The following is a 57,671-nucleotide window of genomic DNA, read 5'->3' on the forward strand; positions in this document are numbered from 1 at the left end:
TTATACCAGTTCCATTAAGTTTGTGATCTTGTTGTGCGCAGGAAAAATAATTCAAGGTAAGGCGCTCGATTGAGCAATAGCTGGCTATTGGGAGTGAGAGCAACACAGCCTTGAGCTATTTTAACTAGTACAAGTGAGCAATAACTTAATGTAATTGGTATTATACCAATTTGATTAATTAGTGGTTTACTGAGCAGTTTTAGCTATCTCGAAGCTAGGGTGGCAGATTCAAAGGATAAAAAAAGGAGCCATTAGGCTCCTTTTTGTAATTTTTGCTTATTTTATTAAATAAAGCTGGTCTTAACGACGTAGACCTAATTTACCGATTAAAGCAGTATAACGTGTAACGTTTTTGCCTTTTAAGTAATCAAGTAATTTACGACGTTGGCTTACCATACGTAATAAACCACGACGTGAATGGTGATCATGGATGTGCTCTTTGAAGTGACCTTGTAAGTGGTTGATTTGTATACTTAACAAAGCAACTTGTACTTCTGGAGAACCAGTATCACCTTCAGCTTGAGCATATTCTGCAACGATAGCAGCTTTTTCAGCAGCGTTTAAAGACATAATTTTACCTTAATTTTAGTGTTTAAAATCGCGTCGAGCCGAACACTAAATCAGCAAGACGTTCTAAGAACAAGTATTCTATCAATAACTACTGCAATTGCAACTTAAACTGATAGTATAACTACCCAACAACAACAACTATTCGTATTGTTAACTGATAACGGTAATACGTTTAGGATTAACTAACCCATCATCATCAATTTCTCCAACACCAATAAACTCACCCGTATCAACATCATCACCGATGAATACTTGTACTAGACCGTTTGCTGGCGCATTTGAGCACTGTACTGGGTTACCGTGGCGTAAAAAATTTGCTGACATATCATCAACAAAAACCGCGGGAATACCATCGCAAGCGGTTGTCATCGGTAATAATAGTTCATCTAAATACACCGATGGCGCAACATCTTCAGCTACTGCTTGTGCCAACAGGGTTTCTAATGTTGCGATGGTCACCATTTTTGCTGTCGGGTAATTACCCACAGCACTACGACGTAAATCAGCAACATGAGCACCACAACCCAAAAGTTCACCTAAGTCATCAATGATAGTGCGGATATAAGTCCCTTTAGAGACATGAATATCTAAGTCGACTTCATCACTTTCAAAGCGTAATAAGTCCAAGCGAAATACCGTAATGTCACGTGATTCTCTTGGTACTTCAATACCTTCACGAGCATATTTATATAAAGGTTGCCCTTGATACTTTAATGCTGAATACATTGATGGGATCTGTTGAGTTGTACCACGAAATGACGCTAATGCTATGGCTAATTGCTCAGCACTCACATCAACAGGCTTTTCACTAACAACCTCACCATCAGCATCACTAGTCGTGGTGCGTACACCTAATTTAGCGGTAACTTGGTAAGTTTTATCGGTATCAAGTAAGAACTGAGAGAACTTAGTTCCTTCACCCAAACATATGGGTAGCATACCGGTGGCTAATGGATCTAAAGCGCCGGTATGACCTGCTTTTTGCGCAAAATAAATATGCTTAACTCTTTGCAGCGCATTGTTAGACGACATATCGTAGGGTTTATCAAGTAATAAAACACCATTAACAGCACGGCCTTTTCTTTTCTTCGCCATGGTTATTTGCTCTCTGGGGCTTCGTCTATTTCACCTTCGTGATTCTTCACATCATCAGCAACCGCTTTATCAACTAAGTTACCCATGCGAACTCCTTCAACCATAGAGCTGTCATAAATAAACCGTAGCTCTGGCATAATGCGGGCATTAATACGCTTAGCTAACAAAGTACGAATATAACTCGCCGCTTCATTTAACACCTCGATTGAAACATCAACATTTTGACCTTCCAAAGTGAAGAAGGTAACAAAGATTTTTGCATAGGCTAAATCACGGGTAATTTCTACTGCATTTACCGTCACCATACCTAAACGTGGATCTTTGACTTCGCGTTGAATAATCATCGCGATTTCTTTTTGAATTTCTTGTGCAACTCGATCAGTACGAGCAAATTCTCTGGCCATAAATAATTCCTACAACGTAATGAGCTAACATTAATAACAGTATACCTGCATCAATATTAAGTATTAGGTATATTTTGTAAATGAAAATGGAGGCTAAGCCCCCATTTTAACTAAACTATGAAAACTAAACGCGATTAAAGTGTGCGTTTAATCTCAATCGTTTCAAATACTTCGATTTGGTCACCAACGCGAACATCGTTGTAGTTCTTAACACCGATACCACATTCAGTAGCGTTGCGAACTTCTGGTACATCGTCTTTAAAACGACGTAACGATTCCAACTCACCTTCGTAAATCACGACATTTTCACGTAATACACGAATCGGTGCTGAACGTTTGATAATACCTTCTGTAACCATACAACCAGCAATTGCGCCAATTTTTGGTGACTTAAATACATCACGTACTTGTGCTAAACCGATAATTTCTTGTTTAAACTCAGGAGCAAGCATACCGCTCATAGCTGCTTTAACTTCGTCAATCAAAGCGTAAATCACACTGTAGTAACGTAAATCAATTTTCTCAATTTCAATCACTTTACGCGCTGCTGCATCGGCACGAACGTTAAAGCCGACCACAATAGCGTTAGAAGCTGAAGCTAAGGTTGCATCTGTTTCAGTAATCGCACCAACGCCACTACCGATAATGCGCACTTTAACTTCATCAGTAGAAAGTTTAGTTAGTGCGTCTGAAATCGCTTCAAGTGAACCTTGAACATCAGATTTAAGTACCACATTAACTTCAGAAACTTCACCAGTAGCCATACTCGCAAACATGTTTTCAAGTTTAGCTTTCTGTTGACGCGCAAGTTTCACATCACGGTATTTACCTTGACGGAATAGAGCCACTTCACGCGCTTTCTTCTCATCTTTAACCACGGTTGCTTCATCACCTGATATCGGTACACCACTTAAGCCAATAATTTCTACTGGAATAGATGGACCGGCAGATTGAATCGTATTGCCGTTTTCATCACGCATAGCACGAACACGACCGTATTCTAAACCACAAAGTACGATATCACCTTGGTTCAATGTACCTTCTTGAACAAGGACAGTAGCCACTGGGCCACGGCCTTTATCAAGTTTAGACTCAACAACAACACCATTGGCCATTTTGTCAACAACAGCGGTAAGTTCTAGCACTTCTGACTGGATTAATATCGCATCAAGTAACTCGTCAATGCCTAAATCAGTTTTAGCTGATACATAACAGAATTGAACTTCACCGCCCCACTCTTCAGAAAGTACGCCGTGTTGTGATAATTCACTCTTAACACGATCGATATCTACACCTTCTTTATCCATTTTGTTAACCGCGATAATAATTGGCGCGTCAGATGCTTTAGCATGCTGAATGGCTTCAATCGTTTGTGGCATTACACCATCATCTGCGGCAACAACAATGATAATAATATCAGTTGCTTTAGCACCACGTGAACGCATGGCTGTAAAGGCTGCGTGACCAGGAGTATCAAGGAATGTGATCATTCCGTGTCCTGTTTCTACATGGTAGGCACCAATATGTTGAGTAATACCGCCCGCTTCACCATCAGCTACTTTAGCTTTACGAATGTGATCAAGTAATGACGTTTTACCATGGTCAACATGACCCATAATAGTAACAACGGGTGCACGTGTAATCGCTTCACCGGTATGATCACGGTCTGAAAGTACCGCTTCTTCTAAGGCATTTTCTTTCACTAGCACCACTTCACGACCCATATCTTCAGCAACTAATGCTGCAGTTTCTTGGTCAATCACTTGGTTAATAGTTGCCATAGCACCCATTTTAAACATCGCTTTAACGACTTCAGCGCCTTTAACAGACATTTTGTTCGCTAACTCCGCCACCGAAATAGTTTCGCCAATGCGTACTTCGTTCAGCTTAATTTCAACTGGCTTAGTAAAGCCATGCTTTAAGCTTTGAGGTGAAGATAAGCCTAACTTGCCTTTGCCTCTGGCATTACGACCACGGTTATTCCTGTCTTGGCCAGCTGGTTTTTTCTTCTTACGTCGGCGACCACTTTCATCAGCCGAGTCACTTTTATCTTCAGCTTCTTGCGCGTATTTAGAAGAGGTTAAATGCACCACTTCTTTTTCTTTCGCTTTACGCTCTGCTTCTTGCTCTTTCCAACGTGATTCGTTTTCTTCAGCAAGTTTACGTGCTACTTCTGCAGACAAGCGGGCTTCTTCTTCCACTTTAGCGGCTAATTCTGCATCTTGCTGTAAGCGTAATTTTTTCGCTTCTTCAGTTTCTGCTACCACTGGCACTGGCTTAGCAGCCGACTCTTCAATGCTTTTTGCTTTCACTATAGCGGCTTGTTTAGCTTTAGCTTCTGCTTCAACTTTTGCCTCTGCTTTAGCTTCTGCCTGCACTTCTGCTTTTACTGCAGCAACGGCAAGCTCGTTTACCACTTCCTTAGCATCAGCTTCAGCTTTAGCTTTCGCATCAATTTCAGCTTGAAGGCGCGCTTCTTCAGCAGCCTTCGAATCAACATCAGCTTGTTGTTGCTCTTCTACATCGCTACGTTTTACATAAGTACGTTTTTTACGTACTTCTACTTGCACCGACTTAGCTTTGCTACCGTGACCTAAAACCAAAGTAGATTTTTTCTTACGGCTAAGCGTTAATTTGCTGGGGTTAGCTGTTGAATCATCACCATGTTGCTTTTTCAAATGATCAAGCAGGCTTTCTTTTTCTTCTTGCGAAACAGAATCAGTTGCCGATTTATTCACGCCCGAGTCAGCCAATTGGCTAACTAAGCGATCCACCGGTGTACCGATCTCTTTGGCAAGTTGTTCTACTGTTACGTTTGCCATCTATATAATTCTCCCGGTGAGTTATTCTTCGTTAAACCAACAAATATTACGTGCAGCCATAATTAGCTCGCCCGCTTTGGTTTCATCTAATTCTTCAATGTCTGATATTTCGTCAACACCTTGTTCAGCAAGGTGTTCTAATGTGGTAATACCACGACTCGCTAATACAAACGCTAAATGACGTTCTAAACCGGCAAGATTTAATAAATCTTCAGCTGGCTCTGAGCTTTCAAGTGTTTCTTCACTAGCTAATGCTTGTGTAGTAATTGCCGCTTTTGCACGTTCACGCAATTCTTCCACCATATCTTCGTCCATGCCATCAATATCAAGCATTTCAGCAACAGGTACGTAAGCAATTTCTTCTAACGATGTGAAGCCTTCTTCTACTAACATCAAAGCAAAGTCTTCATCAAGGTCTAGCTTGTCAATAAATAGCGTTAATACTTTATCGTTTTCAGCTTGGTGTTTTTCGTTCATGTCTGCAACAGTCATCACGTTTAATTCCCAGCCAGTTAATTGGCTAGCTAAACGTATATTTTGACCACTTCGACCAATCGCCATGGCTAAGTTGCCTTCTTCGACAGCGATGTCCATAGTATTTTTGTCTTCATCAACAATGATAGAGGCCACTTCTGCCGGTGCCATCGCATTGATAACATATTGTGCCGGGTTGTCATCATATAAAACGATATCAACGCGTTCGCCGCCTAACTCACTCGAAACGGCTTGTACGCGTGAACCACGCATACCAACACAAGCACCAACGGGATCGATGCGTTTGTCGTTACTTTTTACTGAAATTTTCGCACGAGAACCTGGATCACGAGCTGCGCCTTTGATCTCAAGCATTTCTTCACCAATTTCTGGTACTTCAACGCGGAACAGCTCAATTAACATCTCAGGTTTAGTACGGCTGACAAATAATTGCGCACCACGTGCTTCTGGTTTAATTTCATAAAGTAAACCACGAACACGATCGCCTGGACGAAAACTTTCACGCGGCAACATGTCATCACGGTAAATAATAGCTTCTGCATTATTTCCTAAATCTAAAATGACACTGTCACGGCTAGCTTTTTTCACCACACCTGTGATGATTTCGCCAATTTGTTCTTGGTAAGCATCAACAATAAGACCACGTTCTGCTTCACGAATTTTTTGAACGATAACTTGTTTTGCCGTTTGTGTTGTTACACGGTCAAACTTAACTGATTCAATTTGATCTTCAACATAATCACCAACGTTTAATTCTGGTTCATCATATTGTGCTGCCGCTAAACTAATTTCGGCATACGGGTTTTCCATCGGTGTATCGCTTTCTTCAACGATTAACCAGCGACGAAAAGTATCAAATTCACCCGTTGTACGGTCGATACTGACACGAACTAAAATGTCGCCTTCATATTTCTTTTTTGTCGCCGTCTCTAAAGCGGTTTCCATCGCTTCGAAAATGCTTTCTCGTGGTAATGCCTTTTCATTAGAAACAGCATCTACAACCAGTAATATTTCTTTACTCATGCTAGTTAGCCTTTCTCAATATTTTAAATTTATTTACGATGGTTATAAACAAGATGAGCCTTGTCTATATTACTGATAACAAGTTCATATTCCTCGTTATCAACCATGACAATTAGACTGTCGTTTTCAACAGTAACTAATTTGCCTTTGAATTTTCGACGGCCATTCAATGGCATTGAAATTTTTACTTCTACCGTTTCATCAACAACTGCTTCGAAGTGCGCTTTATCAAAAAGCGGGCGATCAAGCCCAGGTGATGAAACTTCTAAGCTATATTCACTACTGATTGGGTCTTCTACGTCTAGCATAGCCCCTACTTGACGACTGACTTCAGCACAGTCATCAACATCGATGCCATTTTCATGGTCGATAAATATTCGTAAAACCGAATGGTTACCCGCGCTATGAAATTCAACGCCTAATAATTCCTTACCCGTTTCTTCAACGGCAGGACGTAACATTGCGGTTAGTTTGTGTTCAAATTTAGCCAATCACTTTCTCCAATTTGGGAATACAGAAACAAAAAAAGGGCATAAAGCCCAGCGATATACCTTGCTGCTATTGCACCTTTTTACGTGGTTAAGATACAAAAAAGCCCCATTACGCGGGGCTTATTCACTGAACCCACGATGTAAACCAAGCAATAACTTTCTTGGTTCTGCATAACAATATCTTAGAAAATCTATCTAATTGCGATAAAAATCTATTCAGTGAAATATTGCTACATTCAAGCTGCGCGTATTATATAGAATTGCTGTTTTTATAGCAAGTTAATTTTCGCAGACGAAACAAGGGCAAGATAGTAGGCTAACGGTACTTTAGAGAAAAAAATTACTACAAATTTTACTGACATGAGTATAATAATTATTGTCTCATAATCAGATAGTTAGTAAATTACCTCAATTCATGTTAAAAATCACTCGCAATACTTAACTTGTTATCATTACAGCGGCACATACCGGCATTCTGGAATTATATGTATAAATATTCTCAATTACTTTTAAGAAATTGTCTCTTTGCTTTGGGCTTTAGTGCTAGCACTGTACTTGCCTGTATTTTTCTATTAGCATTTCAAAGCTCTGAGCAACAAATTCAACATCAACAGGTATTACTCACTTTAGACCAAGAAGTAAAACCTAACAACAGTGCAATGTTTGCCAAACAATTGCCAAGGTTCAACCGTTACCAATTTATAAATATTGCTAATAATGAAGCTGCCATTATTATTAATCAGCAGCAAGAGCCTGTGCTACTTGCCGGCTTGATATTGGCGCCTATTAGCCAAGTTAACTTACCTAATTCAGCTTTAACAATACGCTATCAGTTAGCTGTCAATCATAGCGTAGTCGTTTTACACAAGACACTATTATCAGTATTTGTATTAAGTGTTGTATTCATTTTTATTGCAACATCACTTAGCCTAGCAAGGTATCGCCGCTTAACTCAAAAAATTAGTCGTCAAGTAAAACGAGACCTTAGTGTCATTATTTCCGGTGAAGATAACCCTAATGAGGTCAAAGATAATGAAATTGATTTACCTGAAATTCAACAACATCTAGCTGAGCTCAAAACGCTCATGGCTAAAAAAACAACTGCGACAGCCTTATTAGAAAAAGATGCCTACATTGAACCTGTAACTAAATTAGAAAATCGTAACCGGTTTATTCAATTTTTTGAAAATGCTGATAGCCGCTCCGATTTTGGTGTTTTGTCGATTACTCGTTGCTCTGAGTTACAAACCATTAATCAAATCCACGGTTACCATGAAGGTGATAATTATATTCGCAAGGTGGCTGACATCATGAAAAATGCCATTAGTCAATATAGAGGTGCGCAAGTATATCGTTTAAATAGTTCTGACTTTGCGACCTTAATCCCCAATGTCAGCTTAAAAAGCGCAGAAACATTTGCGGCAGATCTAACCGCAAGCTTCAATGAATATCAGCATACATCGGATCTAGATTCTGTTGGTTATACGGGGTTGGTTTACTTTGATGATGACAAGCCTTTAGGTGAACTTTTAGCGTTGGCTGATACCGGTATTAGTGTCGCCCAAACAAAAAGTGTTAATGCTTGGTATGCCCAGACTGACAGTAGCATTTTAGACAACAGCAGTGCGAGTTATGGCAATCAACATTGGCGACAAGAAATTGATAGTGTTATTGAAAATCAAAGAATTAATTTGCTTGTCCAGTCGATTAAACCCAGTAGCCCTAACAACCGTGTGTACTCCGAGGTTTTAGCTCGTTTTTTAAACAGTAATGACGATATTCTTCCCACCGCTTCTTTTTTCGCCATGGCTGAAAAGCTCGACAAAATTGTTGCTGTTGACCGGATGATTATAGAGGCTGTTATAAAAGAGATTGCTGATAGAAATATGCAAGAGCATTTTTTTGGTATTAATATTAGCGCCCGTTCAATTAATGACGGCTATTTCCTTATTTGGTTAGAAAGGCGGCTTTTACGCGATACCGCCATTGCCGCAAAACTGGTGTTTGAAATTACCGAAAGCGGTTTGCAACAAAATATAAAAACCAGCAAAAAATTTATTGATATGATCCACCGAGTTGGCGCCAGAATTACCGTTGAACGTTTTGGTATTGGATTGACTTCATTTAAATTCTTTAGAGATTTAAAACCTGATTTTATTAAGATGGATAGTACTTACACTCGAGATATTGACGAAGACAAAAATAATCAATACTTTATGCGTTTAATGGTAGATTTAGCGCACAGATTAAGTGTTAGTGTCTTGGCAGAAAGCGTTGAAAGCCAAGAAGAGAAATTTATGCTTGAAAAACTATTTGTTGATGGCTGTCAGGGTTTCTATGTGGGTAAACCCAGAGCTATCTCTTCAATGTAGTAGGTTAAAATAATAGCAAATAAGCCACTAAAACATAGTGGCTTTTTATTTTTTAATTGAGTTTTAAAAATCATTAGCTTGTTATTTCATTGTTTAACTTTACAGCCGTTTTTGCAGCATAATTAACTAACGAGACATTAAAATGAATACCCTTACGGTTCATCTGTTGTTTATTGCCAGATAAACACGGATAATAGTGCGAATTTTCACAGTAAAATATTGATCGAATGACTGATTATCTCTTGCTACTTGTTGGCACAGTATTAGTAAATAACTTTGTCTTGGTTAAGTTTCTAGGCTTATGCCCATTTATGGGCGTGTCGTCTCGAACTGAAACCGCCATAGGTATGTCGTTTGCGACAACATTTGTTATGACGCTAGCCTCGTTACTGAGCTACATCGTCAATAATTATATTCTAGCGCCCTTAGGTTTAGAGTATTTAACGACAATGACCTTTATTTTAGTGATTGCCGTTGTCGTGCAATTTACCGAAATGGTGGTGCATAAAACCAGTGCAAACTTATATCGCTTGTTAGGGATTTTTCTACCCCTTATCACCACAAACTGTGCAGTACTTGGTGTCGCATTATTGAATCTTTATGAACAACATAATTTCTTCGAATCAATAATTTACGGTTTTGGCGCCGCGGTTGGATTTTCATTGGTATTAATCATGTTTTCAGCCATGCGAGAGAAACTAGCTAATGCCGATGTACCCGCGCCATTTAAAGGTTCGGCTATTGCCATGATCACCGCCGGTTTAATGTCATTAGCATTTATGGGCTTTACAGGATTGGTTAAGTTTTAATGAGTACCGTCATCGCAATATTAGTACTAGGTGTTATTGCCGCCTTATTTGGTGCCTTGTTAGGTTTCGCTTCAGTGCAGTTTAAAGTGCAAGGTGATCCACTGGCTGAGCAATTAGATGCACTACTGCCACAAACACAATGTGGTCAATGTGGATATCCGGGGTGTAAACCCTATGCACAAGCCGTAGCCAACGGTGAAGCAATCAACAAATGTGCCCCCGGCGGTGAAGACACTATCAAAAAAATTGCTGATTTAATGGGTGTGGAAGTTCAACCCTTAGATGAGAATCACGAAGCAGATAACTCACCTAAAGTCGCTTTTATTATTGAAGAAGACTGTATCGGCTGCACCAAGTGTATTCAGGCTTGTCCAGTTGATGCCATTATAGGTACAACCAAGCAAATGCACACAATCATTACTGACGAATGTACCGGTTGCGATTTATGTGTTGCACCGTGCCCAGTAGATTGTATAGAGATGATCCCAGTTGCCACAACAACGCAGAACTGGCAATGGGATTTAAATAGTATTCCTGTAGTACAAATAAATTAAGACGAGGTTTGGGTGGAATCGGTAATTGAACGTATAGAACGAGGCAGTTTTTGGCAGTTTCATGGCGGCATACACCCGCCTGAGCAAAAGTTTCTCACTTGCACCAAACCCATTGCTAGTGCGCAAATTCCTGAACAGTTGATTATCCCTATTCGTCAACATATTGGCCAAGCAGGTAACTTAGTTGTTAAAGTGGGTGACAAGGTACTTAAAGGACAAATATTAAGTGCTTGTGACAGCCCAATGTCAGTGCCAATTCATGCCCCCACTAGTGGCACAATCACAGCCATTCAGTCAATGGCGATCCCTCACCCTTCTGGATTAAGTGAAGCTTGTATTATATTAACACCTGACGGTGAAGACACCTGGAAACAGCGTCATATTTGTCCTGACTTTCACTTATTAAGCAAAATACAAATAATAGAAAAAATAGCTAATGCCGGTATATCGGGTATGGGCGGCGCAGGCTTTCCAACGCAAGTCAAAGTCAGCACCTTAGCTAAGATAGACTACTTAATTATCAACGCGGCTGAGTGTGAACCTTATATTACGGCTGATGATTTATTACTCCAAGAACATAGCCCAACCATTCTAGACGGCATTAAAATTATTGACCATTTGTTATCGCCGAAAAATATCCTTATCGGTATCGAAGAAAATAAAACCGAAGCCACTGATGCCTTAAAAAAAGCCACGGCAGATATAGATCATATTAAGATTTGTGTTATTCCAACAAAATACCCAAGTGGCGGCGAAAAACAACTGATAAAAATATTAACCGGTCAGGAAGTCCCGAGTGGTGTTTTACCAAGCTCTTTGGGTATGGTGATGCAAAACGTTGCCACTTGTTTTGCTATTGCTGACGCTGTTATCAACGACACGCCACTGATCAAGCGTGTTGTCACCATCAGCGGGCAAGCACTAGAAAAACCACAAAATGTCTGGGCACTTATTGGTACTCCAGTTGGTTTTTTAACCCGTCAATGTGGCTATAACAATAGTAAAAACAGGCATTTAATCATGGGTGGTCCTATGATGGGTTTTAGTTTACCCCATGATCAAATTCCAGTAATAAAAACCACCAACTGTATTTTAGCGCCTAGTGAAATTGAAATAGCTTCACCCTTTTCATCTACTAGTAGTAAAGAAGTTGAGTGTATTCGCTGTGGTCAATGTGCCGATGTCTGCCCTGCACAATTGCTACCACAAGAGTTACAATGGAGTGCAAAAGCAAAAGATCAAGCACAACTGGCCAAGCTTAATCTATTTGATTGTATTGAATGTGGTGCATGTGCCTACGTTTGCCCAAGTCAAATTCCTTTAGTGCATTATTATCGTGTTGCCAAAGCTGAAATACGTCAACAAAAATTACTTGATATCAAGGCAGAAAAAGCCAAAGTTAGATTTGAAGCACGTAAGCAAAGACTTGAACGCGAGAAAGTAGCACGAGCAGAAAAACATAAAAAAGCCGCTGAGGCTCGCAAAGCTAGAATGAATACAGATACAAGCGCGGCAAAATCAGAAAAATCTGCAGTCGCAGACGCACTTGCTCGCGTAAAAGCAAAAAAAGCTCAAGCCAGCATAAAGCAGAACACTGCTGAGAATGATTCTGAGGATGCTACTACTACTACTACTACTACTAGTGCGGCTGAGAGTTCTAATACTAGTACTGTCGACATTACTGTCGAATCGGTTGCAGCAGTTGATGATGGCAAAAGCCAAGTCGCTAATGCTATCGCAAGGGCAAAGGCGAAAAAGTTAGCACAAAAAAACCAAGCACAAATAGATTCGTTAGATACACTACAAAACAATGAGTCACCAAGCTCGCTGACATCATCGCAAGCAGCGCCTGTTGTTATTGACAGAAAAGCTAAGGTTGCCGTAGCCGTTGCTAAAGCAAAAGAAAAAAAACGTCAAGCATCAGCAGCAAACAGTCCTAGTAGTCAAGTTGACATTATTGACACAGCAACAAAGGCATTAAAACCTAATGCGGTTAACCTAGATTCAGTTTCAGATGACAAAGCCACTCAAGCTATAGATAAAAAGGCTAAAGTAGCCGCTGCAATGGTAAAAGCGAAGGCACAAGCCAAGATGAAGGCAAGCTTAGGTACTGAAACCTCGTTTAATAACCTTGAAAAATCAACAACTAACCTTGAAAGTAATATTGATCTTGGGGCAACCTCAGAGTGTGATGTACCGGCACAAGTTAAAAATGTTGAAGCTGCTAAAACCAAAAAAACACAAGGTGAACCACAAACGGTTAGCAATATTGACACCAAGAATCTAGATCGAAAAACTAAAATTGCAGCGGCGATAGCCAAAGCAAAAGCAAAAAAACTAGCCGCTTCATCCGACAAATCACCAACTTCAGAGTAATTAAGTACCATGGCCTTTTGGATAGCAAGTTCACCCCACAATCATCAAAAAAATGAAACATCAAGCCTAATGAGGCTGGTGGTTTATGCCACGATTCCTGGCATATTTGCGCAATGGTACTTCTTTGGCTGGGGTAACTTAATTCATATTTCTTTAGCAGTAGCCGCCGCAATTATCGCTGAATTTACGGTGTTAGCGTTACGAAATAAAAAAATAACCCCACAGTTATTTGATGGTAGCGCGATATTAACCGCCGTTTTACTCGGTATAAGTTTACCTGCCTTAGCCCCTTGGTGGATATCAGTTATTGGCAGCCTTTTTGCGATCGCACTAGTTAAACAACTCTATGGTGGTTTAGGCCATAACCCTTTTAATCCAGCAATGGCGGCCTATGTAATGCTGCTAATTTCATTTCCACTGCAAATGACCCAGTGGCAACCACCACTGTCATTATTAGCCATGGATATACAATTAAGTGACACGCTGGCCGTTATTTTTTCTGGCTATACGCCGCAAGGCTACTCAGTTGAACAAATTCGTACCCACATCGATGGCTTTACCATGGCAACCCCGCTAGATACGGTTAAAACTAATATGACTTTGGGATTAACTGTCGTTGAAAGTATGCAAGCCCCCACCATAGGTAAACATTTTGGTGTTGGCTGGGAATGGATCAATGCGGGTTTTCTACTGGGTGGCTTATTTTTACTGGGGAAAGAAGCGATTCCTTGGAGTACACCCGTAAGTTTCTTATTAAGCTTATTTATTTGTAGTTTTATTGCCTTTATGATCAGTCCTGATAGCAACGCCTCAACTATGTTTCATTGGTTTACAGGAGCGACCATGTTGGGTGCATTTTTCATCATAACTGATCCGGTTTCTGGTGCTACGAGTGTTAAAGGTCGACTGGTCTTTGGCGCACTCGCTGGTTTATTAGTTTTTCTGATCAGAAAGTTTGGTGGCTATCCTGATGCCGTCGCTTTTGCCGTTTTACTGTGTAATATGGCCGCGCCTTTAATTGACCAATATACCCGTCCTCGCACGTACGGCCACGACTTAGAAGTGAAAAAATAATGTCAACGTTAACGCCTGCAATAAGTAAAAACTCAAAAATATTGGCTTTATTCGCGATGGCGTGTACGGCAACAGTTGCTTTCGTGCAGCTACTCACAGAAGATCGTATTGAATTTCAGTCTCAACAACAGTTAATTCAACAGTTAAACCAAGTTATTCAAACAGATAGTCATGATAATGAAATGTTTCGTGACTGTATTATAGCGCCTACTGGCAAGGATACAGAGCTGTTAATTGATGTGATTTATCGTGCTCGATTAAATAACACACCAACAGCTGCAGCGATTAAAACGGTGGCACCCGATGGCTATAGTGGCAATATCGAATTGTTAATTGCCATAAATACTGATGGCAGCGTTAGTGGTGTTAGAACATTACTGCATAAAGAGACACCTGGTTTGGGTGATAAAATAGAACTAAGAAAAAGTGACTGGATAACAACATTTTCTGGAAAAAAAGTCCTTGGTAACAATGACAATCGCTGGGCAGTTAAAAAAGACGGAGGCATGTTTGACCAGTTTACCGGAGCCACCATCACCCCCAGAGCCGTAGTAAAAACAGTTAGAAAAACAATTGACTACTTTCAAGCTAATCAAAAAGTCATTTTTAATACCGCCAGTAACTGTGGAGTAGAACAATGAAAATAAACTCAGAATATAAAGAGTTAGCTTGGCAGGGTTTATGGAAAAACAACCCCGGCTTAGTGCAATTGCTGGGGCTTTGTCCCTTATTAGCGGTAACGTCAACGGTTGTTAACGCTTTAGGCCTAGGCATTGCAACAATGTTTGTACTGATTTGTTCAAACGCCACCGTCTCAGCCATCAGACAATGGGTACCCAAAGAAATCCGCATTCCAATATTTGTACTTATTATTGCTACCTTTGTTACCTGTGTGCAGTTGCTGATGAACGCTTTCACTTACGATTTATATCAATCATTGGGCATTTTTCTACCACTCATCGTTACCAACTGCGCCATTATTGGTCGTGCAGAAGCCTACGCCTCTAAAAATCCGATTAAACAATCCAGCTTTGATGGCTTAATGATGGGGCTTGGCTTCTTAGCCGTATTAGTTGTCTTAGGGGCAGTACGTGAAGTCTTAGGTCAAGGCACGTTATTTGATGGCGCAAACCTGCTTTTAGGACAATGGGCAACAGGACTAAGAGTAGAGATTTACTCACTTGATAGCCAATTTTTATTGATGATATTACCGCCAGGTGCCTTTATTGCCATGGGCTTTTTAATCGCCGGTAAAAATGTTATTGATCATAAAATAGCGCAAGCAAAACCTAAAAAATTAGAACAAGCTATTGAACGTGTTCGTGTAAACTTTGAAAATTAAATAAACACACTTAGATAAGTACAGTTAAATGAAAATAATAAAAAATATCTCTGATGAATAAAGAAAAACGATTAGCTATGTTAGCTCGGTTACGAGACAACGACCCAAGCCCAACCACAGAGCTTAATTTCTCAAGTGCCTTTGAGTTATTAATTGCGGTATTATTATCCGCTCAAGCCACTGATGTCAGTGTCAACAAAGCCACTGATAAACTTTATTCTGTCGCTAATACACCACAAGCACTGCTTGATCTTGGTCTTGATGGTTTAAAATCTTATATTAAAACCATTGGTTTATTTAACACCAAAGCGCTAAATACCCTTAAAACCTGTCAAATGATTATCGATTTGCATGGTGGTGAAGTGCCTAAAAATAGGGCAGCCCTCGAAGCCCTACCCGGCGTTGGCAGAAAAACTGCTAATGTTGTCCTCAACACAGGATTTGGTTGGCTAAAAGATAATGAGGGTAAATACTTTATTGCTGTTGATACGCATATCCAACGAGTAGCTAACCGCACTGGCTACGCCAAAGGCAAAACAGTAGAAGAAACAGAAAAAAATGTTATTAAACACACGCCAAGAAAAACAGAATTTTTCTTTAATTTACATCATTGGCTAATTCTGCACGGTCGTTACACCTGTATAGCTCGCAAGCCAAAATGTGGTTCATGTATTATTGAAGACTTATGCGACTTTAAAGACAAAACTGAAGACTAAAAATTACTTAAAGTATTTAAGACCAGTACAACTTCAATATTGGCAATTGAGCTTAAACTTTTATTGTTAACGCCATCAACACAAGTATATAAAAACCACATTACTGATCATGCGATGTCTTTTCAACATTTTATACCAGTTCCATTAAGTTTGTGATCTTGTTGTGCGCAGGAAAAATAATTCAAGGTAAGGCGCTTGATTGAGCAATAGCTGGCTATTGGGAGTGAGAGCAACACAGCCTTGAGCTATTTTAACTAGTACAAGTGAGCAATAACTTAATGTAATTGGTATTACTAATAACTTAGCGGTTGTTGCTCACAAACTACCTCCTTAAACTGGCTGTGTTGGATAAAGTTGGTCAGTCAGGCCGCTAAGATTTTCAATCACTAATACCTTGTAATGTCTCAACCAGTATCGCTCTTCTGCTTCTGTAAACAAGTAATACCAAGTTGATTAATTACCTGCTCATTTTTAATGGTTAAAATGAATAACTACAGCGTTATAAAATTTATAAGTAGAATAACTACTGACTAAATTTTATGCCTTGTATTTATCCATTTTTCCTCATGAAAAATTAGATCACTTAATTAATCAAATTGGTATAACTTATCGCTAGTTGCAATGATGGGCTTGATCAATGGCGTAGGTATTTTTCAGTTAACTAATAAATTTCAAAGTCACTTTGATTAGTATCAATTAATTTATATTCTGACCATTAGAAACGAGGCAAGCATTATATCAGTACCTATCACTTTATATTTTTGATATTAAAAGACATGATCAAAGCAATAAAAAACTAGGCTAAACATTTAACAAAGAGACCTATTTAATCACTCAAGAGTCTGATTTAATTACCCGTAACTTTTGTTTCATAAAATCGATAAACATGCGGTTTTTATTTGGCATATATTTACTTTGCACATACTGCAGACAAATATCACCGTGATAGCTACATTGTAACTGCCAGTCTTTCAATAGCGGAATCAGCCTTCCGGCTTCAAGCCCCTGCTGCGCGGTATAATCAGGTAAAGAGCCAATACCAAAGCCCTGCTCAATCGCGTCTCGACGCATTTCGCTGTGGTTAAGTAAATATGATCCCGTTACTTCTACCGTGGTTTTATGATTTTCATTACTGAATCGCCATCGGTTGTCGGTCATATTTTCGCCTAAGCAAATGCAAGGTAAAGCTTTTAAATCATCGGGATGTGTTGGCAAAGCATGTTTTGCTAAGAAATCAGGACTGGCACATAACACCTGCTCAACGCGACCAATGTTAACATTTACCAAAGCTTCAATAGGATAGTCATTAATATGAATCAAGAAATCAACACCGTCATGAATCGGATCTAATATACGATCGGTTACTTTTAAATGTAATTGAATATCTGGGTAGCATTTTAAAAACTCCACAAAAAGTGGCCGTAATACCTGATTAGCGAGTGATTTTGGCGCAGCCACCCTCAATAATCCACTCACCGTTGATGTTACAGAACGACTGGCGTTAACCGCTTTTTCTGCAGACTCAACCATCTGTTTACAATAATCAAAGGTTATTTTTCCTGACTCAGTTAACGCTAGTTGTCGTGTCGTACGCTGTAATAGCTTGATGCCTAATGCATCTTCTAGTCTGCTTATTTGACGACTCACTGCTGAGGGTGTTACGCCAAGTTTTTTTGCCGCTTTACTAAAATTCCCCTGCTCTACCACAGTGACCAAAATAGCCATATCAGATAATAAGGGCATCAGTTTATTTGTGTCCATTAAGCACAAGTCCTTTTACAAATACGTGTATTGTTTTAAATATCTCATAGATTAACATACATCCGCAGTAACAAGTGAGCTGCTGTAAGCATATTTTAAATGATAAGAGGTAAATATGGAGTTGTTAATAAATACATATATGGCAGAAATTATTGCGGTCAGTACCATCGCTATTCTTATGGCTATGTTACCTGGGGCTGATTTTGTCTTAGTGACCCGTACTAGTATCAACAATGGTCGTTTGGCCGGCTTGTATATGAGCCTAGGCATGTGTTTGTCTGTTTGTATTCATGCAAGTTATTCAATTGCAGGATTAGCGGTGGTGATTGCAAATTCAGTCTGGTTATTTTCTGCAATCAAATATCTAGGTGCGGCTTATCTTATTTACATTGCTTGGCAGTTGTTAACAACTGCCAAGCCTTTAAATAATCAACAAAAACATCAAACAGCAGATATTTCGCCCTTTATCGCGCTGCGTCGAGGCTTTACTTGCAACATATTAAACCCTAAAACATCTATCTTCTTCTTAAGTATTTTTACCCAAGTAGTATCGGTAGATACCCCATTAATAATGCAAATAAGTTATGGCTTGATCATTATATTGGCACATTTTATCTGGTACAGCGGTGTTGCTTTACTGTTATCACACCCGAGTATATTGCCTCGCTTTAATCGACAAAAACAAAAAATTGATAAAGTGGCAGGATTTGTCTTGATGCTCCTTGCTGTAAAGCTCACCCTTATGAGTGCTATTTAAATAAAGCCTACAATTAGTAATTATAAAACAAAGCTAATTGTAGGTATTCAAACATAATTTTCATTCAGATATGGCTAGAAAAAAATTCAGGTTTAATTTTGATTTTCGCCCATTACTTATTATTCTACAAATACTTAGTAGTTTAGCGTCAGGTATTAAAAATTAACCTTCAGCACTCAACACTTAATATTTACTTTCCAAGTGATGAATTTATTTAAGTTTGGCTAACTTTTCGATATGTGCCGGTGAAACCCCACAACAGCCACCGATAATAGATGCACCAGATTTAAGCCAAGATAGTGCAAATTCATTATACTTTTCTGGCGGAACATCATCTCTGACACCAGAAATACCATCATTTTCATTCGCTGCGTGTAGTTCGCCAATTGGTGGGAAATTATTTGCGTACACACCTAACTGAACTTCGTTTTCAATTCCTTGATCTAATAACGCTTGTTTAGCGATTATAAGTGCGTTCTGCATTACTTCGACACGGCTACAATTAAATAATATTGCTGAAACATTTTGTCCTGCAATTTGGCTAACAGCATCATAAACTGACTCACCAGAACGTAGGGTGGACTCGGTAGATATTTCATCTTTAACGGTAAAGGCGATCCAAGTAGGTTTGCCAGTGACAACAGTGCGAGCCTTTATCATCGCGGCTTCTGCGATAGAAGATATTGTTTCGGCTAGCCAGATATCTACATCAACCTCCTGATTTTTTATTAATAACTCAAGCAATGGCTGTGCTTGTGCGACTGAAAAAAGATCCGGTCGGTAAGAGCCTAATAATGGTGGAATACAACCCGCGACTAACAAATTTGAATTATCGTTGACGCATTCTCGTGCTAACCTAGCAGCTAGCTTAATGAGTTCAGCCCCTTGTTTGTTAAAGCGTTTCTCTCCAATATGAAAGGGCACTAACGCATAGGTATTGGTAGTGATAATTTCAGCTCCGGCCTTTATAAAGCTACGATGCACTTGGGAGATAAAGTGTGGCGCTTCAATGAGTGCTTGAGCTGACCATTCTGGCTGCTGAAAAGGGGCGCCAATACGCTGAAGTTCACGGCCCATGCCACCGTCAAGAATTATCGGTAATGTAAACTCTAGTTTCATATTAACTTTTTCATCTGTTGTCTATAAAATAAGAGCAGAATAGCCATGCGATTGATGGAAAGCAAGTGTAAGTCGGGACATTGATAAAAATTGCACCATACTTTAGTCTTTTGCATGTTATACCAGTTCCATTAAGTTTGTGATCTTGTTGTGCGCAGGAAAAATAATTCAAGGTAAGGCGCTAGATTGAGCAATAGCTGGCTATTGGGATTCAGAGCAACACAGCCTTGAGCTATTTTAACTAGTACAAGTGAGCAATAACTTAATGGGATTGGTATTAGTCGCTAGTAGCAGCGTACTGACTTGGTCAACCACAAACATACCCTTGCGTACTTAAATTATATAAAAATCATTATACCGCGCATTAGTTACCTTATTATTTACCGAAAACAGATTGACCTTTAATATCAATAGAGCTAAATTGAAAGCGCTTCCAGATGCTGTAAAAAAGCTGAAAGCTCTAAAATCATTGACGCTAACTAAAACCACTAACAATAAATCACTAAGAATAAATAACTATGAAATTGACTTTACCTTATAACTCAAAAATGAATTCAACAGATTTTATTTATGGCGTTGCTACTGCCTCATTCCAAATCGAGGGAGGTATCAACCAACGATTGCCCTGTATCTGGGATACATTTTGCTCTTTAGAAAACAGTATTGTTGATGGTTCAAATGGAGACATTGCCTGTGATCATTACCATAGATGGCCTCAAGACATTGAGATGATTGAATCTCTCGGCGTTGATGCTTATCGTTTATCTATTTCATGGGGAAGGATTATTAATGAAGATGGCAGTATCAATGAAGCAGGTGTCACATTTTATATTGCCTTGTTAGATAAATTAGTTGAAAAAAACATTAAATCCTTTGTTACGCTTTATCACTGGGATTTACCTCAACACCTTGAAGATAAAGGTGGTTGGTTAAACAGAGAAACAGCTTACGAATTTCAAAAATATACCGAAATAGTTATTAAAGCATTTGGCAATAGAGTGCATTCTTATGCAACATTAAATGAGCCTTTCTGTAGCGCTTATTTAGGCTATGAAATTGGCATTCATGCACCGGGTATTAAAGGTAAAGAGTTCGGTAAAAAGGCGGCTCATCACCTTTTGCTTGCGCATGGTTTAGCAATGAAATCACTTAAAAAATTAAGCCCAAACACACTTAATGGCATCGTACTTAATTTTACCCCTTGCTACCCTGCTTCTGAAAATTCAGCTGATATAGCAGCAGCTCAGTTCGCCGATGATTATTTTAATCAATGGTATATCAAGCCTATTTTTGATGCTCAATATCCAAAAATACTTTCACAACTGCCATTATCGCAACATCCTGATATTATTACAGGTGATATGGACATCATTGCAGAATCTGTTGATTTTTTAGGTATTAATTATTATACACGTGCAATATATCAAGCTGATGAAAGTGAAATATTCACTCAAATTTCCCTCAAAGATGTTGCTTTAACAGATATGGGTTGGGAAATATATCCAACAGGTTTTTCTGATTTATTGATTTCTTTAAATGCCAAATACACCTTACCTCCCATTTATATCACTGAAAATGGCGCAGCGATGCCTGACAGCATCAAAGACGGCAAAGTAGAAGATGCTCACCGAGTCGCTTATTACCAAAGCCACCTTAACGCGGTAAATACAGCCATTGAAGCAGGTGTCGATATCAGAGGTTACTTTGCTTGGAGCTTGATGGATAATTTTGAATGGGCTGAAGGCTATTTAAAAAGATTTGGTATTGTTTATGTTGATTATCAAAGCCAAGAAAGAACAATAAAAGCCAGTGGTTACGCCTATCGTGATTTAATCAATCAACGAAAAAACAATATTTTATCAAATAGTTAATTGAAAAATAAAATACTTTAAACACAACTATCATTAAAAGAAATGTTGTCTCCATATGATACCAATAACGCTGTTTTAAGTGTTTTAAACTATCTTTTGAATATAATTGAACAATTTAAAGTGTCATTGTATATAAAATAAGAAGAATATTAACTTTAAAAAAAAGAGATTTACATGCTACAAATTAAAGAAAAAATAGCTTACGGTTTGGGCGACACGGCCAGTAATATCATCTTCCAAACGGTGATGATGTTTTTACTTATTTATTATACCGATGTTGTTGGTCTTTCTCCGGCACTCGTTGGCACTCTTTTTCTTGTTGTTAGAATATTTGATGCGATCACAGATCCCTTAATGGGGGCAATGGCCGATAGAACGAAAACTAAGTGGGGACAATTCAGGCCTTATTTGTTATGGCTAGCCCTGCCTTTTTGCCTGATCAGTATTTTGGCTTTTACCACATTTGATTTGTCTGAAAATGGTAAAATTGTTTACGCATTTGCTACTTATACTTTGTTAATGATCGCTTATACCGCCATAAACATTCCTTATTCAGCGCTAGGTGGTGTGCTTACCGCTGACCCTCAAGAACGCGTATCAGTGCAATCATATCGATTTGTTTTTGGTATGTTAGGCGGCCTAATTGTTGCCGCAGGCACTATGCCATTAGTCGAATGGTTTGGTGCTGGAGATAAAGCACAAGGCTATCAGTACACTATGATAGCAATGAGCTTACTAGGCTTAATTCTTTTTCTGCTTTGTTTTGCCGGTACTAAAGAAAGAGTCAGCCCACCAAAAGATCAAAACTCAACCTTTAAAGAAGATTTGTCTGCCTTATGGAAGAATGATCAATGGCGAATTCTTTGCTTAGCTGGATTATTGCTGTTAAGTGGTCAAGTACTGCGCGGCACACTGGCGGTTTATTATGTGAAGTATTATTTAGGTCGCGCTGACCTGATCACTTTGTTTATGACTTTAGGAATGATAGGTAGCATTTTAGGGTGCGCACTAGCGCTACCACTATCTAAAAAAGTATGTAAAATTAAAGCCTATATTAGCTTACAATCAATCGCTGCTTTTATTTGTATTATCAGTTATTTTGTTGACAGTGAACAAATATTTATGGCGTTTACTTTATTTTTTCTTTGGAGTTTTTTCCTACAAATGGCAACCCCCTTACTTTGGGCGAAAATGGCTGATACTATCGATTATGGCCACTACAAAACTGGCGTTAGAATAACGGGCATGGTTTATTCAGCTATCGTTTTTTTCATCAAACTTGGCGTTGCTATTGGCGGTGCATTAGCGGGTTGGTTATTAGCATATTATGGTTACCAAGCTGATGTAGAACAAAGCACTAACACGCAACAAGGCATCTTAGCTGCTTTTACTATTTTTCCTGCTATAGGTTCGATATTAGTTGCCTGGGTAATGCGCTGGTACATACTTGATGCAAAAAAAGTGCAGTTTATTCACCAGTCTTTAAAAAAAACATCAAGTTAGTTCATTTAAAGAATGTAAACCGCTAGCCTAAAAATGATATAGCTAGCGCCTTATTAGCGAATTAAAGTCGCCTCTATCAAATAAATAAATACACGTTAAATTTAGCAACTAAACAATATTTGAACTTAAATTTAACGAGTAAAAGCTCTAAAATAGTTAACTTTATTTATTAAAATACTGTTGACCTTATTAGTAAAATATTTTAAATTGTGGAAGCGCTTCCTGATTGAAGTATGTTTTTTTAAATTGAACTGGAAGCGCTTCCAAAAATATAATCATCATAATATGAAATACCTCGGGGAAATACACGATGAATTCAACTTTTAAAAAAACTCAACTTGCTACAAGTTTATCTATAATTTTAGGCGTAACGGCAATAACGCCGGTTTTTGCTGCTGAAGAAGTTATAAAAGATAAAACTGAAGTGATCGAAGTTACGGGTATCCGTAGCAGTATGGTTAAGTCAATGGATATGAAGCGCTCCGCTAGTGGTATCGTTGATGCTATTAACGCCGAAGACATTGGTAAATTTCCAGACAGTAACTTAGCTGAATCGTTACAACGTATTACCGGTATTTCTATAGAAAGATCAAACGGTGAAGGCAGTAAAGTCACCGCTCGTGGTTTTGGTCCTGAACGTAACTTAGTAACGCTTAATGGTCGTCAACTTCCCACTACTACCGGTGATCGTTCGTTTGATTTCTCTAACCTTGCTGCTGAAGGTGTTAGCGGTGTCCAGGTATACAAAACCTCAAAAGCCGACGTTCCTACCGGTGGTATTGGCGCAACAATCAATATTACTACCCATCGCCCGCTTGATAATCCTGGCGAACAAGCAGTATTTAGCGCAGAAGCATTAAAAGACAATACAACCAAAGAAGGTTCTACTACGCCACAATTTTCGGGCTTGTATTCAAATACATTTGATGATGGTAAATTTGGTGTTTCGATATCAGGCAGTTATTCAGAGCGTGAAAGTGGCAGTCAGCAAGGTAAAACAGCTTTTTGGCGAAGTTTTTCAGGTGTCCAGGACAACGACTGGGGTGGCTCTAATGCCGCATGGGGTGGTGTAGGAAGAGATGATAGCCAAACTAATCGCCCAGGCGACGATGATATTTATTCAGTACCACAAAATACTATTTACAAATTTGAAGAGCAACAGCGTAAAAGAAGTAATGCACAATTAGTACTGCAATATAGCCCAACAGATGACATCACGGCGACACTTGATTACACCTATGTAAAAAAAGAAAATGACACACAATTTAACGACATTTCAGTATGGTATAATTTTGGACCAAGCGAAAATATCTGGACAGATGGCCCGATAAGTTCTCCTGCTGTTTATTCTGAAACTTTTGATCCAAATAACCCTACCGATCTTGCGATGGGCGGTGGTGACTCTAGTATTAAAGATGAAACTAAATCGCTTGGCTTAAATATAGAATGGCAAGTAAACAACAGCTTAGAGCTAAGATTAGATCATCACGACTCGTCAGCTCAAAGCGATCCAAATAGTCCTTTAGGTTCAGGTAACACTATCGGTATGGCTGCCTTTGTTCGTACCGCTTCTGCCACTGACTATACGGGCGATATTCCAGTACTATCTGTTACTGGCGGTAATGCAGTTCAAGCCTCAGACATGATTGTAACAGGTAGTTCTTTTATCAATATCAAAAACCGTGCTGATATTACACAAACTCAACTGCATGGTAATTATATTCTTGAAGAAGCCGGTAGCATAGATTTTGGCCTATCATTGACCAGTTCTGAAAGCCGACATAGAGAAAAAAATGTTCAACGAAATAACTGGGGTGGTGAAGGTACTGCGGGTTCATTCGATGAGTCATTATTCCCACGTAAAAGCATTAGTGACCAATTTGACAACCTAAGCGGTGGTAACTTTGAAGGCTATAATGGCGATGTGGAAATTTTAGAGAATTATTTCGCTTTTGATTTTAATGGCGTTAGACAACGTGCTGTCGATGTATTAGGTGTGCAGGCATCTGCTTTAGGTGATTGTGGTAATTCATTTTGTCCATCAAGCGACTACGCTTCACAAACTGACCAATATACTAAAGAAGAAATGACTTCAGTTTACTTCCAGTATAACTACGAAGGTGAAATTGGTACTATGCCATTTGATGTTCATTTTGGTATACGTTATGAAGAAACAGACGTTACTTCAACTTCTTCAGTGCCAGAATTTACTAATGAGCCCCGCTGGGAAGGTACCAGTGAAGTATCACTATTAAGCTCTGGTAATGTTATTTACGGTACACAAGAAGCAAGCTATGATCATTTGCTACCCAGCATTAACTTTAATTTAGAAGTTACTGATGATGTTATTCTTCGCGCAGCTTACAGTGAAACTATTGGCCGTCCTCAATATACCAATATGATTGGTGGTACATTGTTAAATCCTGGTGCTCGTGTGGGTGGTGGTATAGGTTCTACCGGTAACGCTGGTTTATTACCACTTGAATCTGAAAACATCGATTTTTCAGCAGAATGGTATTATGGCGAAGGTAGTTACGTTTCATTAGGCTATTTCACTAAAGACGTAAAAAACGATATATTAGTAGACACTGTAAATACTACCACAGGTATTGTTAACCCTGCTGACGGTCCTTATACGGAAGAGGCACGTGCTGCTGTAGGCAATGATGGTTTAGCACAACGTCAATACATCTTTGATACTTATAGCGAAACAGATCCAGAACACGTATTTATGGAAGGTGGCAACATTATTATTTTAGGTAATGCTGCGACTGATAACCTAATGAATTTTGGTATTAGTACCCCGATAAATTTAACTGAAAAAACTGGCTATGACGGTATTGAGTTTGCCGTACAACATTTATTCGGCGATAGCGGCTTTGGTGGTATTATTAATTACACTAAAACAAATACTGACAATGAACATGATGACTTTAATATTGGCGCTCAAGCGGCTGAATTAGGTATTAGTGATTCAGCTAACGTTGTGGGGTTCTACGAAAAAGATGGTTTATCAATACGTATTGCTTACAACTGGCGTGATAAATTCTTAGTAGCGCTTGTACAAGATGGTGGCGCAGGTCCTGGGCCACGTTATATTGAAGAATATGCTCAAGTTGATATGACCGTAAGTTACGATGTACCACAAGCAGAAGGATTAACTGTTTTCTTCAATGCTATCAACATTACTGAAGAAAATGCTCGTACTAGCGGACGTGATGAACGACAAGTATTAGATTCAATTCAACAAGGTGCACGCTACTCTTTAGGTGCTCGCTATACATTCTAATAGCCCTTTATTGAGCTTATAAGACAGTAAATCAAAGGCCGTATAAATTATTCGATAATGTATTTGATATTTTATGTGGCCTCTTTATATATGATGTAAAAATAGAATTATTACAAAAAACATCGGTATTAAATAAATATTTTCACGCGGTTAATCGTTAATCAGGACTAGATTGGCTAAAGAAAGCGCGATATAGTTTTATTTGAAATATGTCCTTATGTTTTTTGTAAATATTTTAATTTTAAGTAAATTTATGAATAAGCCATTAAAGAAAATTGTGATTGTTGGTGGTGGCTCAGCTGGCTGGCTGACCGCTGGAATAATTGCTGCAGAACACGCCACTGGTCAAGATTCGGGTATCGAAATCACCCTAATTGAATCCGCAGATGTTGCCACTATGGGTGTTGGAGAAGGCACTTGGCCGTCAATGCGTGGTACCTTGAAAAAAATGGGCATTTCAGAAACCGAATTTCTCATTGAATGTGATGCTAGCTTTAAACAAGGGTCAAAATTTACTAATTGGATAACAAATACTGATGAATGCTATTATCATCCTTTTACCTTGCCGCATGGCTTTAATGAGATAAACCTATCACCCTATTGGCAACCATTTCGAGATAAAATCAGTTTTGCCGATGCTGTTTGTGAACAAAGTCACTTAGGTGCTCATGGTTTAGCGCCAAAACAAATAACCACCGCTGAATATTCATTTGCAGCCAATTATGGTTATCATTTAGATTCAGCTAAATTTGGTCGGTTTTTACGCAAACACTGTACTGAAAAATTACATGTTAAACATATTATTGATCATGTCAGTAAAATCAACTCAGCAAAGAATGAAGATATAGCCTCAATTACCACCACAAAACATGGTGATATCTCTGCTGATCTATTTATTGACTGTACAGGCTCAGCATCAATTTTATTAGCTAAACACTACAACATACCTTTTATTAGTAAAAAACATATTTTATTTAATGACTCTGCTTTAGCGGTTCATGTTCCTCATGAAAATGAAAATAGTCCTATTGCTTCTTTTACCTCATCAACCGCTCAAACTGCTGGTTGGATTTGGGATATAGGTTTACCTTCACGCCGTGGTGTCGGTTACACCTACTCCAGTGCTCATATTAGCGATACAAAAGCTGAGGAAGAGTTAATAGAGTACATTACTCCTTTAATGGGGAAAAAGTCAGCCAACGCTGCAACGATTCGAAAAATAGTACTGAATCCCGGACACAGAGAAAAGTTTTGGCATAAAAACTGCGTGGCCGTAGGTATGTCTGCTGGTTTTATTGAGCCTTTAGAGGCATCAGCATTAGCTTTAGTAGAGCTCTCGGCTAAAATGATCAGTGAGCAACTGCCTTTAAATCGCCAAGCAATGGACATTGTTGCTAAGCGCTTTAATAGCAAGTTTTTACATCGTTGGGACAACATCATTGATTTTCTTAAATTGCATTACGTTTTAAATAAAAGAACAGATTCAGATTATTGGTGTGATAATAAAAATGCAACACACATCCCAGAAAGCTTACAAGAACAATTAGCCTTATGGCAATATCAAGCGCCATATAAATATGATGCAATTCATACTGAAGAAATGTTTCCGCCAGCAAGTTTTCAATTCGTTTTATATGGTATGGGCTTTGTTACCCAAGCTTCACATAAAAAAAGAACTGACCAATCAGCAAAAGCAGACGCTTTGTTCAATGAAAATGTACAACGAACAAAACAACTATTATCTGCCTTGCCAACAAATCGTGAATTAATTAATAAAATTAAAAAATATGGCTTACCAAAAATATAGCGATACCAACGCTTAAAAATCTAGCCACACATCAGTAAACAACATAATTTGGAATGAAAATGGCAAATCACGTATTACTAAATAGTACCGAGCATCAAAATTTGAAAGTTATTACCGAACGTGAAGAAAAATATGGCGACAATGTTTGGTTTACTCTAACTTTCCCAACTGAATTTAGAAGCGTTCAAGCCTATTACCCAATATTTTTTAATAAAGACTCGAGTACTGGTCAGTTTTATGCTGTTGCGTTATTTGGTTTTCAAGAAAATGAAAACTTATTTCTATCAAAAAATGGCTGGCAAACACCTTACATTCCATTAAGCATAGCAAGACAGCCATTCTTAATTGGTGTCCAAAAAGTTGTAGAAGACGGCGAAGAAAAAGAACAAAGAGTGTTACATATCGATCTTGAACACCCGAGAGTGAACCAAGAGAAAGGCGAAGCCCTATTCTTAGAGTTTGGTGGCAATACCTCTTATTTAGATAACGCCGCAGATATGCTCGAGACTATGCATCATGGCCTCATTGACAGTAAGTTATTTATAAACTTACTCATTGAACATGACTTGTTAGAGCCTTTCTCGCTAGATATGACATTAAACGATAAAAGCCAAAACCAAATGGTTGGTTTTTATACTATTAATGAAGATAAATTAAAAACGTTAACCCCGGATATTTTGGCTAAACTACATGAGCTGGGATATTTACAAGCCATCTATATGACGATAGCTTCGCAATCAAATGTGCGCACGTTAATGAATAAAAAAAATGAACAATTGGGTTTGTAGAACCAGTAATGCAGAGCTAAATAGGGTTATTAGGTGTTAACAATTAATCATAAAGTAAAAGAAATTCACCATTGCCAGCCAGGCAATATTCCAGAATTTGTCTTGTCTTCTACTGAGCCAGTGATTTTGAAAAATTTTGGCAGCAGTTGGCCTATGGTTATTGCGGGTAAAATCTCGCCACAATCGGCTGCTGATTACTTAAGAAAATTTTATACCAATGCGCCTATAACTGCCTATTATGGTGAGCCTAAAAATAATGGCCGTGTTTTTTATAACGAAAATATGACCGGTTTTAATTTTAACAGTTCAAAAGCCAATCTTAATCAAATATTTAATAAGTTACTTGAACATCTTGATGATCCGCAACCACCGACAATGTATATGGGTTCGACTGAAATTAACCATTGCTTACCCGGTTATAATGAAGAAAACAATGCCGCCATCGACCATTTAAAACCGTTAACCAGTATATGGCTAGGCAATAAAAGCAAAATAGCTGCACATTTTGATTTCCCTAATAATTTAGCTTGTTGTGTGGTGGGTCGTCGTAAATTTACTTTGTTCCCGCCAGAGCAGCTTGAAAATTTGTACGTTGGCCCGATGGAATTTGCTCCCGGCGGACAAGAAATTAGTTTAGTGGATTTTGACCACCCCGATTTTGTTAAATATCCAAAGTTTAAACAAGCCTTAGCCTCGGCACAAGTGGCCGAATTGGAAGCTGGCGATGCCCTATTCTTACCTAGTATGTGGTGGCATCATGTTGAAAGTTTAACTGCATTTAACGTGCTAGTAACCCATTGGTGGCGTGATAGCCCTGCATTTATGGGCCGTCCTAACAATGCCCTCATGTTGGCAATGTTAAGCTTAAAAGACTTACCCTTAGCACAGCGAAAAGCATGGCAAGCGCAATTTAACTATTATATCTTTGAGCATGACCAAGAAGATTTTTCTCATATTCCTACTGCTGCTCAAGGGCGATTGTCAAAACCCCTTGATGAATTATTAGCGAAACAAATACGCGCAGATTTACTGAATAAATTAAAACGATAGTAACTAAGTACAAAAAATCATCCTACTAAAGTTAATTAATAAGGTTTTATTTTGAAAACACAAAACAAAAAAATTAAAAAAGTTGTTATTGCTGGTGGTGGTACTGCTGGTTGGATGACAGCAGCAGCACTCTCAAAATTAATGGGTAAAGGCATAGATGTTGTTTTAATAGAATCAGACGAAATTCCTACCGTTGGCGTTGGTGAAGCAACGATTCCTACCTTACATATTTTTCACCAACTATTAGGAATTAATGAACAAGAGTTTATGGCGGCAACCAATGCCACCTTTAAGCTGGGTATTTCTTTTGAAAACTGGCGCGATATAAGTAAAGATTACATACATTCCTTTGGTTTTCTAGGTCAAGGATGCTGGGCAGCTGGTTTTCAACATTTTTGGCTAAAAGGCCGTGCTAAAGGCCTTGTTTCTGAGATTGGTGATTATGTTCCTGAACATTTGGGCGCACGAGCTGGAAAATTTGCGGTTTTAGCCAATCAAGAGTTAAACCATGCTTATCACCTTGATGCCGGGCTCTATGCTAAGTTTTTAAGAAATCTCGCTGAAAAACATCGCACAACACGCATTGAAGGTAAGATATCACAGGTCAACTTAAATAAAGAAACCGGCTATATAAGCTCAATTACTTTAGCATCAGATAAAATTATTGAGGGTGATCTCTTCATAGACTGTACTGGCTTTCAAGGGCTATTAATCGAAGGAGCACTCAACACAGGCTATGAAGATTGGAGTCATATCTTACCCTGTGACAGTGCTGTCGCGGTACAAACTAAAATGGTGAGAAAACCTGTTCCATATACCCGCGCTATCGCCAGGGACTCTGGTTGGCAATGGCAAATACCGCTGCAAAACCGCACGGGTAATGGTTTAGTCTTTTGTAGTAAATACATGACAGATGAAGAAGCTAAGCAAACACTTTTAGCGAATGTTCAAGGTGAATTACTTAACGAACCACGTGTGATCAAATATAAAACCGGCACACGCCGTAAACATTGGAATAAAAACTGTGTTGCTATTGGCTTATCTTCTGGTTTCATCGAACCATTGGAGTCAACCGGTATCCATTTATTTCAAAAAGCCATTGTGCGATTACTACAAATGTTTCCTTCTCAGGGTATTAATCAATCTGATGTTGATGAATTTAATAGCCAAGCTAGAACTGAAGTCGACAACATTAAAGATTTTATTATTCTTCATTATCATCTAACAGAGCGCACAGATTCACCATTTTGGCGCTATTGCAAAAATATGGAAATTCCTGAGACCTTAAAACATCGTATGTCGTTGTTTAAGGAAAGTGGCCAGGTATTTAAAAAAGCAGAAGAGTTATTTGGTGAAACTTCTTGGATCCAAGTGATGATGGGACAAGGGTTAATGCCTGAGCAATATCATCCTATTGTAGATTTGATGAGCGATGAAGAATTAACTAGCTTTTTAAATAATATAAAATCAGCTGTAAAACGCAAAGTAGATAACTGGCCTGACAATAACGATTTTATAAATCATTATTGTAAATCTACTACGACATAACTAATTGAAAAATAAAATATTCCGGCAGAGTTTATGCTTTGCCCGTTAATTGCTCTGTTTTATGATATAAAAGATGAATGACTTAGGTATACAAATAAATCGTAATATTAAGCTTGAGATAATGACCGTCGGTGTTGATAAAACACCGGTGATCGTTATTGATAACTTTGCTATTGATACCCATGATATTATTGCTCACGCTTGTTCTCATGCTGAATTTAAAGCGCTTGATAACACTTATTACCCAGGCATAAGAGCGCCTTTACCTAAAGACTATATCATCAATGTACTACAAGCGATTTATCAAGATATTTGCCATATCTATAACATTCCTCAACCCTTGCAACTAAAACCTCAAGAAGCTTATTTTTCTTTGATCACTACAGCAGCAACTAAGTTAAGCTTACTGCAGCGCATGCCTCATTTTGACACCAGTCGGCCATTTTACTTTGCTGTTTTGCATTACCTAAATAATGACAATCACGGCAATACCGGCTTATTTCGTCACAAACCTACGGGCTTAGACAAAATTGAAGCGCATAATGTTGAAACTTATTTAACTTCTGCTCAACGCTTTATCGATGATAATGGCGAGTCACCTCAAACATATTGTATTCGTTCAAATGAGCATTTTGAGTTATATCAACAAATTGCCTATAAACCCAATCGTTTAGTAATTTATCCTGGCCAATTACTTCATTCGATCATCGTATCCCCAGAAAAAGATATAGACCCAAACCCCAAAACAGGTCGGCTCACAGCAAATATTTTTATAGAGTTTAAATAACTTGAAAAACAATAGTGATATGAGCAATATTTATCTGCTCAAAGGTATTAGACAAAAATTTATTCAATCGCCTAATCACGTTAAAACAGCGGTTAATCTTGCTATGACGATGCATTAAATAGTCAGTTAATAAAAAATGCTAACTAGCATCATGAAGATATTATACCAAGTTGATTAATTACCTGCTCATTTTTAATGGTTAAAATGAATAACTACAGCGTTATAAAATTTATAAGTAGAATAACTACTGACTAAATTTTATGCCTTGTATTTATCCATTTTTCCTCATGAAAAAGGTGATCACTTAATTAATCAAATTGGTATTAGTTAGCAGCGATTTCAGGTTGAAAAGTACTCTATTTAAATTACAATGCAGGTGCTTGCTTACCTGGCACTAAAATGGCGTCATCACCTGTTGTTTCACAGCCAGCACCGGTAAGTGGCGATACTGAACATTCATACACTCGAACATAATCTATTTCTAATGATTGTGGAAACACGCTCTCATCGATGCTCTTGTTGTTAACTGAGGCAGGCCAATTGCCACCAACAGCAAAATTTAATAATAAATGAAATTTTTGATCAAAAGGTGCACTACCTGCACCGTTCATTAATAAACCATCATCATTCATATATTGGCTATACCAACCTGTATCGCGCTGTGTAGCAAAATGAATATCGTCGACATACCAACGAATCTCACCAGCTTGCCATTCAATGGCGTATTCATGGAAACCATTTGCAGGGTTTACGCCATTAGGTAAGTGGAAACCTTTACCTGAATAAACATTTTCAGGCCATGCACGTCCGTAATGCAGTGTGCCATGTACACGTGACTCTTCTTGCCCTGAGGTCGCGCCATTTTCATCTGATGGTGTCTTTAAGTTCACCGCTTCCATAATGTCTATTTCACCTGAGCCCGCCCATCCACCATAAGCCCAGTCAGTTGGTAACATCCAAATAGCCGGCCAAGTACCTTGTCCTTGTGGTAATTTAGCGCTAATTTCAAAGCGTCCAAAGGTCCAATCACCTTTATTTTTAGTGCGTAACCTTGCTGATGTATAAGGTAGAGTGCGGGTATTTTTAAGGTTATAAGTAGTGTCATCATCGTGAGCCGCAGGACCGGTAAAATTTTCTTTTAATGCTACTATTTTCAAGATACCTTGTTCAATAAAGGCGTTACTTTCTCGCTCGGTATAACATTGTTGTTCTTCATTACCGCCGCCAAAGCAATTGACCTCGAAACTCCATTTGTTTAAATCAATCTTGTTATCATTAAATTCATCTTGCCAAATTAACTGCCATTGCTCATTCACTAAAGAAGTAACTACTGGGTCTTTACGCTCTTCAGTCGTATTATCAGAAGGTATTTCTATCGCTGGCGTGGTTGGTATATTAGCTGTATTATTACCAGATCCACCACCACAGCCGATTAAAGTCATTGAATATACTATAAGTAGTAGTTTTAAATGCTGCATAGAACAGGCCTCGTTATATTTATGTTGTCCATTGGTGAATTCCAATGAGTAGTTGCCATCGTAATTTTAGCAATACCGCTTTTTAACGAGTCAATAATAATATAATCACAACTCATTATTGCTTTATCAGTACTTTGTTCGCTATTGAGGATTTATATTAATAAACTCTAAAAAGCAATTACCGCCGTAAGCTTCAAAAATATGGCGGTTTAGCGAATGAACAATAATTAAAGCACAACTCATTATTGCTTTGTCAGTACTTCGTCGGCTATTGAGGATTTATATTAATAAACCCTAAAAAGCAATTACCGCCGTAAACTTCAAAAATATGGCGGTTTAGCGAATGAACAATAATTAAAGCACAACTCATTATTGCTTTGTCAGTACTTCGTCGGCTATTGAGGATTTATATTAATAAACCCTAAAAAGCAATTACCGCCGTAAGCTTGAAAAATACGGCGGTTTAGCGGGTCAACAATAATTTAATCACAGCTCATTGTTGTTTTATCAATGCCTTGTGGGGTTACGTTTATATCAGCAAAGCTTAACGACACTTTTCCACTAGTAGATAAATTAAATGGCGACATAATTTTGGAAAAATCAGTTCCTGCTTTCTTAAAGCAAACTAAGTCGATTGTTACTTTATGCCACTCATTTAAACTGTTGTTAGTTAACAATGAGGTAATATCAAGAGAGCCTTTACAATCTTCTTCACAAACCATGGCCAAATTAATTGGTGCTACTGGTGTAGTTTCTAAACGCACATTAAAACTTAATACCGAGTCAGCCTCAATGTAGGCCCGTAAGTCTTCAGGAAAGTTACTAAAGATGTTAACACTTGCCAACTCACTGCCGTCAAAGGTTATTGTTCTAGCATCTTCTTGTACCACTTTGTCCATAGTTCTTAAGGTAATAGCACCCAATGACTGCGTATTTGAAATAACAGCTGATGATTGCTCACCTGACTGCAAAGCAACACTCCATGGCTGCTTAACCGCTAATTCAAATATTTTTAAAGTGGCTAACTGATTAGAAGCTATTTTAGAGACTTCACTTAACTGATCAGACAATATCGTCATTTTCTTATTGTCTTGCTGCTGGTAGCTTAAACCAAAACCATAAGGTAATAGTGGTTGGTAGTTTTCGTCAAATCGATTAACCGATGTTTGCTCGGCACTAGCAGGCCAAGAATATGAAAGCTTACCTTTAAAATCATAACGCAAGCTACTATCCGCTTTACTGAATAAAACATCAGCTACGCCATTGCCTTCAGAACCTGGTAACCAAGCAGCAACAAAAGCACTTGACGCATTGAGTTCTGCATTCACCCACATTGGCCGTCCACTAATGAAGACAGAAACAACAGGTATCCCTTGTGCTTTTAAATGTTTTAATAGAGCTAAATCGGTTTTATTACCGCGTTGATACTCAAGATTATTTAAGTCACCATTACCTTCAGCGTAAGGCTCTTCACCAAACACAACAATGGCAACATCTGGTTTTTCAGTAAATTCACCTGTAGAACTTAATTGCACTTTACCACCAGCAGCATTAACAACTTGCTCTATCCCGTCATAAATTGAAGACCCACCTGGAAAATCAGCGTTAGTGTTACCTGTACCTTGCCAAGTAATACTCCAACCACCAGACTGCTTACCAATATTGTCAGCGCCATCTCCTGCAACTAATACATTTACATTAGGCATTAAGGGTAATAAATTATCTTTATTTTTAAGCAACACCAAAGATTGACGTACGGCTTGACGAGCGACTAAGCGATGTTCTGCTGAGCCGATTAAGTCAGTTTTACCTGATAACAGACGATCTTTTGGACTGGGTTTAGTAAATAAACCGGCACGTATTTTTACTCTTAAAATACGGCTAACGGCGTCATCTATTCTTGATAAGCTAATTTCACCATTGTTAACTTGTTTAATAGTATTTTCATACAAAGGTTTCCAAGCAGCTGTTGGCACCATATAGATGTCTAAACCTGCATTAATCGCTTGTGGACAGCTTTCATTAGTACAGCCTTTTACTTGGCCATGGCCGTTCCAGTCGCCAACAACGAAGCCGTCAAAGCCCATACGATCTTTTAATACGTCGGTCATTAAATACTTGTTACCATGAGTTTTAGCCCCATGCCAGCTATTGAATGATGCCATTACTGATTGCGCGCCAGCTGTTAAGCCACCAACATAACCTTGAGCATGATATTTAAAAAGATCACTTTCGCTATCTAAGTTATCCCCTTGGTCATCACCACCTTGCGTACCACCATCACCAATAAAGTGCTTAACCGTACTGATAACCCGTGTGTCACCTAAAAAGTCATCGCCTACAGAACCCTGAAGTCCTTTTACAATAGCTCTTGAGTATAAGTTTACTATCTCAGGATCTTCAGAATAACCTTCATAAGTTCTGCCCCAGCGATCATCTCTAACAACGGCAACCGTAGGAGCAAACACCCAATCAATGCCAGTGACCATGACTTCTTTGGCCGTTATACTGGCTATATTTTCAATAAGTTCAGGATTATTTGCGGCCCCTAAGCCGATATTATGAGGAAATAATGTTGCACCAATCACGTTGTTATGACCGTGTACTGCATCAGTACCCCACATAGTCGGAATATTTGTCCCATCTACCGAGTCATCGATTGATGCTTGATACAGCGCTTCAGCCAATTTTATCCAATCAGCAGGCGTTGCATGTTTATTATTATTAGGGAAAGCACCGCCACCATTTAAATATGAGCCAAAACCATATTTACGCATATCTTCAACAGTAATGTCTCGGATTTCAGGTTGAATCATTTGGGCAATTTTTTGCTCTAAAGTCATCGTCGCTAGAATTTTTGCGACTTTAGTTTCAACTTTATTGTCTTTTTTAACTTCAATATCAAGTACTGGCCAAATGGCTATATTGTTCTCGCTATCGGCAACAACATCAGTCTGAACCACATTCAAATTAGCGTTATCAGTACAGGCAAAAAGTGACACGGCAATCGTAATCCCTATTAAGGGTTTAGTAATGTTTTTAATTAAATTTATTTGAATAGACATAACAATTTTTATACCTTTACTGATACAGGCTTACTACCTGACAAGCCATAATAAGCAATGAATGCGTAGCAAATAATGGGTAAGAAAAATGAGTTTTGCAAGCCAATACTATCGGCCAAAACACCTTGAATAAGCGGTAACACAGCACCACCAACAATCGCTAAACATAAAATACCTGAACCCTGGCTGGTATGCTGACCTAAACCAGTAATTGCCAAGCTAAAGATGGTAGGGAACATAATTGAATTACATAAACCGACTAACAGAATGGCCCACATCGCTATTTGTCCAGATGCAAAAATAGTAACAATAATCAATACCGTTGCAAAAAAAGCGTTGAAGGCTAATACTTTTCCTGCAGCTAATTTTTGCATAACCGCGGCACCAATGAATCGCCCAACCATCGCACCGCCCCAATAATAAGCAATATATTTTGCTGCCTGAGATTCTTCTAGACCAGCAATATTGGGATCATTAAAAAAACTGACTAAAAAGCTGCCAATAGAAACCTCAGCACCAACGTAAACAAAAATACCAATAGCACCCAACACTAAATGACGATATTGCCAAGCACTGCCCGCTATTGGTTTTTCAGCCACTGACTCTTCAATATGCTCAATGACAGGTAATTTTATATAAGAAAAAATAGCCGCAAGTATTAATAATAAACCCGCCAGTAAAACATAAGGTAATTGCACAGATTCTGCTTGTTGAGCCACTGACATAGATTCTGCCACTTGATCTAAAATCAAATAAGCACCAAAAAATGGTGCAACTGTGGTACCAAGTGAATTAAATGCCTGCGTCATGGTCAAACGTGAAGAGGCAGTTTCAGGATTTCCTAAAATACTAACATAAGGATTGGCTGAGACTTGTAAGACCGTAATACCACTGGCTAATATAAACAACGCCATTAGAAATACGGGGTAGCTGTGCATAGCTGCTGCTGGGTAGAAAGAAAAGCAACCAATTGCTGCAACAATTAATCCAAGCACAATACCCTTTTGAAAACCTACTTTTTTAACTATTTTTCCTGCAGGAATAGAAACAAGAAAGTAGGCACTAAAAAAACAAAATTGTACTAGCATTGCTTCGCTATAAGATAGCTCGAAAATAGCCTTCAAGTGAGGGATTAAAATATCATTTAAGCAGGTAATGAATCCCCACATAAAAAAGAGTGATGTTAATGATGTAAGTGCAAAGGTATAATTTTGATTTTCAGTGTTTGGTGAAAATCTATTTACATCTGACTGAATCGGTGTAATAGCCATATAATTCCCCTAATAATTATGAACAACAGGTCATTGCTGCTGTTGTTATTTTTATAATTTTCCATTTTAATATACTTAAGTGATGCTTGATTGAGCATTTAAAAATAAACTGGAAGCGCTTTCATTCTGAATGTCATCAAGATAAAAAGCAACTATTATTTATACTCACAGGAAGCGCTTCTAAAATAGAAATTATTTGTGTATCTTACTAGCACTTATAACTATAAATTCAGTGGTTGGTTTAGCTAAAAGCTTTTATGTTTAAATCCCCTAAAGCAGCATTAATAGAAAAGATAAAGGAATGAAATGGCAACTATATACGAAGTTTCCGCGTTAGCGGGAGTTTCATTATCATCTGTATCTCGCGTACTAAATGATCATGAGCATGTTAGTAAAAAAACTAAAGAAAAAGTAGTTGCAGCAATGAACAAGTTAAATTACCGCCCAAACACCATTGCTCGCTCATTGGCTTCAAATCGCTCAAACAGTGTTGGTGTATTAGTTTCAGAACTTCATGGGCCATTTTTTGGTGCCATGTTAAGTAGCATTGAATTAGAATTAAGAAATGCAGGTAAACATGCGGTGATTACTGCAGGACATAGTGATGAACAAAGTGAAATAGATGGTTTAGATTTTTTAATTGATCGAAAATGTGACGCACTTATTTTACTGGTTGACGCCATTTCAGATGATTACTTAATTAAATTGAGTAAAAGTAAAACCCCTTTTGTCATCTTAAACCGCAATATCTCAGAAATTAGTGACCATTGCTTTTATTTAGATAACGAACTAGGTGGTTATTTAGCTGCAAAATATCTAATTAAACAGGGGCATAAGGAGATTGCTTATATATCTGGGCCTTTAACAAAACAAGACTCTACTGAACGCCTAGCTGGCCATAAAAAAGCATTAGCTGAAGCCAACATTCCCTTTAAAGAAAATTTAGTTTATGAAGGCAATTACTTAACAAAAAGCGGTCGAGACGGCATCAACTTCCTCATCAAGAATAAAGCAAAATTTACTGCTGTTGCTTGTTCAAATGATGAGATGGCGTCTGGGGCAATGCGAGGAGCAAGAGATCACAAGTTATTAATTCCCGAACAATGTTCATTTATTGGTTTTGATAATGCTTTTTTTACCGAATACCTTTACCCTCAATTAACCACGATTAATTTTCCAGTTAATGATATGGCAAAAATGTCGACTCAATGGATCCTGAAAAATGTCTATAAGCAAAAAGAGTTAGACATCACAAACATGTTTATTCCTAAACTTATTGAACGACAATCAGTCCAACAGAACTAAAATTAGCTCTAATCATCCATGAGCTTAAATTGATGGGTTTATTGGGTTTATTGAGCTAATTAGTCTTTTAGGATCACAAGTTCTCTTTAGTAAAAGATACCAACGATTAAGACACGACGGCAAAAAAACTCTACTATAAGTACGGTGATCAAGCTTGAGATCAATAATTCTTAGCGGTTAACAAAGCAAAAAAAACCAATACTATTTATTAGGGGAAGTAGAAACTGAGAGAGATATTTTTACAATAAATAACTTAAAAATCTTATCAAATAGTAATATCAAAGACTAAAAATGATAAGGTGATAAATTTTTATCATTAAAGACAAAATGGATGAGTAAACTATGAAGTTTTTACATACTATGATTCGTATTACCGACTTAGATAAGTCACTAGATTTTTATATCAAGCATTTAGGCTTAATAGAAACCCGCCGTTTTGACGTTCCTGCAGGCAAGTTTAGCTTAATATTTTTAGCAACAGAACCCGGTGCGGCTGAAATCGAACTTACCCACAATTGGCATTCAGAGGAAGAATATACCGTTGGTAGAAACTTTGGCCATTTGGCTTATGAAGTTGACGATATCTATGCCTTGTGTGAAAAGCTAATGGCCGCAGGCATTACCATTAACCGACCACCACGCTGTGGCCATATGGCATTTGTTAAATCACCTGATAATATTTCAATCGAATTACTGCAAAAAGGTGAGCGACTAGCGCCACAAGAACCTTGGTTAAGTATGGAAAATTCAGGTAGTTGGTAAAATAGTTTATACCAGCTAAAGATTAATTAATTCACTTGTTATAAGTTGCTATCACAAGGACTTAATACGCGTTAATATACTGAATTAATTAACCAAAATAATACTCAGAATCTTCATGGCCTTAAAAGCAACCATCAAAAAAGCGACGATCCATCTCGCTGATATGGATCGTAATTATTATGACACCATACAGTTAACTATAGCGCAGCACCCTTCTGAAAACCACCGTCGTATGATGATCAGACTCATCGCCTATGTACTAAATGCCAGTGAAAATCTACAATTTGGTAAAGGTGTTAGCGATGAGGACGAAGCGGCAGTTTGGCGAGTTAATTACAGTGAAGTCATTGAACTATGGATTGAGCTCGGCCAACTTGATGAAAAAAGGCTGAAAAAAGCCTGTAATCGTGCCCAACAAGTAAAACTTTATTGTTATGGCAGCAGTGTAGACACCTGGTGGCAACAATCTAAAAGTAAACTAAATCAACTCAATAAACTATCGGTAGAAAGCTTTAGTGAAGAAACCTCACAAGCTTTGGAGCTACTAGCCAATCGCTCGATGGAGTTTCAAGTTAGTATACAAGATGGGCAGTGCTGGCTTACCTGTGGTGAACAATCACTATTAATTGAACTCAAAAAACTTAAATAACTTAAATAACTTAAATAACCTCAGCTTAATATGCGCTAATTGAATAACAACACTTAACCTTAAAAAATTGGTTTACTGTTATAAAATTTCAATAGTAAAACCTTTAAATAATATGGCAACAACTATGATGCGCACATTGAGCACTAAACGAGAAAAATACCGTCATTGTAAACTCAAAGCTTTGTCGGTCATGTTAGCGATTACCTGCTCATTTTTTAGCGTTTCAGCAACAATACCGTTAAAACAAGTGGTTAAAGATATTACCTATTTAGCTGCTGACAATTTAAAAGGTCGGGCAAGTTTTAGCCCTGAAATTGACCAAGCGGCAAATTATATTGCTCAGCGTTTTGCTGATATTGGCCTAAAGCCCCTGCAAAACAATCTCCCATTAAGCAAAGCCCCGATTAATTCGACTGTTAACTCCAAAGATAAACCAGCGCTATTTTTACAAACTTTTACCATCAATCAAATTCAAGTTCAAACGCTTAATATGGTGTTAAATGGTCAAGAAATTAATCCTGAACACTTAGCTATAGCAACAACGATTGAGCAATTAAATTGGCAACTCGGTAACGCACAGAGCCATGTTATTAATAAAACGGATAATCTGCGTAAAGCCCTAACTGAGCTAAATCAAGCAGGTGGCCAACATTTAGTTATTATCAATAGCGCACATGCGAAGAGCTTTAAGGCCTATCAAAACTATTTTAATCGTGGTTTAACTAAGCTTTCACTTGAACATCGTGGTGCTATTGTCATGGTATTAAGTGACGAAAATCAAATTGAAAACTATGCTGTCAACGCCAGTGCAAAAATAACTAAACAATCGCTTACTAATGTAGTGGGTGTCTTACCAGGTATTGAAAGCCCTAAAGAAATCGTTTTATACTCATCACATTACGACCATTTGGGTATTACAGACGATGGTAAAGAGATCTATAATGGCGCTGATGACGATGCATCAGGTACGACAGCGGTATTAAATTTGGCGCAATATTATGCCGAAAAAGGCGATAACAAACGTACTTTAATGTTTAGTGCTTTTACTGCTGAAGAAATTGGCGGCTTTGGCTCTAGCTATTTTTCACAACAGCTTAACCCTAATAACGTAGTTGCCATGATCAATATTGAAATGATCGGCAAACCATCAAAATTTGGCGCGGGAACTGTTTGGATGACCGGTATGAAACATTCAAATTTAGGCGCATTACTCAATGAAAAGCTCATCGCGCTTAACACACAAATATACCAAGACCCCTACCCAGAACAAGGGTTATTTTATCGCTCAGACAATGCAACTTTAGCGCGTTTAGGTGTACCTGCACACAGTTTTAGCAGTACACAACTTGATAAAGACCAACACTATCATCAAGTTAGCGACGACATTAGTAGTTTGGACTTATCATCAATGCATAAAGTAATTGAGTTGTTAGCAACAGCAACACAGTCACTTGTTGACGGCGCGGTGACGCCAACGCGCATTGATAAAACGCAAGTAGCCACTCAAGGTAAAATTTACTAAAATCGCTAAGCTTTTTAACTCTAAAGTCAGTGTTAGCCTTAAAGCTAATATTAACCTTTGAGTATAATATTAGCTTTAACTTAAGACGAATTGTAATTAATAAGCCTTTAATTAAAGCGCCCTTAATTAGACAAAAGTAAATCCAGCGTATGATGACCAAAAGCACTAGATCTCCCACCTGCTAAAAGTCTAATACTTGCCAACTATTGCCGACATTGCCAGCGCATTTGATATTCGAGTTTATTGCTATTCATAACAACAAAATCGTGGCGTAAATATAACTGCTTAGCCGGATTTTTTAACAAGACATTTAATGTAATTGCGAGCTGTTTGTCTTGGGCTTTACGCTTAACTAACTCAAGCACTCTGCTGCCAATACCTAAACGTTGGTATTGCGGTAATAACTGAAATTGCCGCAGGTGAATTTTATCAGTAAACAAGCCTAACTTTAATAATCCAATCGCTTTATTTTGGTATGAAATAAGATACGAATCAGAATAAAACTCATCAATGCGTAACAGATGAGCGGTATCATCTAGATATAGTCCAGCATATTGTAAATGCTCGTTCATCGATATTTTTCGTAAACTTAAAAGAAAAGCTCTATCGTTTACCATTGCCCGTCGAAAGCTAACCGTCGCTGCACGCTTTTGGCTGAGGTTATTACTTGCCAATACTTTATTTATTTGTGACCTCGAACGCGAATACTTCACCCATCAATAACACTACTATAGCAAGCTGATTAATGAGGTAAACCATAAATTTCTCATTTGAAATATCAGAGAATAATTGAAAGCCACCGCAAAAAAACCACCATTGAGCGCGGCATGCTTGATCGCTAGCAAAAGATAACGGCAATATAGCGTATAAACTAAAATAGGACTTCAACATGACCCTCAATAAATCACTTATTGTTATCTCTATTACCGCAGCATTGTCCGTTGCTTGCAGTAATGAGACTACAACACCCGTTGTTAAAGGCAATAATGCGCTTGCAACGCCATCTACATCAACACAACTTAATAGCACAGCTGAGGCTTCCCAAGCAGCAAATGAGCTATTTGACACTATTTTTATGGAAGGTGTTAATCGTAATCCCGTTAGACAAACTTATCTTGGCATTAAAACTGACTACGACAAGTGGCAAGACTTATCAGAGGAAAATAGTGCTCAAGAGCTCGAATTTGCGAAACAAGCGCTACAACGAATTCAAGTCATTGATATCAACAATGTCGATAAACAAACCCAGTTGAGCTACCAGCTACTTTCACAAAAATTAAGCCAAAAAATTGCTGACTACCCTTGGCGTCACCATAACTATCCTATTAACCAAATGTTTGGTGTGCACTCGCAAATACCGGCATTACTCATTAACCAGCATAGTATTAAAGACACTAAGCAAGCCCATGACTATATTGCCCGAGTAAAAAACTCAAAACTCTTACTTGAGCAATTAATTGATCAACTTAAAATTAGAGCTGATAAAGGTGTTATTGCCCCCAAATTTGTTTTTGCTCATGTCATTCGTGATGCAAACAATTTACTGGTAGGTGCACCATTTGATAGTAAAGCTGATAGCACATTATTTGCAGACTTTAGCAGAAAAATAGCAAAACTAGAGCTCTCTGATGAAGAGAAACAGTCCTTAACTGATAAACTAGCCAGCGCGTTAACCACTGAGTTTAAGGCCGGCTATCAACAATTAGTCAGCTACTTAACTGAACTTGAAAAACAAGCTGATGATAACTATGGCGCTTGGAAATTTCCACAAGGCGATAAATTTTATAATAATGCCCTAAACCGAACGACTACCACTGAATTAACCGCTGATGAAATTCATCAAATTGGTTTAGATGAAGTTGCACGCATACATGATGAAATGCGCGTGATCATGAAAAAAGTTAATTTTGATGGCTCATTAAGCGAGTTCTTCCAATTTATGCGCCATGACCCACAATTTTATTATGCTGGTGATGAAGCTGGCCGTCAGCGATATTTGACTGAAGCCACTGATATCATTAACACAATGAAAGGTGAGTTAGATCAGCTATTTATCACCAAACCGAAAGCAGACTTAAAAGTTAAACAAGTCGAAGCGTTTAGAGAGAAATCTGCTGGTAAAGCCTTTTATCAACAACCAGCCCCTGATGGCTCACGCCCTGGTATTTACTACGCTAACCTTTACGATATGGCAGCCATGCCAACTTATCAAATGGAAGCACTAGCTTACCATGAAGGCATTCCTGGCCATCATATGCAAATAGCACTAAAACAAGAACTTGAAGGTATTCCAAAATTTAGAAAATTTGGTGGTTATACCGCTTATAGTGAAGGTTGGGGTTTATATTCAGAGATGATCCCAAAAGAAATTGGCTTTTATCAAGACCCTTACGCCGACTTTGGCCGTTTAGCAATGGAGCTATGGCGCGCTTGCCGTTTAGTGGTCGATACCGGCATGCACAATAAAAAATGGGATCGTACAAAAAGCATAGAGTATTACATGAGTAATACGCCAAATGCTGAGTCTGATGCGATAAAAATGGTTGAACGTCATGCGGTTATGCCTTCACAAGCCACAGCATATAAGATTGGCATGTTAAAGATTGTCCAGTTACGAGCCAAAGCAAAACAACAGTTAGGCGATAAGTTTGATATTCGCCAGTTTCATGATGTCGTGTTAACGAATGGCGCAGTACCGCTTAACGTACTGGAAGATATGGTCAATGACTATATCGCTAAAAATCGCTAAAGCTATCGTCAGTTAACGTTATGATGCGTTAAGCTTACTTGACTTAAAAACGCCAAATGCATAAGCCTTTGGCGTTTTTATTTTAGTCTGCTATTACATTAAGCTTAAGCAGAGCATTATACTAAGCAGATTAATTAATAAGTTTAGAATTATAATTTTAGAATTAATAGTGCTTAAACAACCCAACAAGGAATGAGCATGGAGCTAAAAGTCATCCCCATTGTGCAGGTGGCCATTGCCGCGATATTAATGACATTACTGCAATACTTTCTGCCCGCGTTAAGCTATAGCGGAGCCATTAGCCCATCAACCAACTCGATATTGGTAATGCTGCTACTCTTCATTGCCATATTAATCGGCTTTTTTGCCATTGATAGTTTTCGAAAACATCAAACAACCGTCAACCCGAGTAAACCAGAAACATCATCTAAAGTGGTTGATAACGGCATTTATCAATATTCTCGAAACCCAATGTATTTAGCGATGCTTTTGCTCTTAATTTCCTACGCTTGCTATCTTGAAAATCCTTTAACCTTAGCTATTGTCGGGCTTTTTGTTTGGTACATTGGTAAATATCAAATTACACCAGAAGAGCGTATATTAACGAGCCTATTTGGACAAGCCTATAGTGACTACAAAAACAGCGTACGTCGTTGGTTATAATGCCAATGCAACAATTAATAGTTCACCGAATGCAGATAAGAAAAAAGCACTAAGCAGAGATTAGGCTGTAGTGCTTTTTTTAGTTATTTATTGGCTTTGAAAATAGTAGCTTAGCCGTTTATAAAATTACGCTTTCTTTAAATAGGCGGCAACTAAAACAATACGAGTACCGTTAACTTTACCGTCAATATGTTCAGGATTATCCGTTAAGCTAATACCACGCACCATAGTGCCTTGCTTAGCCGTAAAGTTTGCGCCTTTAACTTTTAGATCTTTAATCAAGGTGACATTATCACCATCTTGCAATTCAGCACCATTGCTATCGCGTGTTGGTCCTTCGCGCTCTGCAGCAGCAATACCCTGCTCTGCCCATGTTTTTACCCCATCTTCTAGATAAATCATATCTAGCGCATCTTGCGCCCAGCTTTCAGCTGACAATTTATGTAACAGACGATAAGCCATGACTTGCACTGCGGGTTCTTGATTCCACATAGCGTCGGTTAAACAACGTAAATGGTTAATATCAAGTTCAGCATTGCCCTCTACTTGTGCTAAACAAACGCTACACAAATAAATACTTTGCTGAGCACTTAAATCACTGGTTGGCGGCACAGGAAATACCGTTAAGCTCTCAGTAGAAGTACAAAGTTCACAACTTGAGTTACTACGTTGCTTTAATGCCTGTTCTGTTACCATAATAATATATCCACAAAAATTTTGGCGTTATTATGCTCTTAATTAAGCGATTTAAAAAGTACTGATTATTAGCCTGAAAGAAATTAAGCCGCGCCATTTATTTAATAGCGGTATTTTATTCATATTTACATAAAGCAGTTTTAAAGCTTGATTACTTTTAGCGATAAAAATGCAATAAAGCCATCGCACCGAATGTATGTCAGGACGATGGCTTTATTCAGTTTATTCAGTTTATTCAGTATCACAATAAAAAAGCACACTAAAATTTAAGCTGAATGTATTATAAATTTTTAGTGATCTGGTGTGAAGCCGCGGCAGTAAAAACCACATCGGTAGAGCTATTCAGTGCTGTTTCTGCTGAGTCTTGAATAACACCAATAATAAAGCCTATCGCAACCACTTGCATAGCAATGTCATTATCAATACCAAATAAACCACAAGCCAGTGGAATAAGTAATAATGAACCGCCAGCAACCCCTGAAGCACCACAAGCAGATACTGCGGCAATAACACTCAATAAAATGGCGGTAGCAAAATCGACTTCAATATTTAAAGTATTCGCCGCTGCAAGGGTTAATACGGTAATAGTGATCGCAGCTCCAGCCATATTAATAGTGGCGCCTAAAGGGATAGAAACCGAATAAGTATCTTCATGTAAATCAAGTTTTTCACATAGCTCCATATTTACAGGGATATTAGCTGCCGAACTACGCGTAAAGAATGCCGTAATACCCGATTCTTTTAAACACCTTAGTACTAACGGATAAGGATTTTTACGCATAATAAAGTAAACAATTACCGGATTAACGATCAATGCCATAATCAGCATTGAGCCTAACAGCACTAGCACTAAGTGGCTAAATTCACCTAAGGTATCAAAGCCTGTTGTCGCTACTGTATTGGCAACTAAACCCATGATGCCTAATGGTGCGAAACGAATAACTAACTTAACAATACTTGAAATAGCTTCAGCAAAATCATGCACCATCACTTTGGTTGATGCACTGCCTTTTTTCAACGCGAAGCCTAAACCTAAGCCCCAAGCTAAAATACCAATAAAATTACCAGTAACAACTGCATTGAAAGGGTTATCTACAATTTTAAAGGCTAATGTTGATAATACTTCACCTAAACCCTGTGGAGGATTAGCACTAGCGCCAACTAAATCTAAGGTTAATTGCACAGGAAAAATAAAACTTAATACGACAGCCACTAATGCCGCACTGATGGTGCCAATTAAGTAAAGCCCAACAATAGGTTTTAAGTTGGCATCGCTATTAGGTTTTTGGTTGGCAATAGATGACGCGACTAAAGCTAAGACTAAAATAGGTGCAACCGCTTTCAATGCACTAACAAATAAGCTGCCCAGTATGGAGAATGATTGAGCAATATCAGGTGAAACAAGTGCTAAAGCAATGCCAAAAACAATCGCAATAATGATTTGGTTGACAATATTAATAGCTTTTAGTTTGCTAAAAAATGACTGATTTTCTAAAGAAGTATTTTCTGTTGTCATAGTTGCTCTTATTTAAGTTATTATTATTTGAGTTATTGTTATTTGAGTTATTGTTATTTAAGCTAAGATAACGTATTGATGAAAGATTTTTACCACTTATTCACCAACCCTGTCTAGTTTAATCGTTACACGGTGACTTTAGAAAGGCAGTTCACCATGCCATGAAATAGCAAACGCTGAACTTTCATTATCACCGACATAGGCCTGACAAACAAACTGCCCTGCTACTGCGACTAATTCATCGTCATAATATATAAAAGGTAATCTTTTTCTCTGCCAAGGTGGAATAGCAAGCTCTTGTAATACTTTTTTCAACGGGCGTGAATGCTGTCGGTATTGCGGTAAACAGCTTGGGTTTTCATGAGAAAAACGTATCGTAACTAATTGATTTTTTTGTGGTTTTTTGATCAAGGCTTGCCAATGATTTATATCTTGCTTTTGTACTAATAAACTCGAAAAGCTCAACACGCCTAACTCATCTGGAAGAAAAATATTTAAAGGTTTTTCATTGGCTAAAATCACTAAATCTAGACTCTGTTGCCACAGCGAAAGATCCTGATAAATAGGGGTTAAATACAACGCTGTTTTATAGCGCCTGATGCAACACGCGGCTAACTGAATCACCGGCGACTTATCAGCTTCAGCATTTAATTGTTGGCATATTTGCATCAATTGCTGACGACTTGGCATTAAAAAATGATGGCGAGATAAGAAATAGCGTAACAGGTTTTTAAGCCGTGGTTCACTCAGCACATTCAATTTAGCAACGGACAGCTGATAAGATGAATGTTGGCAATCGGCTAAATCTTGCTGCGCTAATTCATCTAGCAGTTGTTGCGCTTCCAAACAATGCTCAGCACTGCGCGCTATCGTTTTATTGATACTTGGCCAACGCTCATTCAATGTTGGCAAAATTTGATGACGTAAAAAATTTCGATCAAAGCGCTCATCGGTATTAGACTCATCCTCAATCCAACTGAGTTGCTGCTGGTTGGCATAGGCAACAATATCTGTACGAGATATTGATAACAGTGGCCGAGCGAGGGTATGCTGTGCAAACGGCAAGCTTGCCTGCATGGCCGACAAACCTTTTAATCCTGAACCGCGTTTTAATGCCAGTAAAAATGTTTCTGCCTGATCATTAAGGTGATGGCCAGTAACAATAATCGCAGGCTCAGTACTTGCTTGCACTAACACTTTATAGCGTGCATCACGCGCAATCGCCTCTAAACTTTGCTGTGCTTGCTTTTTTAAGTGTAATTTATCGCTGATGAAAGGTAGAGATAATCTCTTGCATTGTTGTTGTGCAAACATTTGCCATGCATCGGCATCAGGACTTAAACCGTGGTTAACATGACAAACAACAATAGCATTGGGCAGTTGCCGCTGTTGTTTTAATTTTGCCAAGGCAACAAGTAGCACTTGGGAGTCTACACCACCGCTATAGGCAATAATAATAGGGTTTTCTGGTATAGGTTTAAAAAAATTTACCAGTGCTAATTCAATTATATTCACAGTTCTAAAAAAACATCGCGTATAAAGTTTGTAGGGAGTGTACTAGGAAGATAAAAAGCGACCCTTTGTAGGTCGCTTTTTATGCTTTTAACAGTAGCCGAATGACATTAACTTATCATAGCGACTTTCAATGAGTTCATCGCTGGACATTTTATCAAGCTCAGCAAGATCAGATTTTAACGCTTGCTTAAGAAATGCCGCCATTTGATCCATATCACGATGAGCACCACCTAAGGGTTCTTCAACAATGCTATCGATAAGGCCTAACTCTTTAATACGTTTAGCCGTAATCCCCATAGCTTCTGCTGCTGTGGGTGCTTTATCAGCTGTTTTCCACAAAATAGACGCGCAGCCTTCTGGAGAGATAACTGAATAAGTAGAGTATTGCAACATATTCACTTTATCGCCCACGCCAATGGCGAGTGCGCCACCTGAGCCGCCCTCACCGATAACCGTACAGATAATCGGTACATTTAATCGTGACATCGCTTTTAAGTTTGTCGCAATAGCCTCACTTTGGCCACGTTCTTCAGCGCCAATACCCGGATATGCACCTGGAGTGTCAATGAAAGTAATGATTGGCATTTTAAAACGCTCGGCCATTTTCATTAAGCGCAAAGCTTTACGGTAACCTTCAGGGCGAGGCATACCGAAATTACGTTTAACTTTTTCATTAGTTGAACGGCCTTTTTGATGACCAATAATCATCACAGGCCTACCGTCTAAACGCGCAGTACCACCCACAATAGCTCTATCGTCAGCATAAGCTCTGTCGCCCGCCAATTCATCGAATTCAGTAAAGATACGCGGCAGATAATCTAAGGTATATGGGCGCTGAGGATGACGTGCAACTCGCGCTGTTTGCCAAGGGTCTAAGTTAGAGAAAATCTTTTTAGTGAGTTCATTATTCTTTTCTCGCAACTGAGAAATTTGATCTTCTAAATCAAGATCTAATCCTTGGCCGTTATTGACCAATCGTAATTCTTCAATTTTTGCTTCAAGTTCCGCAATGGGGAGCTCAAAATCTAAAAAATTTAGTGACATATGATTATTCTTACCTATGTTGTCTTTGAGTACCGTTATTAATGAACGCTACCTATTTAAATTTTAACTCGACTTGCTCTTCACCCAATAGGGTTTTCAAATCGTATAATAGCGTGTCGCTTGGCGATACGCGCCACTGTACACCCAACTCTAGCATACCTTGCGCTTCATCTCTTTGATAAAAAACGCGAACGGGGCAAATACCATCTTTATAAGGCGTTAGCACCTCCGTAAATTGATCGATAAATCGTCCTGACAGCTGATTTTTATCGACTTGCAAATCCAAAGACGTGACATAATTTTCACGTGCATCTGCAATGGTCATAATATCTCGAGCGGTCATTGTAATCCCCCCAGAGTAATCATCAAAGCTGACCTGTCCGCTACAGACCAAAATAGCATCAGATATCAGCAATTCTGCGAACCTATCGTAGTCATCTGGAAATAATCGGATGTCCATACGCGCACTTTTATCGTCTAGTGTCACCAAGGCCCAGCGCCGACCGCGTTTATTAACTAATACTCGCACCGCTAAAACCAGTCCTACGGCGATACTAGTTTTATCTTTATTTGTTGGCTGTAAGCTGACTAAACGCCCAGTTGCATAACGTTTAATCTCATTTAAATAACGGTTTATTGGGTGACCCGTTAAATATAAACCTAATGTTTCTTTTTCGCCATCTAACCAGCGTTGTTCTGGCCACTTAGCCACTTCTTTAAATGCTTGTCGATTGTCTTCTGGCTCTTCATTAATCAAGCCAAATAAATCATTTTGCCCAATAGCTTGTGCTTTAGCATGTTGTTCAGCCGCTTTTAACGCTTCGGGTAAAGACTCAAATAATGCCGCTCGATGTGGTCCGTCTTTGGCATTAGGCCCAAGCGCATCCATAGCGCCAGACTTAATTAATTTTTCTAATATGCGTTTATTAATTTTTTTCAAATCAACTCGAGCACAAAAATCAAATAAATCAATAAATTCACCGTCACTTTCACGCGCGGCAATAATGGCGGCTATCGGGCCCTCACCAACACCTTTGATCGCGCCAATACCATAAATAATTTGGTCGGCGTCGTTGACGGTAAATTTATAATGGCCACGATTAACATCTGGCGGTAATAAATCAAGCCCCATGTTGCCGCACTCATCAACTAGAGTAACAATTTTGTCGGTGTTATCCATGTCGGCTGACATGACTGCCGCCATAAAAGGTGCTGGGAAATGGGTTTTCATCCACAGCGTTTGATAAGACACTAAAGCATAAGCGGCAGAGTGTGATTTGTTAAAACCATAACCAGCAAATTTTTCAACTAAATCAAAAATCTTTATCGCCAGCTCACCATCAACGCCGCGGCCAATAGCACCGGCTTCAAAGCCCTCACGCTGCTTGGCCATTTCTTCAGGCTTTTTTTTACCCATGGCACGACGTAACATATCTGCGCCACCAAGCGAGTAACCCGCTAGCACCTGCGCAATTTGCATAACCTGTTCTTGATAAAGAATAATACCGTAAGTGGGATCAAGGATAGGTTTTAAATCAAGATGTTGCCAAGTGGCATCAGGATAACTTATCGCTTCACGGCCGTGTTTACGTTCAATAAAGTTATCAACCATGCCTGATTGCAAAGGTCCAGGTCTAAACAGCGCCACCAAAGCAATTATATCTTCAAAGCAATCCGGTTTAAGTTTTGCAATTAGTGACTTCATGCCGCTGGATTCAAGTTGGAAAACAGCGGTTGTTTCCGACCTTAATAACACTTTAAAGCTGGCTTTATCTTCGAGATTAATCGTCGCTAAATTAATCCGCTCTTTGCCCTGTTTTAACAGTTTTGCGTCTGCCATTTCAATGGCCCACTGCAAAATCGTTAAGGTACGTAAACCAAGAAAATCAAACTTAACTAAACCGGCATCTTCGACATCATTTTTGTCGAATTGGGTGACCGGATTCTTCCCGTCTTCATCACAATAAAGTGGTGCAAAATCAGTAATGGTAGTGGGCGAAATAACCACGCCACCAGCATGTTTACCGGCATTTCGTGTAGTGCCTTCAAGAATACGGCACATATCAATAAGGTCTTTTACATCACTATCTTGAGCATACATCTCCGGCAGTTTTGGCTCTTCTTCAAACGCTTTTGCTAAGGTCATGCCCGGTGTCGGCGGGATCAACTTTGAAATACGGTCAACAAAACCATAAGGATGACCCAGCACTCGGCCAACATCACGAATAACCGCTTTTGCTGCCATGGTACCAAAAGTAATAATTTGCGATACCGCATCACGGCCATATAATTCAGCAACGTGGTCAATAACCTCGTCGCGTCTGTCCATACAAAAATCAATATCAAAATCTGGCATCGAGACACGTTCAGGGTTTAGAAAACGCTCAAAAAGTAAATCGTATTCAAGCGGGTCGAGATCGGTGATCTTTTGTGCGTAAGCCACCAGTGAGCCTGCCCCAGAGCCACGCCCAGGACCAACAGGAATATTATTGTCTTTACTCCATTGGATAAATTCCATCACAATTAAGAAATAACCCGGGAAACCCATGTTATTGACAACCTTTAGCTCAATAGCTAAACGCTCATCGTAGGGTTTACGCTTTTCGGCATAATCAGGCGCGTCTTTATCAAATAAAAACTCTAACCTTTCTTCTAAACCCTCTTCTGATACTTTAACTAAAAAGTCTTCAATCGATAAGCCTTCAGTAGGAAAATCAGGTAAGAAATATTCCCCTAAGCGCACCGTAACATTACAGCGTTTTGCTATTTCAACTGAGTTGGCCAGAGCTTCGGGAATGTCAGCAAAAAGCGCTAGCATCTCCTCTTCGCTGCGAAGATACTGCTCTTTAGAATACTTTCTTGGCCGACGTTTATCGTCTAAGGTGTAACCGTCATGTATGGCGACACGAATTTCATGGGCATCAAAGTTATCAGGACTTAAAAACATCACTTCATTGGTGGCAACAACAGGGAGCGCATAACGAGATGCAAGCTCTACAGCGAGATGGAGGTAATTCTCTTCATCGTTACGACCGGTTCTAATCAGCTCAATATAATAACAATTAGGAAAATATTGCTGATAAAAACCAAGCATTTCATCGACAAGTTCGTTATTACCTTTTAGTAATGCTTTACCTACGTCACCTTCTCGGCCACCCGAAAGTAAAATCAAGCCTTCTGCACGCTCAATTAGCCAATCTCGGTCTAATACCGCCTTACCTTGAATATGACCACGTAAATAAGCCTGAGAGATTAATTCGGTTAAATTCTTATAACCTACATTGTTACTTGCTAAGATCACTATCCGTGATAATTCATCTTCGAGCGCGACGCTTTTAACCCAAAAATCACAACCTATAATAGGTTTCATGCCGGCATTATGGGCGGCATGGTAGTACTTAACTAAACCACATAAGTTAGTTTGGTCGGTTAATGCCATGGCTGGCATATTTAACTCAGCCGCTCTGGCAATAATAGGCTTAACTTTTTTCAAACCATCAGACAGAGAATAATCACTATGCACTCTTAGATGAATAAACTTGGGATCATTAGCGGCGACTAATTGGCCAGATTGCGCGGCGGGTATTGGAAACTCAGATTCAGACATCTAATGCTCTAATTATTTTTAATATGTGTTGCTGCAGTAGCAAGTACATTGGCGACAGGCTTAAAGCTTCTGCGATAACAATCTAGTACCCCATGCTCAATAATGCTCTCTAAATGAGCTTTTGTTGGGTAACCCTTGTGTTGTGCAAAACCATAATATGGATAGAGCTTGTCTAATGCGACCATCTCGCCATCTCTGGCTACTTTAGCTAAAATAGACGCGGCACTAATTTCTGCTACACGCGCATCACCTTTAACCACACTTTGACCCACAATATTACCACTTTCATGAGCAAACGTTGGACAACGGTTACCATCGACTAATACGTAATCGGGTGTTACGTTTAATCCTTGTACAGCGCGTTGCATCGCCAACATGGTGGCATGGAGAATATTAAGGCTGTCAATTTCTTCTGGTGACGCACGAGCGATTGACCAAGCGATAGCACGTTGCTTAATTTCAACTGACAAATGCTCTCTTTTTTTTTCTGAAAGCTTTTTTGAGTCCATTAATCCTTCAATAGGATTATCGGGATCTAATATCACCGCGGCGGTCACGACATCACCAACCAAAGGTCCGCGCCCGACTTCATCAACACCGGCAATACAGTAGGCTAGGGGATATTCAAAAGGTGGAAAAGTTTTTTTAACTGCAGGCATAATTACTCTGATTCACTATTATAATAAGTCGATAACCGCTTTGGCCGCTTGCTTACTAGCATTTTGCTTAAGCGTTAAGTGGATATCAGTATAAGCTTGATTCAACGCTGACTGATCTTCAAACAAGCGCTCTATAACTAAAGGCAGAATATTTTCTACGCTAACCTCTGCTTGCAAAAGTTCAGGTACTAAGCTTTTGTTGGCGAGTAAATTGGGCAATGAAAACCATTTCAATTTTACAAAACCTTTAAACATATGATAAGTCAATGGATTAAACTTATAACAAATCACCATTGGCCGTTTTACTAAAGCTGCCTCTAGCGTTACCGTGCCCGATGCAGTTAATAGGCAGTCACTGGCAGCCATCACTTGTTGAGTTTTTCCAACAATAACGCTAACGGGCAGCTCCGGTGCTATTTTTTGATGCAGTTGATTAAATTGCTGCGCCCTGTGCTCACTGATCATAGGCACAATAAAAATAACTTCAGCGCTATTTGCCTGCTCAGCACTTAACAGTTTTTTTGCTGTCAATAAGAATGGCTCAACCAGTCGTGCAAGTTCTCCTCCACGACTACCTGGCATCAGTGCCAATATTTTTGCTGACTGAGATAAACCGAGCGCTTGTCGCGCCATACGTTTATCACTCACTAGCGGAATATCATCAGCAAGCGAGTGACCAACAAAAGTACAAGGTATTTGATGCTTATCATAAAAAGCTTTTTCAAAAGGCAATAAAGACAAGACCATATTGGTCGCTTTGGCAATTTTGAAAACGCGTTTTTCACGCCAAGCCCAAACCGAAGGGCTAACATAATGCACGGTTTTTATCGCTTGTGCTTTTAATCGCGCTTCCAAGGCAATATTAAAGTCTGGCGCATCAATACCAATAAATACATTCGGCTTATTCGCAATAAAATAATCACTTAAGGTTTTTCGAATATGTAGTAACCGTCGCAAGCGTCCGAGCACTTCAAAAACGCCCATTACCGACAACTCTTCCATCTCAAATAGGCTTTCAAAGCCTAACGCCAACATCTTAGGGCCGCCAATACCAATAAACTTAGCCTTTGGGTGACTCAGTTGCAGCTGTTGCATTAAGCCAGCACCTAGGGTGTCGCCAGAATGCTCGCCGACAACTATGGCGAAGGTAACTGCAGAATAATTCATCGCTTCACGACTAGATAGAGCGTTGTGCGATAACGGCTTTGAATTCGCTTTCATCACAAGAAAATCAACGGATAATGCCACGACTAGAGTTTTTAATAAAATCAGTAAAGAAGGTTAGCTCTGCCATGGCTTCGTCCCCTTCTACAATTTTTTTCATTGCTTCATCAATCGTTAAACCTTGGCGATAAACCGCTTTGTAAGCACGTTTAATATGCAAAATAACATCTTTATCAAAACCACGACGTTTTAAGCCTTCACTATTTAAGCCAAAAGGTTTTGCCGGTTGGCCAGAGGCCATGACATAGGGAGGAATATCTTTAAGTATTAAAGAATTAGCGCCAACAAAACAATGCGCGCCAATATGACAAAACTGATGTACACCGGTCATACCACCAATAATGGCATGGTCACCAACATGAACATGACCTGCAATTGACGCACCATTTGCCAAAATACAATGGCTGCCAACCATGCAGTCATGAGCCACATGGGTATAGGCCATAAATAAATTATTGCTACCAATTTGCGTTAAGCTGTTGTCTTGAATAGTGCCGCGATGCACAGTGCAATACTCACGAAAAATGTTATTATCCCCAATCACCAACTCTGTTGGCTCACCGGCATATTTCAAATCTTGACAGTCTTCACCAATCGAGGCGAATTGAAAAATGCGATTACCATTACCCAGTGTTGTTGGACCATTAATAACAACGTGAGAACTTATCTGGCAGTTATCACCAATAACAACATTGGCGGCGATATGTGTCCATGGCCCAATTTTAACATTTTTACCAATAACGGCGCCAGTTTCAATAATAGCTTGCGGATGAATCAATGACGTTAAATTTACCATATTATAATGCTCTTCTTGCGCACATTAAATCAGCAGAGCATACCACTTTGCCATCAACTTTAGCCTCGCCATAAAACTTCCACATGCCACGGCGCTCTTTAATAAGTTCTAAATGTAAATGCATGGTATCTCCAGGATGAACAGGCTTTTTAAATTTTGCTTTATCAATTGAGGCAAATAAAAACAATTCACCATCGACTTTATCTGCAACTGATTTAAAGCCTAGAATACCGCTAGCCTGTGCCAGCGCTTCAAGAATAAGTACGCCAGGGAAAATAGAATAGCTTGGAAAATGCCCCATAAATGCAGGCTCATTAACGGTGACGTTTTTTATCGCATGGATTGACTTTCCTGGCGTATAATCAAGTACACGGTCAACTAATAAAAACGGGTAACGATGCGGAATAATTTGTTTAATTCCTTCAACATCGATAATATTATTTTGCGATTCCAAAATTTATTCCTTTATATATTTAATTATGGCGCCTAAGTGCTAACTTTTACTCATACCCGCTAAAGTGATCAATTGATCACTTAGCGAGCATCATTTCAATTGAGATAGTTCTTTTTCTACCGTACTTAAGCGTTTAGTTAACGATTCAAGTCTTTTAATTCTAGCATTATTCTTATGCCATTCTTTATTGGGTTGACATGGCATACCTGATGAATAAACCCCTGGCTCAGCTATTGCTTTTGTCACCATAGTCATACCAGTAAATACACAGCC

45 protein-coding genes (1 of these 45 running past the window's edge) are annotated in these 57,671 nt (G+C 38.7%); 23 read left to right on the top strand and 22 right to left on the bottom strand.

The genetic code is table 11. The annotated features are described in order from the left end of the window. Positions 1-300: 300 nt before the first annotated feature. From rpsO to rimP, 6 genes are all read right to left on the bottom strand, one after another. Positions 301-570, bottom strand: a complete 270-nt coding sequence (rpsO, locus tag ESZ39_RS01540) for a 30S ribosomal protein S15 (protein WP_146878034.1) — start codon at positions 568-570, stop codon at positions 301-303. A 150-nt stretch (positions 571-720) separates the two neighbouring features. Next, positions 721-1,665 (bottom strand): tRNA pseudouridine(55) synthase TruB, encoded by a 945-nt coding sequence (gene truB, locus ESZ39_RS01545; protein ID WP_146878035.1) that lies wholly within the window; start codon positions 1,663-1,665, stop codon positions 721-723. 2 nt (positions 1,666-1,667) lie between these two features. Then, positions 1,668-2,069, bottom strand: a complete 402-nt coding sequence (gene rbfA / locus ESZ39_RS01550; RefSeq protein ID WP_146878036.1) for a 30S ribosome-binding factor RbfA — start codon at positions 2,067-2,069, stop codon at positions 1,668-1,670. A gap of 134 nt (positions 2,070-2,203) precedes the next feature. Then, the gene (gene infB, locus ESZ39_RS01555) at positions 2,204-4,891 is read right to left on the bottom strand and encodes a translation initiation factor IF-2 (protein ID WP_146878037.1); all 2,688 of its coding nucleotides are present in this window, start codon (positions 4,889-4,891) and stop codon (positions 2,204-2,206) included. Between the two features lie 21 nt (positions 4,892-4,912). After that, positions 4,913-6,409, bottom strand: a complete 1,497-nt coding sequence (gene nusA, locus ESZ39_RS01560) for a transcription termination factor NusA (RefSeq protein WP_146878038.1) — start codon at positions 6,407-6,409, stop codon at positions 4,913-4,915. Between the two features lie 29 nt (positions 6,410-6,438). After that, positions 6,439-6,900: a ribosome maturation factor RimP gene (gene rimP, locus ESZ39_RS01565; RefSeq protein ID WP_146878039.1), complete on the bottom strand. Its 462-nt coding sequence runs from the start codon at positions 6,898-6,900 to the stop codon at positions 6,439-6,441. 485 nt (positions 6,901-7,385) lie between these two features. Here rimP and ESZ39_RS01570 point away from each other — a divergent pair, with 485 nt between their 5' ends. From ESZ39_RS01570 to nth, 8 genes are all read left to right on the top strand, one after another. After that, complete coding sequence (locus ESZ39_RS01570; RefSeq protein ID WP_146878040.1) at positions 7,386-9,272, top strand: EAL domain-containing protein; 1,887 nt, start codon at positions 7,386-7,388, stop codon at positions 9,270-9,272. 227 nt (positions 9,273-9,499) lie between these two features. Continuing rightward, a complete protein-coding gene (gene rsxA, locus ESZ39_RS01575) occupies positions 9,500-10,081 on the top strand; it encodes an electron transport complex subunit RsxA (RefSeq protein WP_146878041.1) in 582 nt (193 codons plus the stop codon). Beyond that, positions 10,081-10,635 carry an electron transport complex subunit RsxB gene (gene rsxB / locus ESZ39_RS01580; RefSeq protein ID WP_146878042.1) on the top strand — a complete coding sequence of 185 codons (555 nt, stop codon included), beginning with the start codon at positions 10,081-10,083 and terminating at the stop codon, positions 10,633-10,635. Before rsxA ends, rsxB begins: the two co-directional genes overlap by 1 nt. 12 nt (positions 10,636-10,647) lie before the next feature. Further along, positions 10,648-13,011, top strand: coding sequence for an electron transport complex subunit RsxC (rsxC, locus tag ESZ39_RS01585; RefSeq protein WP_146878043.1), 2,364 nt, complete (start codon positions 10,648-10,650; stop codon positions 13,009-13,011). Between the two features lie 9 nt (positions 13,012-13,020). After that, on the top strand, positions 13,021-14,085 hold the full coding sequence (gene rsxD, locus ESZ39_RS01590) for an electron transport complex subunit RsxD (protein ID WP_146878044.1): 1,065 nt from the start codon (positions 13,021-13,023) through the stop codon (positions 14,083-14,085). After that, positions 14,085-14,726, top strand: coding sequence for an electron transport complex subunit RsxG (gene rsxG / locus ESZ39_RS01595; RefSeq protein ID WP_146878045.1), 642 nt, complete (start codon positions 14,085-14,087; stop codon positions 14,724-14,726). Before rsxD ends, rsxG begins: the two co-directional genes overlap by 1 nt. Next, positions 14,723-15,427: an electron transport complex subunit E gene (locus tag ESZ39_RS01600; RefSeq protein ID WP_146878046.1), complete on the top strand. Its 705-nt coding sequence runs from the start codon at positions 14,723-14,725 to the stop codon at positions 15,425-15,427. Before rsxG ends, ESZ39_RS01600 begins: the two co-directional genes overlap by 4 nt. Positions 15,428-15,480: 53 nt before the next feature. Beyond that, positions 15,481-16,143, top strand: a complete 663-nt coding sequence (gene nth, locus ESZ39_RS01605) for an endonuclease III (RefSeq protein WP_146878047.1) — start codon at positions 15,481-15,483, stop codon at positions 16,141-16,143. Positions 16,144-16,977: 834 nt separating this feature from the next. Here nth and ESZ39_RS01610 read toward each other — a convergent pair. Beyond that, positions 16,978-17,904: a LysR family transcriptional regulator gene (locus ESZ39_RS01610; RefSeq protein WP_146878048.1), complete on the bottom strand. Its 927-nt coding sequence runs from the start codon at positions 17,902-17,904 to the stop codon at positions 16,978-16,980. Between the two features lie 115 nt (positions 17,905-18,019). On the opposite strand from ESZ39_RS01610, the gene ESZ39_RS01615 reads away from it, so the two are divergent. Beyond that, a complete protein-coding gene (locus ESZ39_RS01615; protein ID WP_146878049.1) occupies positions 18,020-18,661 on the top strand; it encodes a LysE family translocator in 642 nt (213 codons plus the stop codon). A 210-nt stretch (positions 18,662-18,871) separates the two neighbouring features. Here ESZ39_RS01615 and ESZ39_RS01620 read toward each other — a convergent pair whose 3' ends face one another. Beyond that, positions 18,872-19,780 (bottom strand): homocysteine S-methyltransferase family protein, encoded by a 909-nt coding sequence (locus ESZ39_RS01620; RefSeq protein WP_146878050.1) that lies wholly within the window; start codon positions 19,778-19,780, stop codon positions 18,872-18,874. A gap of 518 nt (positions 19,781-20,298) precedes the next feature. On the opposite strand from ESZ39_RS01620, the gene ESZ39_RS01625 reads away from it, so the two are divergent. The 8 genes from ESZ39_RS01625 (at position 20,299) to ESZ39_RS01660 (ending at position 32,423) form a co-directional block, all read left to right on the top strand. Beyond that, entirely contained in the window at positions 20,299-21,651 is a 1,353-nt protein-coding gene (locus ESZ39_RS01625; protein WP_191321681.1) for a GH1 family beta-glucosidase, read from the top strand. 174 nt (positions 21,652-21,825) lie between these two features. Further along, a complete protein-coding gene (locus ESZ39_RS01630; protein WP_146878052.1) occupies positions 21,826-23,154 on the top strand; it encodes a glycoside-pentoside-hexuronide (GPH):cation symporter in 1,329 nt (442 codons plus the stop codon). A 310-nt stretch (positions 23,155-23,464) separates the two neighbouring features. Then, on the top strand, positions 23,465-26,443 hold the full coding sequence (locus ESZ39_RS01635) for a TonB-dependent receptor (RefSeq protein ID WP_146878053.1): 2,979 nt from the start codon (positions 23,465-23,467) through the stop codon (positions 26,441-26,443). 253 nt (positions 26,444-26,696) lie between these two features. Then, complete coding sequence (locus tag ESZ39_RS01640) at positions 26,697-28,250, top strand: tryptophan halogenase family protein (RefSeq protein ID WP_146878054.1); 1,554 nt, start codon at positions 26,697-26,699, stop codon at positions 28,248-28,250. A gap of 59 nt (positions 28,251-28,309) precedes the next feature. Continuing rightward, complete coding sequence (locus ESZ39_RS01645; protein WP_146878055.1) at positions 28,310-29,038, top strand: SapC family protein; 729 nt, start codon at positions 28,310-28,312, stop codon at positions 29,036-29,038. 33 nt (positions 29,039-29,071) lie between these two features. Then, complete coding sequence (locus tag ESZ39_RS01650) at positions 29,072-30,088, top strand: cupin-like domain-containing protein (protein WP_146878056.1); 1,017 nt, start codon at positions 29,072-29,074, stop codon at positions 30,086-30,088. Positions 30,089-30,139: 51 nt separating this feature from the next. Beyond that, positions 30,140-31,636 (top strand): tryptophan halogenase family protein, encoded by a 1,497-nt coding sequence (locus ESZ39_RS01655; RefSeq protein ID WP_146878057.1) that lies wholly within the window; start codon positions 30,140-30,142, stop codon positions 31,634-31,636. A gap of 73 nt (positions 31,637-31,709) precedes the next feature. Beyond that, positions 31,710-32,423 (top strand): DUF6445 family protein, encoded by a 714-nt coding sequence (locus ESZ39_RS01660; RefSeq protein ID WP_146878058.1) that lies wholly within the window; start codon positions 31,710-31,712, stop codon positions 32,421-32,423. A gap of 365 nt (positions 32,424-32,788) precedes the next feature. On the opposite strand, the gene ESZ39_RS01665 is transcribed toward ESZ39_RS01660, so the two are convergent. The 3 genes from ESZ39_RS01665 to ESZ39_RS01675 form a co-directional block, all read right to left on the bottom strand. Then, complete coding sequence (locus ESZ39_RS01665; protein WP_223270197.1) at positions 32,789-33,901, bottom strand: glycoside hydrolase family 16 protein; 1,113 nt, start codon at positions 33,899-33,901, stop codon at positions 32,789-32,791. A 482-nt stretch (positions 33,902-34,383) separates the two neighbouring features. Then, positions 34,384-36,966, bottom strand: coding sequence for a glycoside hydrolase family 3 protein (locus tag ESZ39_RS01670; RefSeq protein WP_146878060.1), 2,583 nt, complete (start codon positions 36,964-36,966; stop codon positions 34,384-34,386). An 8-nt stretch (positions 36,967-36,974) separates the two neighbouring features. Continuing rightward, the gene (locus tag ESZ39_RS01675; protein ID WP_146878061.1) at positions 36,975-38,237 is read right to left on the bottom strand and encodes a sugar MFS transporter; all 1,263 of its coding nucleotides are present in this window, start codon (positions 38,235-38,237) and stop codon (positions 36,975-36,977) included. 306 nt (positions 38,238-38,543) lie between these two features. On the opposite strand from ESZ39_RS01675, the gene ESZ39_RS01680 reads away from it, so the two are divergent. The 4 genes from ESZ39_RS01680 (at position 38,544) to ESZ39_RS01695 (ending at position 42,475) form a co-directional block, all read left to right on the top strand. After that, positions 38,544-39,542, top strand: coding sequence for a LacI family DNA-binding transcriptional regulator (locus ESZ39_RS01680; protein WP_146878062.1), 999 nt, complete (start codon positions 38,544-38,546; stop codon positions 39,540-39,542). A gap of 342 nt (positions 39,543-39,884) precedes the next feature. Beyond that, positions 39,885-40,304: a VOC family protein gene (locus tag ESZ39_RS01685; RefSeq protein WP_146878063.1), complete on the top strand. Its 420-nt coding sequence runs from the start codon at positions 39,885-39,887 to the stop codon at positions 40,302-40,304. A gap of 115 nt (positions 40,305-40,419) precedes the next feature. Then, positions 40,420-40,953, top strand: a complete 534-nt coding sequence (locus ESZ39_RS01690) for a YaeQ family protein (protein WP_146878064.1) — start codon at positions 40,420-40,422, stop codon at positions 40,951-40,953. Between the two features lie 124 nt (positions 40,954-41,077). Beyond that, complete coding sequence (locus ESZ39_RS01695) at positions 41,078-42,475, top strand: M28 family metallopeptidase (RefSeq protein WP_191321682.1); 1,398 nt, start codon at positions 41,078-41,080, stop codon at positions 42,473-42,475. A 203-nt stretch (positions 42,476-42,678) separates the two neighbouring features. Here the strand turns inward: ESZ39_RS01695 and ESZ39_RS01700 are convergent, their stop codons facing one another. After that, positions 42,679-43,149 (bottom strand): GNAT family N-acetyltransferase, encoded by a 471-nt coding sequence (locus ESZ39_RS01700; RefSeq protein ID WP_146878066.1) that lies wholly within the window; start codon positions 43,147-43,149, stop codon positions 42,679-42,681. Positions 43,150-43,364: 215 nt separating this feature from the next. Here ESZ39_RS01700 and ESZ39_RS01705 point away from each other — a divergent pair, with 215 nt between their 5' ends. Both ESZ39_RS01705 and ESZ39_RS01710 read left to right on the top strand, forming a co-directional pair. Beyond that, positions 43,365-45,224, top strand: coding sequence for a DUF885 domain-containing protein (locus ESZ39_RS01705; RefSeq protein ID WP_146878067.1), 1,860 nt, complete (start codon positions 43,365-43,367; stop codon positions 45,222-45,224). A gap of 198 nt (positions 45,225-45,422) precedes the next feature. Continuing rightward, positions 45,423-45,887 carry a methyltransferase family protein gene (locus ESZ39_RS01710; protein WP_191321683.1) on the top strand — a complete coding sequence of 155 codons (465 nt, stop codon included), beginning with the start codon at positions 45,423-45,425 and terminating at the stop codon, positions 45,885-45,887. A gap of 126 nt (positions 45,888-46,013) precedes the next feature. Here ESZ39_RS01710 and ESZ39_RS01715 read toward each other — a convergent pair whose 3' ends face one another. From ESZ39_RS01715 to lpxD, 10 genes are all read right to left on the bottom strand, one after another. Next, the gene (locus tag ESZ39_RS01715) at positions 46,014-46,583 is read right to left on the bottom strand and encodes a PhnA domain-containing protein (protein WP_146878069.1); all 570 of its coding nucleotides are present in this window, start codon (positions 46,581-46,583) and stop codon (positions 46,014-46,016) included. A gap of 280 nt (positions 46,584-46,863) precedes the next feature. Continuing rightward, on the bottom strand, positions 46,864-48,099 hold the full coding sequence (gene sstT / locus ESZ39_RS01720; protein ID WP_146878070.1) for a serine/threonine transporter SstT: 1,236 nt from the start codon (positions 48,097-48,099) through the stop codon (positions 46,864-46,866). Between the two features lie 138 nt (positions 48,100-48,237). Beyond that, positions 48,238-49,614 (bottom strand): tRNA lysidine(34) synthetase TilS, encoded by a 1,377-nt coding sequence (gene tilS, locus ESZ39_RS01725; RefSeq protein ID WP_146878071.1) that lies wholly within the window; start codon positions 49,612-49,614, stop codon positions 48,238-48,240. 87 nt (positions 49,615-49,701) lie between these two features. Next, a complete protein-coding gene (gene accA / locus ESZ39_RS01730; RefSeq protein WP_146878072.1) occupies positions 49,702-50,658 on the bottom strand; it encodes an acetyl-CoA carboxylase carboxyl transferase subunit alpha in 957 nt (318 codons plus the stop codon). A gap of 52 nt (positions 50,659-50,710) precedes the next feature. Further along, the gene (dnaE, locus tag ESZ39_RS01735) at positions 50,711-54,265 is read right to left on the bottom strand and encodes a DNA polymerase III subunit alpha (protein ID WP_146878073.1); all 3,555 of its coding nucleotides are present in this window, start codon (positions 54,263-54,265) and stop codon (positions 50,711-50,713) included. A gap of 8 nt (positions 54,266-54,273) precedes the next feature. Continuing rightward, positions 54,274-54,924, bottom strand: coding sequence for a ribonuclease HII (gene rnhB / locus ESZ39_RS01740; RefSeq protein ID WP_146878074.1), 651 nt, complete (start codon positions 54,922-54,924; stop codon positions 54,274-54,276). 18 nt (positions 54,925-54,942) lie between these two features. After that, complete coding sequence (gene lpxB, locus ESZ39_RS01745; RefSeq protein WP_146878124.1) at positions 54,943-56,091, bottom strand: lipid-A-disaccharide synthase; 1,149 nt, start codon at positions 56,089-56,091, stop codon at positions 54,943-54,945. A 64-nt stretch (positions 56,092-56,155) separates the two neighbouring features. Beyond that, positions 56,156-56,926 (bottom strand): acyl-ACP--UDP-N-acetylglucosamine O-acyltransferase, encoded by a 771-nt coding sequence (gene lpxA / locus ESZ39_RS01750; protein WP_146878125.1) that lies wholly within the window; start codon positions 56,924-56,926, stop codon positions 56,156-56,158. Between the two features lie 19 nt (positions 56,927-56,945). Next, positions 56,946-57,398: a 3-hydroxyacyl-ACP dehydratase FabZ gene (gene fabZ / locus ESZ39_RS01755; protein ID WP_146878075.1), complete on the bottom strand. Its 453-nt coding sequence runs from the start codon at positions 57,396-57,398 to the stop codon at positions 56,946-56,948. 90 nt (positions 57,399-57,488) lie between these two features. Further along, positions 57,489-57,671 carry the 3' end of a UDP-3-O-(3-hydroxymyristoyl)glucosamine N-acyltransferase gene (lpxD, locus tag ESZ39_RS01760; protein ID WP_146878076.1) on the bottom strand. The gene runs 840 nt beyond the window's last position, so 183 of the gene's 1,023 nt are visible here — the last part of the coding sequence; its start codon lies beyond the right edge, outside the window — the gene reads right to left on this strand; it ends in the stop codon at positions 57,489-57,491.

Source organism: Colwellia sp. C1TZA3, assembly GCF_007954265.1.
Taxonomy (GTDB): Bacteria; Pseudomonadota; Gammaproteobacteria; order Enterobacterales; family Alteromonadaceae; genus Cognaticolwellia.

Coding starts and splice junctions, on each gene's coding strand:
- rpsO (WP_146878034.1), bottom strand. CDS start 570: ATGTCTTTAAACGCTGCTGAAAAAGCTGCTATCGTTGCAGAATATGCT.
- truB (WP_146878035.1), bottom strand. CDS start 1,665: ATGGCGAAGAAAAGAAAAGGCCGTGCTGTTAATGGTGTTTTATTACTT.
- rbfA (WP_146878036.1), bottom strand. CDS start 2,069: ATGGCCAGAGAATTTGCTCGTACTGATCGAGTTGCACAAGAAATTCAA.
- infB (WP_146878037.1), bottom strand. CDS start 4,891: ATGGCAAACGTAACAGTAGAACAACTTGCCAAAGAGATCGGTACACCG.
- nusA (WP_146878038.1), bottom strand. CDS start 6,409: ATGAGTAAAGAAATATTACTGGTTGTAGATGCTGTTTCTAATGAAAAG.
- ESZ39_RS01570 (WP_146878040.1), top strand. CDS start 7,386: ATGTATAAATATTCTCAATTACTTTTAAGAAATTGTCTCTTTGCTTTG.
- rsxA (WP_146878041.1), top strand. CDS start 9,500: ATGACTGATTATCTCTTGCTACTTGTTGGCACAGTATTAGTAAATAAC.
- rsxB (WP_146878042.1), top strand. CDS start 10,081: ATGAGTACCGTCATCGCAATATTAGTACTAGGTGTTATTGCCGCCTTA.
- rsxD (WP_146878044.1), top strand. CDS start 13,021: ATGGCCTTTTGGATAGCAAGTTCACCCCACAATCATCAAAAAAATGAA.
- rsxG (WP_146878045.1), top strand. CDS start 14,085: ATGTCAACGTTAACGCCTGCAATAAGTAAAAACTCAAAAATATTGGCT.
- ESZ39_RS01600 (WP_146878046.1), top strand. CDS start 14,723: ATGAAAATAAACTCAGAATATAAAGAGTTAGCTTGGCAGGGTTTATGG.
- nth (WP_146878047.1), top strand. CDS start 15,481: ATGAATAAAGAAAAACGATTAGCTATGTTAGCTCGGTTACGAGACAAC.
- ESZ39_RS01610 (WP_146878048.1), bottom strand. CDS start 17,904: ATGGACACAAATAAACTGATGCCCTTATTATCTGATATGGCTATTTTG.
- ESZ39_RS01615 (WP_146878049.1), top strand. CDS start 18,020: ATGGAGTTGTTAATAAATACATATATGGCAGAAATTATTGCGGTCAGT.
- ESZ39_RS01620 (WP_146878050.1), bottom strand. CDS start 19,780: ATGAAACTAGAGTTTACATTACCGATAATTCTTGACGGTGGCATGGGC.
- ESZ39_RS01625 (WP_191321681.1), top strand. CDS start 20,299: ATGAAATTGACTTTACCTTATAACTCAAAAATGAATTCAACAGATTTT.
- ESZ39_RS01630 (WP_146878052.1), top strand. CDS start 21,826: ATGCTACAAATTAAAGAAAAAATAGCTTACGGTTTGGGCGACACGGCC.
- ESZ39_RS01635 (WP_146878053.1), top strand. CDS start 23,465: ATGAATTCAACTTTTAAAAAAACTCAACTTGCTACAAGTTTATCTATA.
- ESZ39_RS01640 (WP_146878054.1), top strand. CDS start 26,697: ATGAATAAGCCATTAAAGAAAATTGTGATTGTTGGTGGTGGCTCAGCT.
- ESZ39_RS01645 (WP_146878055.1), top strand. CDS start 28,310: ATGGCAAATCACGTATTACTAAATAGTACCGAGCATCAAAATTTGAAA.
- ESZ39_RS01660 (WP_146878058.1), top strand. CDS start 31,710: ATGAATGACTTAGGTATACAAATAAATCGTAATATTAAGCTTGAGATA.
- ESZ39_RS01665 (WP_223270197.1), bottom strand. CDS start 33,901: ATGCAGCATTTAAAACTACTACTTATAGTATATTCAATGACTTTAATC.
- ESZ39_RS01670 (WP_146878060.1), bottom strand. CDS start 36,966: ATGTCTATTCAAATAAATTTAATTAAAAACATTACTAAACCCTTAATA.
- ESZ39_RS01675 (WP_146878061.1), bottom strand. CDS start 38,237: ATGGCTATTACACCGATTCAGTCAGATGTAAATAGATTTTCACCAAAC.
- ESZ39_RS01680 (WP_146878062.1), top strand. CDS start 38,544: ATGGCAACTATATACGAAGTTTCCGCGTTAGCGGGAGTTTCATTATCA.
- ESZ39_RS01685 (WP_146878063.1), top strand. CDS start 39,885: ATGAAGTTTTTACATACTATGATTCGTATTACCGACTTAGATAAGTCA.
- ESZ39_RS01690 (WP_146878064.1), top strand. CDS start 40,420: ATGGCCTTAAAAGCAACCATCAAAAAAGCGACGATCCATCTCGCTGAT.
- ESZ39_RS01695 (WP_191321682.1), top strand. CDS start 41,078: ATGATGCGCACATTGAGCACTAAACGAGAAAAATACCGTCATTGTAAA.
- ESZ39_RS01705 (WP_146878067.1), top strand. CDS start 43,365: ATGACCCTCAATAAATCACTTATTGTTATCTCTATTACCGCAGCATTG.
- ESZ39_RS01710 (WP_191321683.1), top strand. CDS start 45,423: ATGGAGCTAAAAGTCATCCCCATTGTGCAGGTGGCCATTGCCGCGATA.
- ESZ39_RS01715 (WP_146878069.1), bottom strand. CDS start 46,583: ATGGTAACAGAACAGGCATTAAAGCAACGTAGTAACTCAAGTTGTGAA.
- sstT (WP_146878070.1), bottom strand. CDS start 48,099: ATGACAACAGAAAATACTTCTTTAGAAAATCAGTCATTTTTTAGCAAA.
- accA (WP_146878072.1), bottom strand. CDS start 50,658: ATGTCACTAAATTTTTTAGATTTTGAGCTCCCCATTGCGGAACTTGAA.
- dnaE (WP_146878073.1), bottom strand. CDS start 54,265: ATGTCTGAATCTGAGTTTCCAATACCCGCCGCGCAATCTGGCCAATTA.
- rnhB (WP_146878074.1), bottom strand. CDS start 54,924: ATGCCTGCAGTTAAAAAAACTTTTCCACCTTTTGAATATCCCCTAGCC.
- lpxB (WP_146878124.1), bottom strand. CDS start 56,091: ATGAATTATTCTGCAGTTACCTTCGCCATAGTTGTCGGCGAGCATTCT.